The sequence below is a fragment of the Pseudomonas wadenswilerensis genome (assembly GCF_900497695.1).
Classification (GTDB): domain Bacteria; phylum Pseudomonadota; class Gammaproteobacteria; order Pseudomonadales; family Pseudomonadaceae; genus Aquipseudomonas; species Aquipseudomonas wadenswilerensis.
Genome location: NZ_UIDD01000006.1, coordinates 1 through 57671, shown reverse-complemented (window position 1 = coordinate 57671; position 57671 = coordinate 1). Strand labels below are relative to the sequence as shown.

Here is a 57671-nt window from a genome sequence, read left to right as displayed (position 1 = left end):
GGTGCGCCAGGCCTTTGCCGAGCAGAACACCCTGGCCCGCCTGCAACAGGAACTGGCCCATAGCTCGACGCTCAAGCAACAGGCCGATCAGGCCAGTGCCGAAGGCCAGCACCAGCTGCTGAGCCTCAATGAACAGCAACGCCTGAACGAAGAGCGCCTGCAGCAGATCAGCGAACAGCTCGCACAAAGCGCGCCGCTGGCCGGGCTGAGTGAAGCCTGGAGTGCCTATCGCGACCGCCTGCAACAACTGATGCAGCTGGGCAACCGCCTCAACCAGGGCCGTGCCGAGCTGCCCGGCCTGCAGCAACGCGCCAGTCAGGCCAGTGCCCAGCTTGAGGAGCAGCGCGCCGCCCTGGCCCTGCTCTACCGCGAAGCCGAGGCAGAACCCCAAGCCCTGGCCGAACAGATCGGCCTGCTCGGCGAGCTGCTGCAGAAAAACCGCCAGCAACAGCGCCAGATCGAAGAACTGAGCCGGCTGTGGAGCAACCAGCAGGACCTCGAACTGCGCCTGCAAGCCTTGCGCGAACGCCAGCAAGCGGCCCTGAAGCAGCGCGAGCAGTTGATCGGCGAAGGCCTCAATGGCAAGAACCAGCTGACCGCCGCCGAGCAGGCGCTGAATGTGACCCGCCAGTTGCTCGAACGCCAGCGCCTGGCCCGCAGCCAGAGCGTCGAAGAGCTGCGCGCGCAGCTGCAGGATGACCAGCCCTGCCCCGTGTGCGGTAGCCAGGAGCACCCTTATCATCAGCCCGAAGCCCTGCTGCAAAGCCTCGGCCGCCACGACCAGAACGAAGAGGCCAACGCGCAGCAAATGGTCGACGAGCTGAAGAAACAGCTCGATGAACTGCGCACTCAACTGGGTGGCGTCAACGGCCAGATCAAGGAATACCTGCACCAGCAGGAACAACTGGGCAACCAGCAACACGCGTTGCTGCCCAGCCTCGAAGCGCACCCGCTGTACCCGTCGCTGGCCGACCAGGACGCCAGCCAGCGCAGCACCTGGCTGGACTTGCAGGCGCGCAACCTGAACCACGACATCAGTCGTGACGAACAGCGCCAGAACGCCCTGCTGACCCTGCAAAAAGACGCCAGCCGCCTGCAACAGCAATTGCAGGCAGCCCAAGACGCCAGCCAGCAGGCCAACCAGCACCTGAGCCAGCAGCAAACGGCGCTGGCCAGTGACGAAGAACGCCTGGAGCAGGACCTGGCCAGTTTCGCCACCCTGTTGCCAACCGAAGTTCTCGATGACCTGCGCCAGGAGCCAGCTGCCGCCTTCATGCGCCTGGACCAGCAACTGGCCCTGCGCCTGGACCTGCTGCAACGGCAAAAGGACGAACAGCAGGAGCACGGCGAGCGCCAGCAAAAGCTGGACAAGGCCCAGTTGCAGCAGCAGGCACGGGTTCAGAAGCAGGAAGAATTGCAACAGCAGTTCAGCGACCTGGAACGCCAACATCAACTCAGCCGCGACAGCCTCGCCAGCTTGCTCGGCGAGCAGGCCGGCGCCGAACACTGGCAGCAGCATCTGGAACAGGCCGTGGAGCACGCGCGCCAGGCCGAAGCCCAGGCAGGCCAGCAGTTGCAGGATACCCAGGCGCGGTTGATCGAACTGACTGCCGAGCTCAAGGCCAAGGGTGAACGCCTGAGCGCGCTGGAGCAGGAACACCATGAGGTTCGCGGCCAGATCGAACAGTGGCGCCAGGGCCATCCGGAGCTGGACGACAGCGGCCTGGAGCAGTTACTGGCCTTCGGCGACAACGCCGTGGCGCAACTGCGCCAAGGGCTGCAGGACGCAGAAAAAGCCATCGAACAGGCCCGTACCCTGCTGCAGGAGCGCCAGCAGCGCCTGGATCAACACCAGGCCCAGGGCAATGCCGAACTCACCAGCGAAGCGTTGGAACAGGACTTCGCCAGCCTGCAGCTGCAACTGGCGGCCAGCGAACAGAGCTGCGCCGAACTGCGTGCCGCCCAGGCCGAAGACCAGCGCCGGCAACTGGCGCACCAGGCCCTGGCCGATCAGATCGCCGGTGCCTACAGCGAGTGGCAGCGCTGGGCACGGCTCAACGCCCTGATCGGCTCGGCCACCGGCGACACCTTCCGCAAGATTGCCCAGGGCTACAACCTCGACCTGCTGGTGCACCACGCCAACGCCCAGTTGCGCCAGCTGGCCCGGCGCTACCGGCTCAAGCGTGGTGGCAGCCTGCTCGGCCTGTTGGTGCTGGATACGGAAATGGGTGATGAGCTGCGCTCGGTGCATTCACTGTCGGGCGGTGAAACCTTCCTGGTTTCGCTGGCCCTGGCCTTGGGCCTGGCGTCGATGGCTTCGAGCACCCTACGCATCGAATCGCTGTTTATCGACGAAGGTTTCGGCAGCCTCGACCCCGAATCGCTGCAACTGGCCATGGACGCCCTCGATGGCTTGCAGGCCCAGGGCCGCAAGGTCGCGGTGATTTCCCACGTGCAGGAGATGCATGAGCGCATTCCGGTGCAGATCCAGGTTCGCCGCCAGGGCAATGGCCTGAGTACGGTGGAGGTCAGCGGATGATCCTCTACTCGTTCCGTCGCTGCCCCTGGGCCATGCGTGCGCGCCTGGCCCTGCGTTATGCCCAGTGCCCGGTGGAGGTCCGCGAAGTCAGCCTCAAGGCCAAGCCGGCCGAGCTGCTGGCACTTTCGCCCAAGGGCACAGTGCCGGTGTTGAGTACAGGTGAGCGGGTGCTGGAGGAAAGCCTGGATATCATGCGCTGGGCCCTGGCCCGGCATGATCCGCAGGACTGGCAACTCGCGGCCGACCCGCAGGCGGCCCAGGCCGCCGATACGCTGATCGAACGCAATGATCGCGAGTTCAAGGCGCAGGTCAATCTGTACAAATATGCTGAACGCTACCCGCAGCACTCACGTGAAGAGTACCGGGCACCGGCTGAAACCTGGCTCGCCGAGCTGGATGAACGACTGGCGCAGCAGGCGTACCTGTTCGCTGATCATCCAAGCCTGGCGGACGCGGCATTGCTGCCATTGATGCGCCAGTTCGCCGGGGTGGAGCCTGAGTGGTTCGCCCAGGCGCCCTACCCGCACTTGCGGGCATGGTTGCAGGGCTGGCTGGAGTCGGCATTGTTCAAGGCGATCATGGCGCGTTGAACCCATCGCTGGCAAGCCAGCTCCCACAGGGGCCTGGGCATGCAGGGCCATGGTGGGAGCTGGCTTGCCAGCGATGAGGCCAGAAGCTACAGCGCCAGAATCGGCGAAGAATAGAGGAACAGCAACACCGCCAGAATTCGCCATTTCATGTGTTATCCCCTGACGTCAATAAATTAGCGTCAAATTCAATCACATGGCGATGTGCTATTACCAGAAAAATCTACCGGCTCAGTGCTGCGACTTGTGGTCCAGCGCGGCATAGAAGTTGGCGCTTTGTTGCAGGTACTTCTGGGTGTAGCTCTGGGTCGACGATTTGCGCTCGCTGAGCTCGACATGGGCGTTGGCCGGCAGGACCACCGAAGCAGAAATGGCGGAAGCGGCGATGACCGGGAAAAGGTTGAAGTTCATGGCGCTGACCTCGAAGTCTGTGGTTTGAAGTGGCCGCCTGGGGCCGTGGTTCAAACTTACGCCGCTGGCGCGGCGCACAGAAATTCATTGCAGCAGTAGCAAACATCAAGGCAATTGATAGTCAGTTGACGAACTTCAGGTCCGACGGTGCATCCTGGGCCAGCTTCTGCACGGTTTCGCCCAGCAGGCCACTGCGCGGATCACGGCGGATCACCACGATCTCGTTGCTCTTCTGGTTGGCCACCAGGAGGAACTTGCCGGTGGGGTCGAGGGCGAACTCCCGTGGGTGATCGCCTTCGACACTGCGCCGCTGCACCTGCATCAGCTTGCCGGTCTTGTCATCGACGGCAAACACCAGCAGTTCGTTGGCCGTGCCGCGATTGCTGACATACAGAAAGCGCCCGTCAGCCGACAGGTGCAAGGCCCCCGCCGCCCTGGCCGAGGCATCGGTCAGCTCGGTCAATGGCAGGCGCTGAAGCTCTGCCAGCTTGCCGTCCTGATAGTCGAACGCCACCACTTGCGCGCTCATTTCCAGGGTCAGGTAGGCATGCTTGCCGTCACGGTCAAACAGCAAATGGCGCGGCCCGCTACCCGGCGGCAGGCTTACCGGCTCGACCGCGCTCAGTGGCTGCTTGGGACTGGCGCCGTCGTATCGGTAGACAAATACCTTGTCGGCACCCAGGTCGCTGGCGAACACGTATTCGCCGTCGTCGGATGACACCACCGAGTGCACGTGCGGTCCGGTCTGGCGCTCCGGGTTGACGCCGCTGGGCTTGTGCCGGTCTTGTTGCACCGAAGCCTGCAGGTGGCCGTTACGGTCGACTGGCAACACACTGAGGCTGCCGCCGGGGGCAGGCAATACGCCGTAATTGGCAACGAACAGGTAGCGCTGGTCATGGCTGAGGCTGGAGTGGGTCGGCTCATCGCCCAGGCTTGGCACCTGGTTCAGGGCCTTGAGGCTGCCGTCCTTGCCAATGGCAAAACTGCTGACCTGGCCGTTGCCGGCGCCATTCTCGTTGACCGCGAATAGCAGGCGCTTGTCGACCGAGAGGGTCAGCCAGGACGGGTTTTCGCTCATGAGGATCTGCAGCGGCGTAGGGTCGATCTGGCCGCTGTCGCTGTTGAAGCGGTAGCGGTAGATGCCTTCGCTGCTGCCTGCGGTATAGCTGCCGACCAGCAGGTCGTGGGCCTGGGCAGTGAGAGTCAGGCTCATGCTACTGGCGATCAGCAGGTTCTTCAGCAGGCGCGTCATCGTCTTCCTCATCGCGGGCACTAAAGGCACTCATACAGACTAGCCGATGCTCGCCAGTGCCGGCGTTGATCAGCCAGTCGGCACCTTCAGCGCGGGCGGCGCCGATCTGCTCCGGGGTGAACGACCATTGTTTAGGAACGCGGCCGTCCATCAGCGCGATATGCAGGCCGGTTTCGTCGAAGGTGAAGTCAAAAGCGTGCAGGCCGTCGATCAGGAGCATGTCGCAGGATTCGAGGGCTTGGGAGAGGGTTGTCATTGCAGGAAGATCACTGGCGGGAAAACCCCATGATACCCGATCATCAAAAGCATCGCCGGCAAGGCCGGCTCCCACAGGTAATGCGCACCTGTGGGAGCCGGCCTTGCCGGCGATGGGCTACGAAGTAGCCCCGATTACTGCACCGGTCAATGGGCGAAAATCGAACCGCCCTGCTTGCCCGCCATTTTCTCCGGCTTGATCAGGAACCGCGCCAGTGCCGGCAACAGCCACAGCGCGCCGAACATGTTCCATAGCAGCATGAAGGTCAGCATCAGGCCCATGTCGGCCTGGAACTTGATCGCCGAGAAGATCCAGGTGCACACGCCGATGGCCAGGCACAGGCCGGTGAACAGGACCGCCTTGCCGGTGGACTTGAGGGTCTGGTAGTAGGCTTCCTGCAGCGGCAACCCGGCGCGCAGGAAGCTCTCCAGGCGGCTGTAGATGTAGATGCCGTAGTCCACGCCGATACCCACGCCCAGTGCCACCACCGGCAGGGTCGCGACCTTGACGCCGATGCCCATGTAGGCCATCAGCGCGTTGCCCAGCACCGAGGTCAGCACCAGCGGCAGGACGATGCACAGGGTCGCAGCGAAGGAACGGAAGGTGATCATGCACATCACCGCCACGCAGATGTACACCAGGATCAGAATGGTCAGCTCGGCCGACTTGATCACTTCGTTGGTGGCCGCCTCGATACCCGCGTTACCGGCCGCCAGGAGGAACTCCAGGCCTTCCTTGTTGTGGGTGTCGGCAAATTCCTGCACAGCCTTGACCGCACGGTCGAGGGTCTCGGCCTTGTGATCGTTGAGGAAGACCAGCACCGGCGCCAACGAGCAGTCGGCGTTGTACAGGCCGTCAGCACGGGAGATCGAACTGTTGAGCACGTCCGGGTTGCGCGACAGGCTTTCCCATTTCAGGTTGCCCTCGTTCATGCCCTTGATCATCTGCTTGGACACGGTCACCAGCGAGATCGCCGACTGCACCCCCGGGGTGTTCTCCATCTTCCACATCAGCTCGTCGACCGGTGCCATGGTCGAGTGCACCGAGCAGCCTTCGGTCGGGGTCTTGACCATCACCACCAGCACGTCGGAACTGGTCGAGTAGTTGTTGATGATGAAGGCGTTGTCCTGGTTGTAGCGCGAGTCCGGACGCAGCTCCGGCGCACCCTGGTCGAGGTCGCCGATCTTCAGGTTCTGGCTGTACCAGAGGCCGCCACCGAAGGCCAGCAAGGCCAGGACGATGGACACCGGCGCGACCTTGGCGCTGGCAAAGTTGGACAGCAGGCGCCAGAACGGATGTTCGCGGGTCGCATCCTTCTTGCTGCGCTCGATGGCCTTCTTGCTGATGCCGACATAGGAGATCGCCACCGGCAGCAGGATCAGGTTGGTGAAGACGATCACCGCCACACCGATCGACGCACCGATGGCCAGCTCGCGGATCACCCCGATGTCGATGATCAGCAGGGTGATGAAGCCCACGGCGTCAGCCAGAATGGCGATCATCCCCGGCAGGAACAATTGCCGGAAGGTGCGCCGCGCAGCGGTCAGGGCGTTGTCGGCATCACTGGACTGCAAGGCGATGCCGTTGATCTTCTGCACCCCGTGGGAGATGCCGATGGCGAAGATCAAAAACGGCACCAGCATCGAGTACGGGTCAAGGCCGAAGCCCACCGCATGCATCAGCCCCAGCTGCCAGACCACCGCCACCAGGGTGGTGATCAGCACGGCGATGGTGCTGCGGATGCACCAAGTGAACCAGTACAGCAGCACCCAGGTGATCACCAGGGCGATACCGAAGAACATCGCCACCATCATCAGGCCATCGATCAGGTCACCGACCTTCTTGGCGAAGCCGACGATGTGCACCTTCACATTGGGGTTCTGGGCCTGGAACTTGTCGCGGATCTTCTCCTCGAGCTGATGGGAGAACTGCTGGTAGTCGAGCTTGATCAGCTTGCCCTGGTCCTGCGGGTCCGGGTAGGACTCCAGCAGCGGAATGTCGATGATGCTCGATTTGAAGTTGTTGGCCACCAGGCGCCCGACCTGTCCGGACTTGAGCACGTTGTTGCGCAACTGGTCGAGGCTGTCGGCCGAGCCGTTGTAGGTCTGCGGGATGACTTCGCCACCGGCGAAGCCCTCTTCGGTCACTTCGGTCCAGCGCACGCTGGGGCTCCACAGCGATTTCAGGCCGGAACGGTCGACGCCGGGAATGTAGAACACCTCGTCATGCACCTGACGCAGGGTTTCCATGTACTCCTTGCTGAAGATATCGCCGTCGGTGGCCTCTACCGAGATGCGCACGGTGTTGCCGAGGTTGGCCAGGTCATTGCGGTGTTCGAGCATCTTCTCGATGAAGGGATGCTCAAGCGGGATCATTTTCTCGAAGCTGGTGGACGGACGAATCTGCGTGGCCTGCCAGAACAGGAACACGCTGACCAGCAGGCAGATGAGGATCACCACCGGGCGGTTGTTGAAGATCAGGCGTTCGAGCAAGGTCGCCTTGTCCTGATGGTGTTGCTGCTGATTCATGTTGAACTGCTCCTGACGGGTCATGGCTGCACTCCTTCGGCGCCCTGGGCCGAAGCCAGGTGCACGCCACCCTGGCCTACCAGCACCAGGCGCCCTTCACTCAGCCCGCTGACGCCGGCCAGGGCGATGCGATCGGCCCGGTTGAACACGTTGAAGCTCTGGCCGTCGTCGCTGCTGCGCAGCACGCTGCCGCCATTGCCCACCAATACCAGGCTGCCATCATCGAGAAGCGTAGCGCTTGCCAGGCCAAATTCGAGGTTGCCGCGCGCGGCTTTCAATTCGATCTGTTGCCAGCTATCGCCAAAATCCGTGGAGCGGTAGAGGTTGCCGCGCAATCCGTAGGCCAGCAAGGTACGCGACTGGGCGGTGCCAGTGACGCCGAACAGCGAGCCTTCATAGGGGCCTTCGAGCTTTTCCCAGGTCTGGCCGTCGTCGCTGGAGCGGAACATGCTGCCCTGCTCGCCGACGATAAACAGGCCAGCGTCTTTGACCGCAGCGATGCCGTTGAGGTGGAGCTGGTCTTCGTTGTTCAGCCGGTCGCCGACATCGTTCCAGTGCTTGCCGCCGTCGGTGGTTTCCAGCAATGCGCCATAAGCGCCCACGGCGATACCGTGCTGAGTGTCCTTGAACCAGACATCGAGCAACGGCGCTTCACGCGCCAGGTCTTCGAACTGTTTGCTCCAGGTGGCGCCACCGTCAGTGCTGGCAAGGATCTGCGCATCGTGGCCGACGGCCCAGCCGTGCTTGTCGTCGACGAAATAGACGGCAGTAAGCAGTTGCCGGGTTGGCACCTTGGCTTGGGTCCAGGTCTTGCCCTGGTCATCGGAAAACAGGATATGGCCACGATCACCGACGGCGACCAGGCGCGCGCCTGCCTTGGTGACGTCCAGCAGCAGGCTTTTTACCGCCTTGGACGATTCGGTGGAGTAGACATCGGTTTGCGCGGCTGCGGCTTCGGCCGTGTTGGCCCATAGCCCGATCGCCAATACCAGCAAGCCGCTGGCGGCCAATGCCCAAGGGCGATTGCCGGCTTTACGCGCAGCACCGCCGAGACCCGCCATGACAGGCTCAGTCATAGATCTATCCCCCGTTTATTGTTATTTGGGTCAATCTATATGCAGGTACTGCAAAAACCTTGTTCCAGAGCCCCGCAATAGCTGAGAGCCATCCTATCGGGGTTTGCAAAGGACTGACAACGAACGGGACGTTATCTTTTGTTAAGCGCAGGATTTGCGGGGAAGCAATCGCTGGCAAGCCAGCTCCCACAGGGTCGGTACATGCAGTTCCCTGTGGGAGCGGGCTTGACCCGCGATGAGGCCATCAGGCCAGACTTTTGCTCACGACTTCATACACATCGCTGGACAACGAACCCGACGCCAGAATGCGCTCCAGCTCACCTTTCATCAGCGCCTGACGCGCGCTGTCGTATTTGCGCCAGCGGGTCAGCGGCGCCAATTGGCGCGAAGCGATCTGCGGGTTGAGCGCGTTGAGCTCGATCACCAGGTCCGCCAGGAAGCGATAACCCGAACCATCGGCCGCATGGAAGTTGACCAGGTTCTGCCCGGCAAAGGCACCGATCAGGGCGCGGACCTTGTTCGGGTTCTTCATGGTGAAGGCCGGGTGCTGCATCAGCGCCTTGACCCGTGCCAGGCCGCCCGGCAGGGTGCTGGCCGCCTGCACGCTGAACCATTGATCCATGACCAGCGGATTGTCCTTGAAGTGCTCGGCAAAGCCTTCCAGGGCCTTGGCCCGTTCGGCCTCGAACGGCGAGTTGACCAGCACGGCCAGGGCGGTAAGGCGCTCGGTCATGTTGTCACAGGCGTCGAACTGCTCCAGGGTCGCCGCCAGCACGTCAGGCTTGGCGCTGAGCATCAGGTACGACAGCACGATGTTCTGCAGGCTGCGGCGGGCGAAGTGCTCGGCCTCGGCAACATACTCGGTGCCACGCGAAACCGCGCGGTTGGCCTGATAACGTGCACTCAGGGCGTCGAACAGCTGCTCGGCGATCTGCTTGCGGGCAAACTCGCGAGCGGCGTGGATGGCATCGACGTCGGCCACTTCGCTGATTTCGGTGAGGTAGGCCTCACTTGGCAACGAGAGCATTTCGGCGACCATGGCCTGGTCCAGTTGCTCGTTGGCCAGCACCGTGCCCAACGCGGTCACCAGGCGCTGATCAAGAACCAGCCTGGCGCCCTGTTGGTGCTGGGCAATCAACTCCTGCAAGACCTGCACCGACAGCTGCTGCCCCGCTTCCCAGCGGTTGAAACCATCACTGTCGTGCTGCATGAGGAACATCAGCTGGTCACGGTCATAGGGGAAGCTCAGCTTGACCGGTGCGCTGAAACCACGCAGTAGCGATGGCAGCGGCTTGGCGGCGATGCCCTCGAAGGTGAAGGTCTGCTCGGCTTCGGTTACCGACAACACCCGCGAGGTGCCGTCTGCTGCCGCTTCACCTTGCAGGCGCAGGGCGATGTCATTGCCCTGGGCATCGAGCAGGCCCAGTTCCACCGGGATCACGAACGGCTTCTTCTCGACCTTGTCCGGGGTTGCCGGGCAGCTCTGACGGAAGGTCAGGCTGTAGGTCTGTGCAGCGCTGTCGTAAGCCTCGCTGACCGCCAGGCGCGGCGTGCCGGCCTGGCTGTACCAGCGCTTGAACTGGGTCAGGTCGACGCCGTTGGCGTCTTCCATGGCCTTGATGAAGTCGTCGCAGGTTACGGCCTGGCCATCATGGCGCTCGAAGTACAGGTCGCTGCCTTTGCGAAAACCCTCGGCACCAAGCAGGGTGCGAACCATGCGCACCACTTCCGAGCCCTTCTCGTACACGGTCAGGGTGTAGAAGTTGGAAATCTCGATGAAGCTGTCGGGGCGCACGGCGTGGGCCATGGGGCCGGCATCTTCGGCGAACTGGTGGGTGCGCAGGTAGGCGACGTCCTCGATGCGCTTGACCGTGCGCGAGTTCATGTCGGCACTGAACTCGGAGTCACGGAACACCGTGAAACCTTCCTTGAGCGACAGCTGGAACCAGTCGCGGCAGGTCACGCGGTTGCCCGACCAGTTGTGGAAGTACTCGTGGGCGACCACCGCCTCGACCCGCTGGTGGGCGGCGTCGGTCGCGGTTTCGGCGCGGGCCAGCACGCAGCTGGAGTTGAAGATGTTCAGGCCCTTGTTTTCCATGGCGCCCATGTTGAAGTCGTTGACCGCGACGATCATGAAGATGTCCAGGTCGTACTCGCGGCCATAGACTTCTTCGTCCCAGCGCATGGACTTCTTCAGGCTGGTCATGGCGTGCTGGCACTTGTCGATGTTTTCCGGCTCGACATAGATGCGCAGGGTCACGTCACGGCCCGACTGGCGGGTGAACTTGTCTTCGACGCACCACAGGTCGCCGGCGACCAGGGCGAACAGGTAGGCCGGTTTCATGAACGGGTCTTCCCAGGTCGCCCAGTGCCGGCCGTCTTCCTGCGGGCCCGTACCGACCGGGTTGCCGTTGGACAGCAGCACCGGGTAGCGATGCTGCTCGGCGATCACCGTGGTGGTGAACTTGCTCATCACGTCCGGGCGGTCGAGGTAGTAGGTGATCTTGCGAAAACCCTCGGCCTCGCACTGGGTACAGAACATGCTGCCGGACTTGTACAGGCCTTCGAGGGCAGTGTTGCGCTCGGGGTGGATCTTCACGCTGGTGTCGAGGGTGAAGGTCGCCGCCGTCGGCTGCACGGTCAGGTGGCTGTCGTCGAGCTGGTAGGCGCCTGCGTTCAGCACCTGGTCGTCCAGGGCGACGCTGAGCAGCTCCAGCTGCTGGCCGTCGAGCACCAGCGGCGGCAGGCCGGCGCCGCGGGCCGGGTTGCGGCGCATGACCAGCTGCGCGTGGACCAGGCTGTGGTCCTCGAACAGTTCGAAGGTCAGGTGCGTCTCGTCAATCAGGTACTCGGGGGCCTGATAGTCCTTGAGGTAGATCACTTGCGGCTGTTCGGTACGCATGTGGCAGTCCTTTTTTTACTGATGCACGGCGAGCTGGTACGCCGTGTATTTGCGAATATTGATCACGCCGGTGTCGAAGATCAGGTACTGGCCCTTGATGCCCAGCAGCGTGCCTTCAGCCACGGGATTCTTGTCCAGGTTGAAGCTGACGATCTTGCTCGGGTAGGCCTCGACCGGGTAGCGGATTTCCAGGACCTCGGCGTCAGTCAGCGGCTGGATCGCCTGCAGGCCGAATCGCGCCTGCAAGGCACTGAAGCCCTCGGCGCAGCTGTCGAACAGTTGCTGGCGCACGGCCAGCAGGTCGACCGCCTCGGCATCGCCCTTGAGCAAGGCGCGCCAGTTGGTACGGTCGGCCACCTGACTGCGGAACAGGTCTTCGACCAGCCCCGATTGCTGGCGGGTGGCAACCCGCACGATCGGCAGCGCCTGGCTGGCACCCTGGTCGAGCCAGCGCGTTGGCAACTGGGTCGCGCGGGTAATGCCGACCTTGATGCCCGAGGAGTTGGCCAGGTACACCACATGATCGGTCATGCAGAACTGCTCGCCCCACGAGGGTTCGCGGCAGGTGCCCTGATCGTAGTGGCATTTTTCCGGGGCCATGATGCACACGTCGCACTGCGCAAGCTTGGTCATGCACGGGTAGCAGTAACCCTGGCTGAAACTGGTCTTGGTCTTGCGCCCGCAGTGGCTGCAATGGATGGCACCGAGGTATTCCAGGCGCACGGTCTTGCCGATCAAGGGGTTGACCGGCACTTCCTGCTCGCCCAGGCGAAAAGCGTACTGCACCACCGGCGCATCGAGACGCGCCGACATTTTACTGATGGAGCCGCGGCCGAGTTCGATCAATGGATCGCATCCGACTTGAACAGAAGGTTCGGCACCGGTGCCGACTTCGAGCTGCATTCCTGCGGGCCCATGTAGCCGGTACGCTCTTCTTCGGGCAGATTCTGCAGTTCCCAGGCGATCACCGCCTGCAGCGACAGCTCTTTCTGCTCGGTGGTGAGCTTGCGCCCGTCTGCCCATTTACCCAGTTCCACAGCCAGTTTCAGGCTTTCGTAGATTTCCGGGGTGATGTTTTCGATCATTTGCGCAAAAGTGGACATAACGTCTCCCAAAATCAAGCGGTCAGTTTACGCCGGGCCAGCGCCCCGCCCAAGAGCCCGCTCAGGCAACCGACCAACAGCCCGCCGACATGGGCGGCGTTGGCGATCTGGCCGAAGCCGAGCAGGCTGATCAAACCGGACAGGCACAGCAGCAGCCAGACCAGCATCATCACCAGCACGCCGCGGGGCATGCGATACACCGGGTTGGGCGCCAGCCACTGGTACAGCCAGATGTGTCCGAGCAAGCCGTAGAGCACCCCCGACAGGCCGCCGAACAGGCTCGGGCCGCCAAACAGGTACTGGGCGGCGTTGGACACCAGGCTGAACAGCAAGGTCATGCCGAGCAGGTTCCACGGGCCCTGGCGCAGCTCGATGCGCCGGCCCAGTTCCCAGTACCAGAGGCCGTTCATGGCCAGGTGGAGGATGCCGAAATGCACCAGCATCGGCGTGAACAGGCGCCACCACTGGCCATCGGCAAGGCTGGCGGCCAGCGGGGTGAAGTACAGGTAGTCGCCCTGCACGCGAAAATCGAGGAAGGTCAGCCAGCTCAAGGTGGCGAAGTTGTCGCCAAGGCCGGTGAGGCCGGCGACGATCAGGCACAGCAGCAGGATCGCCGCCGTTGCCTTGCTGGCGCGCAACTGCTCGCCGATGCTCGGCCGCGCCGGTGCGGCCAAGGCGGTGTCGGCCGGCAGTTCGAACTCGGCATTGCCCTCGGGGAAGCGCTGGTACAGCTGGCGCACGTCTTCGGCGAGGTTCTCGGCCACCCACAACACCTGGTCGCCGCCCTCCTCGCTGACCCGGTGCGGCACCTGCAGGCGCCGCAACAGGCCGACAAAGCCGCTGAGATCGGTACTCAACGGCATGCGTAAAACCACTACTGCACTCATTGGCTGGCCTCCGGCCGGTCGACATCGACCCAGACGAACTTGCGCGGGTCGATGCGGGTTTCAGCATCCAGGCGGTAAGCGACCAGTTTGCCGTACAGCACCGCACTGTAGTCCAGGCAGGCCAGGTTGGCGCGGATCGGCGCCGGTTTGCCGCTGCGCCAGTAATGGCCGACGAACAGCATCGGTTCGTCCTCGCTGTAGCGCAGCAAGGCGTTCTTCTGGCTGTGGCTGAGCGGCGCGTTGGCCACCTGCTCGGGCAAGGCATCGGGCTGGAAGACGATATCGCCGTAGGTCTGCGGGTCTTCCTCCCAGAACTTGGTGCGGAAAAACGCGCGGGTCAGGCCGTCGCCACCGGTCAGGGTCAGGCCGTCCGGCAGGCGCATGTCGGTACCGCGCAACAGGCGGTTGCAGACCGTGGCGGCAAAGCTTTCCGGCACGGCCGAGGCCTGGATGAAATGCTCGTCGATACGCCCGTCCGGGTATTGCTGGCGCAGCGGGTCGATCAGGCGCGCGTCCCAGCAGGCGTGCACCAGGCGGAACCGCCCGGCGTCGATGAACAGCGGTAGCTCGTAGAACCACTCGAGAAAATCATGCCAGTCGCCCGGATGCTGTTCGAACTGGGTCAGGGTCTCGTAGATCAGCCGCCCGTGGCGCGGAGTGTGCTCGCGCACGTAGTGCTTGCCGCTCTCGGGCAGGGCCGGAGTGTTCCAGCCCAGGGCGTTGTACTCGTGGTTGCCCATGATGCAGTAGGCCTGGCCAGCATCGACCATGTCATGGACGATGTGCAGCGCTTCGCGAATCCGCGGGCCACGGTCGATGATGTCGCCCAGAAACAGCGCCTGGCGCGACGGATGACGCCAGACGCCGCCCTGGCGCTTGTAGCCAAGGGCGTCGAGCAGGCGTTCGAGGGTGTGTGCACAGCCGTGCACGTCACCGATCAGGTCGAAACTGCGAGCGGGATCGAGCATCACTCGCCTCCACCACCCAGGCGGCTGCCCCAGCCGAGCTTGGTCCGGCAGACCTCATAGTAATTGTGATCCAGCGGGTGGATCAGACGCAGCTTCTGCGGCTTCTTGTTCACCGTGATGGTATCGCCGGGGGCGCAGGTGAAATGGTTCTGGCCGTCACAGGAAATCTGCGGGTAGATCTGCAGGTCCTTGGACACGACGATTTTCAGCTCGCTGTTGCCGTCGACCACGATCGGCCGCCCGGACAGGGTGTGCGGGTACATCGGCACGATGACGATGGCGTCGAGCTTGGGGTGCATGATCGGCCCGCCCGCCGACAGCGCGTAGGCGGTCGAGCCGGTCGGGGTGGCGACGATCAGGCCGTCGGCTTTCTGGCTGCAGACGAACTGGCCATCGATGTAGATCTCGAACTCGATCATCCGCGTCGACTTGCCCGGGTGCAGCACCACATCGTTGAGGGCGTCGCCCTGGCCGATGGCTTCGGCGTGACGACGGACTTCGGCCTGCAGCAGGAAGCGGTTTTCCACCAGGTAGTGGCCGTCGAGCACCTCGGCGACTTTGACTTCAAGCTCATCGGGGCGAATGTCGGTCAGAAAGCCCAGGCTGCCGCGGTTGATGCCCAGCACCGGAATATTATGCCGGGCCAGGGCGCGGGCGGCGCCGAGCAGGCTGCCGTCGCCACCGACGACGATCACCAGGTCGCACACTTCACCCAGCAGCTTGCGGGTCGAGGTCTGCAGGCCATGGCCGGGCAGGACTTCGGCGATGGTGTCCTCGAGGATGACGTGCAGATGCCGCTCCAGCAGGAATTTTTTCAGTCGGCGAATGGTATCGAGCACCTGGGAGCTGCCCAGCCGTCCGATGATACCGATATTGCGAAATTGCTCCATGGGGCTCCAGGGCTCTGCGGCGGGTAAAAAGGCGATGCTCGCCAAAGAGTTCGATTATGGGCGAAAGCGCCGGGCAGCGGCAAACCCCGGAGAAATTCAGCAAGCGCACAGGCTGAGCGGCTATGCTCGCTGAATGAACCCGTTCCCCAGCCTGACCGACCTGCCCTGCCAGTTGCACCAGCCCCAGGTGCGCGACCTGGCTTGGGTCATTCTTGCGCCGCCGATGCTGCGCGATACGCCGTGGCCGCAGCGTCATCCGCTGGCGGCCAGCCGCTGGGTGGCCGAGCCTGAACAACTGCGCCAGTGGCTGCTCGAGCAAGACCGCGACAGCCACGCCCTGCTGCACTGGCTGGCCCAGGCCAGCACCCGGCGCCTGGGGCTGTACTACGAACGTCTATGGCAGTTCGTCCTCCAGCATGCCCCCGGAGTGACTCTGCTGGCCGCCAACCTGCCGATCCGCAACGGCGGGCATACCCTCGGCGAGCTGGACCTGCTGCTGCGCGACAGCGACGGCGTGCACCACCTGGAGCTGGCGATCAAGCTGTACCTGGGACCGCAAAGCGGCAATGGCGATAACCCGGCGCAGTGGCTGGGGCCCGGTTGTCACGACCGCCTGGACCGCAAGCTTGCGCACCTGGCCGAGCATCAACTGCCGATTTCGGCCCGCAGCGAAAGCCGCGAAGCGCTGGCGGCGCTGGAGATCGAGCAGTTCAGTGCACAGTTGTGGCTGGGCGGTTACCTGCTTTATCCCTGGCCGGGGCAGGCGCAACCGCCGCAAGGAGCGAATCCGCAGCATCTGCGTGGGCGCTGGTTGCACCAGCGTGACTGGGCAGCGTTCCGTGCCCAGAGTGCGCCCGGTCGCTGGCAGCCGTTGCCGCGCCATGCCTGGCTGGCGCCGGCCTGTTACCCGGTGCAGGACTGCTGGTCGGCACAGCGCTTCGCCACCTGGCTGCAGGCCCTAGACCCGCTGGCGCCAGCGCAGTTGCTGGTGCGGCTGGTCGCGGGTGAGCGTGGCGACTGGGAGGAAGCCGAGCGCTTGTTCCTGGTTTCGGACTTATGGCCGAACCTGCCGGGGTGACAGGTTTTGCGCCTGCTGCGCAGGCGATCGCCGGCAAGCCAGCTCCCACATGCACACAGATCTACTGTGGGAGCGGGCTTGCCCCGCGATCAGGCCAGCCCTAAACCACAGTCAACCGCAGCGCCAGCGCCACCAGGGTCAGCAACAACACCGGCACCGTCAGCACAATCCCGACCTTGAAGTAATACCCCCAGCCAATCTTCACCCCCTTGCGCTCCAGCACATGCAACCACAAAAGCGTCGCCAGGCTGCCAATCGGGGTGATTTTCGGCCCCAGGTCGCTGCCGATCACGTTGGCGTAGATCATCGCCTCCTTGACCACACCCGTGGCGGTACTGGCATCGATCGACAAGGCGCCGATCAGCACCGTTGGCAGGTTGTTCATGATCGACGACAGCACGGCAGTCAGCAGCCCGGTGCCCAGCGCCGCGCCCCACACCCCGCCCGCGGCAAAACCGTCGAGCCAGCCGGCCAGGTAGTCGGTCAGCCCGGCATTGCGCAGGCCGTAGACCACCAGGTACATCCCCAAGGAGAACACCACGATATGCCAGGGCGCCTCCTTGAGCACCTTGCGCGTGGAGATTTTGTGCCCGCGTGCCGCCACCAGCAGCAACACCAGTGCACACACCGCCGAAATCGCGCTGATGGGAATGCCCAGCGGCTCCAGGGCAAAGCAACCCAGGAGCAGGATCAACAACACCAGCCAGCCGGCGACAAAAGTCGCCGGGTCCTGCACCACGCTGCGCGGCGCATCCAGTTGCAGCGGATCATAGTCAGCCGGGATGTCCCGACGGAAGTACCACAACAGCACCGCCAGGGTCGCCGCCACGGCGACCAGGTTGACCGGCACCATCACCGCCGCATAGCGGTTGAAGCCGATGCCGAAGAAGTCGGCAGAGACGATGTTGACCAGGTTCGACACCACCAGCGGCAAGCTGGCCGTGTCGGCAATGAAGCCCGCGGCCATGACGAAGGCCAGGGTCGCCGCCGGGCTGAAGCGCAGGGCCAGAAGCATGGCCACCACGATCGGGGTGAGGATCAGCGCCGCGCCATCATTGGCGAACAGCGCCGACACCAGCGCCCCCAGCAGCACGATATAGCAGAACAAGCGCCGGCCACTGCCGCGCCCCCAGCGTGCCACGTGCAACGCCGCCCAGGCGAAGAAGCCGGCGGCATCGAGCAGCAGGCTGATGATGATCAGGGCGATGAAAGTACCGGTTGCGTTCCAGATGATCTGCCAGACCACCGGGATATCGCTCCACTGCACCACCCCGCAAAGCAAGGCCAGCAGCGCCCCGCCCGTGGCACTCCAGCCGACGCCAAGGCCTCGGGGCTGCCAGATCACCAGGGTAATGGTCAGCAGGAAAATCAGTGATGCCATCAGCATGAAGTACAAGCCTTGCAGATTAGAGTGGGTACAAGCGCCGGATTCTAGCGACAGATCAAGGTTGCCGTGATGAATTTCTGCTGCAATGCCCGGGTAACCGGCTGGCAAGCAGTTACAGTTAGCTGACTGCGCCAGAAGAGCGCGGACTTCGACCTGATGATGAGGAACACCCATGACTCTGAGCCAAAACCAGGCCCGCTACAGCGGCCTGTCGATTGCCCTGCACTGGCTGATGCTGGTGCTGCTGGCGGCGGTCTATGCCTTTATCGAACTGCGCGGCATGTTTCCCAAGGACAGCGCCGAACGCGCCTTGATGAAAGACCTGCACTTCATGCTGGGCCTGAGCGTGTTCGTGCTGGTCTGGCTGCGCCTGGCCCTGCGCCTGGGTCGCCCGACCCCGCCGATCATTCCGGCGCCACCGGCCTGGCAAACAGGCCTGGCGCACTTGATGCACCTGGCCCTGTACCTGCTGATGATCGGCCTGCCGCTGGCCGGCTGGCTGCTGCTCAGCGCCGCCAACAAGCCGATCCCTTTCTACGGTTTCGAGCTGCCGGCGCTGGTCGCCCCGGACCCGGACCTGGCCAAGTTCATCAAGGGTTGGCATGAGCGCATTGGCACTTGGGGCTACTGGCTGATCGGCCTGCATGCCGTGGCCGGCCTGTTCCATCACTACGTGCAGCGCGACAACACCTTGTTGCGCATGCTGCCGCGCAACAACTAGGCAAAACCGCGGCGGCCCTGCAGGCCGCCGCTGTGCAGGAAGATCAGCCGGGTGCCGGCGGCAAAGGCCCCGGCTTCGACTTCCCGGCGCAGCGCCAGCAAGGCCTTGGCGGTGTACAGCGGTTCCAGCGGCATGCCAGTTTCAGATTCGCAGTCGGCCATAAAGGCCAACAGCCCGTCATCGACCTTGGCAAAGCCGCCACGGCAGGCCTCATGCAAGCGGTAACCGCCCTTGCCGACCAGCGCTTGCACAGCCTCGGGCACGCCATGATCCAGCGGCACGGCCAATGCGCCATGGACCTCGTGCCTGCCTGCTTCCGCCAACACCAGCCCGGCCAGGGTGGTACCGGTACCGGCCGCCAGCCACCAGCCGTGATAATCCGCCCAGCCCAGCGCCGCCAATTGCGCTTGCGCCTGCTCGACAATCAAGGCGCAGCCCTTGGCGCCCAAGGGCCCGCCCCCACCTTCGGCGACACATTGCCAGCCTGGATAAAGCGCCTGCCAGGGCTGCCAGAAACCCGGTTGATGACGCTCGCGATAACCGCCATACCCCAACCAATGCAGCTGCATGCCGAAGGCCTGCAGGTCGCGCACGGTCGGTGTGTCCTGCGGATGGCCACGCAGCAGTCCTGCGGTGGCAAAACCAAAGCGCTCGCCGGCAGCCGCCAGGGCATGCAGGTGATTGGAATGGGCGCCGCCGAGGCTGATCACCCCGGGCGCACCCTGGGCCTGGGCGATTCGCAGGTGTTCGAGCAGCTTGAACCACTTGTTGCCGCTGATCAGCGGGTCGATCAGGTCCAGGCGCAACACCGCCAGCTCGACGCCATGGGCGCGCAGCCAGTTCAAGGGCAAGGGTTGCAAGGGTGCGAGGGGAAGGTCGTCGAATCTGCCGATCATGGGCGGGGCACAACAGGGCTGCCAGGGCCGCGCAGTGTAACAGCGCGACGGGCCCGGCGGCCCGCCGCGCTGCGCCAGTCAGAGCTCGGCGGCCAGGCGCGAACCCTGGTTGATGGCGCGCTTGGCATCCAGCTCGGCGGCGACATCGGCGCCACCGATCAGGTGCACCGACTGGCCGGCGGCGACCAGGCCGTCCTGCAGTTCGCGCAGCGGGTCCTGGCCGGCGCAGATGACGATGTTATCCACAGGCAGCACCTGCGGCTCGCCCTCGGCGATGCGGATGTGCAGGCCGGCATCGTCGATGTTCAGGTACTCGACACTGTTGAGCATCTGCACCTGCTTGTTCTTCAGGCCCGTGCGGTGAATCCAGCCGGTGGTCTTGCCCAGGCCATCGCCGACCTTGGTCTTTTTGCGCTGCAGGAGGAACACCTGACGCGCCGGCGCATGGGGTTCGGCCTTGATGCCGGCCACACCACCGCGGGCTTCAAGCTGGGTATCGATGCCCCACTCCTTCCAGAACGCCTCGCGGTCCTGGCTGGTGGCCACGCCCTGGTGCACCAGGTACTCGGAGACGTCAAAGCCGATACCGCCGGCACCGATCACCGCCACCTTCTGCCCTACCGGCTGGCGCTGCAGCAGCACATCCAGGTAGTTCAGCACCTTGGCGTGCTCGATGCCGGGGATGGCCGGCAAACGCGGAGCGATGCCGGTGGCGAGGATGATCTCGTCAAAGCCGCCCGCCGCCAGTTGCTCGGCATCGACGCGGGTGTTCAGGCACAGCTCGACGCCAGTGGTCTGCAGCTTGCGTTTGAAGTAGCGCAGGGTTTCATAGAACTCCTCTTTGCCCGGCACGCGCTTGGCCACGTTGAACTGACCGCCGATCTCGCTGGCCGAATCGAACAGGGTCACTTCATGGCCGCGCTCCGCCGCAACGGTGGCAGCCGCCAGGCCCGCGGGGCCGGCACCCACCACGGCGATGCGCTTGACCTGGGTGACCGGCAGGTAATTGAGCTCGGTTTCATGGCAGGCGCGCGGGTTGACCAGGCAGCTGGTCAGCTTGCCGCCGAAGGTGTGGTCCAGGCAGGCCTGGTTGCAGCCGATACAGGTATTGATCTCGTCGCCACGCCCGGCGGCGGCCTTGTTGACGAACTCCGGGTCAGCCAGGAACGGCCGCGCCATCGAGACCATGTCGGCATCGCCTTCGGCAAGGATCTGCTCGGCGACTTCCGGGGTGTTGATGCGGTTGGTGGTGATCAGCGGGATCTGCACCGCACCGCGCAGCTTGGCGGTGACCTTGCTGAACGCCGCGCGCGGCACCTTGGTGGCGATGGTCGGGATCCGCGCTTCGTGCCAACCGATACCGGTGTTGATAAGGGTCGCGCCGGCCTGCTCCACGGCCTTGGCCAGTTGCACGATCTCTTCCCAGCTGCTGCCGCCCTCGACCAGGTCGAGCATCGACAGGCGGAAGATGATGATGAAGTTCGGCCCTACCGCTTCGCGCACCCGGCGGACGATTTCCACCGCCAGGCGCATGCGGTTCTCGTAGCTGCCACCCCAGCGATCGGTGCGCTGGTTGGTGTGGGCGGCGAGGAACTGGTTGATGAAGTAGCCTTCCGACCCCATGATCTCGACGCCGTCGTACTCGGCGCTTTGCGCCAGCAGCGAGCAGGTGACGAAGTCCTGGATCTGCTTCTCGATGCCCTCTTCATCCAGCTCGCGCGGCTTGAACGGGTTGATCGGCGCCTGGATGGCGCTCGGCGCTACCGATTTCGGGCTGTAGGCATAGCGACCGGCGTGGAGGATCTGCATGCAGATCTTGCCACCGGCCTCATGCACCGCCTGGGTGACGATGCGGTGTTTATCGGCTTCTTCCGGCGTGCTCAGCTTGGCAGCGCCGGAATACACCCCGCCCTCCACGTTCGGGCCGATGCCGCCGGTCACCATCAGGCCGACGCCGCCACGGGCGCGCTCGGCAAAATAGGCCGCCATGCGCTCGAAACCGCCGGGCTTTTCTTCAAGGCCGGTGTGCATCGAGCCCATCAGGGTGCGGTTGCGCAAGGTGGTGAAACCCAGGTCCAGCGGGGCGAGCAAATGCGGGTATTGAGCGGCGGCCATAGTCAACTCCACAACAGGCGTAATCACGGAATGCGGGCGCCTCGCCAAGGCTGGCGGGGCCCGTCAGTTATCTGAGGCCGACATTAAAGAGCCAGCGGGCGCGGCTCAATGACCGAAAGTGACAAGTTATTGATCCTACTGCACCCGGGTCCCCTTGGGACCGATACTCAAAGTGTGTAATCACCTGTCGTTTTTCCGGAGAATCTTATGATTGCACCATTGCTCCTTTTGCACCTTTGTATTGACCGAAAACATGGTGGACCGGTGTGCGGGGACATAGTGGACACTTTCGGCACGATTTCTAGCCGGGATTTCACCCATGACCTGAAAGGCCAGGAGCCGCCCCCGAGGTGATCGCACAACTGCAGGACTACGCCGAGGGGCGGCGGGAGATCGAGGTGGTGCTGGAGAAATTTCAGGGGCAAGATTGTCGATGGACAACTGCTGCCTCACAAGGCATAACCCAGGAACCACGGAAATAACATGAGCAGCAAACAACTCAACGAAACCAGCAAGTTTCTCAGCTATGTTCTCAGGCATGAGCCACAAGCTATCGGCTTGCAGCTAGACAGCGAAGGCTGGGCAGATATCGATTCTATGATTGCCGGCGCGGCTAAAGACGGGCGAATCCTAGATACCGCACTTATTCAAGCGGTCGTCAGCAGCAGCGATAAAAAGCGCTTCAGCATCTCGGATGATGGACAACGCATTCGCGCCGTACAGGGCCACTCGACATCCAGCGTCAGCCTTCAGCACATAGAGAAAGAACCACCGGAATTTCTCTACCATGGCACAGCAACACGCTTCCTGGCGTCGATCCGCCAACAAGGGCTGATTGCTGGCTCACGCCACCACGTGCACCTATCGCAGGACAGATCAACAGCGATTGCTGTCGGACAGCGCTATGGAAAACCTGTGGTACTAAAAATTGAAGCCCTGCGTATGTACCAACAGGGCTTCAAGTTATTTCAGGCGGAGAATGAAGTTTGGCTAACTAGCCATGTGCCAGAAAAATTCTTGTGCGAAATATGAACTACCCGTTAACGGCCCAACAGAAATTATTTCCAAACAAGATACAATAAATAACGCCATTCTGAAAATCAGACTTTAGCAACGTCACTCAGCCAGACATCAAAGCTCGGCAACTCATAAGATCGCCCCTTGTTGCCTAGATCAATAACAACAACTCGAGGATCGCCACCTAGGCAGTGTACGAAAAGTAATGTCGCAAACACCGCATAGCACAAGCTAACGAGACCATTGCTGCGTAGCTTTTCGCGAGCTTGTCGAAGCGTGTGACGATGCGGCGGTTCTCTTTCAGCCAGCCGAACATGCGTTCGATGATGTTGCGTTGCCGGTATTTCGGCCGATCAAACAAGCGCGGCAAGCCGGGCTTGGGTTTGCGCTTCATAGATCGCAGAGGGATTACCGGCTGCATCCGGTATCGGTCACAGTAGCGTCGCAGGGCTTCGGCATCGTAGCCCTTATCAGCCAAAAGCCAACGGCAGCGTTTGCGAGGGCGACCGCGCAAACTGGGGACATAGGCTTCATCGAACAGTGGCTGGGCGTACGAGATGTCACTGGCCTGTCCGCCCGAAAGCAGAAAGCGCAGCGGTACGCCATTGGCGTCGCAAAGCATATGAATCTTGGTCGTCAGGCCTCCGCGACTGCGGCCTAGGGCGTGGTCTGAGGGTTCATCAGGCCCCCTTTTTTCCCGGCGCCAGATGAGGCTAGGGTTGCACGTACAGCAGTGGAGTCGATCATCCAGGTTTCCAGGTCGATCAATCCTTGCTCGTTTAGCTTGATGTGCAGCCGCTTGAGCATCAGGTCGAACGTTCCCTGGTTACGCCAATCCCGAAACCGCTGGTAGACCGTTGACCAGGGCCCGAAGCGCTCGGGCATGTCGCGCCACGCGGCGCCTGAGCAAAGCACCCAGAGCACGCCATTGAGCATCAAACGGTCATCGGCTCTCGGCCGACCGCTGCGCCGGGGCTGTTCAAAGAGATCAGCAACCAGCTCCCAGGCTGCATCGGGAATTTCGTACCGCTTAACCATCGTGGCCTCCTGCCTTCGATGGGCGCGAACTCTACCGAATATCAGTGTCCAGGTGCGGTGACGGCGGTTTCAAAGGATTTCGTACAGAACCTAAGTCGTCACCATCAAAAAAAGCGGCGTCATCATTTAACTGAGCAAATGGAATTAAATTTCGACCCTCTAAACCTACCCCCATAACTGTGCCGCAAACGCCACGACAACTAACCACCTTCCGTGCTTGCATCATCAAACCACCAGACAAAGTCATTAGGTAAATCTACCGACTTGGCCAGCTCCAGATATTTTTCTGGATACTTAAAGCCAGCGGGTAACTGCGCAGTTGAATAGGTACGAAAAGCCTTCTGCATTATCATCACCTCGGAATCTCAGGATCGGAAATAGATCTGCGGGGGAGCTTCTCCGCCCAATGTCTATCCACACTAGGCACTCCATAGAGATTTAACCCCCCAGCTTTTGAAGGGCGAACCTCAATAATTTCCCCTTTACCACCTGAAGCATAAAGTAACTTTCTTGCAATGCCTGAACAGTCTGATCCTGAGCAGCTCACCATATTTTTAATTTGCGAGCTCCGCATCACATCATCAACAGACTTGCTTGGCGAAAACTCCGGACTGACAGGGCGGAATGGACGATCCATTCCTGGCGGGATAAACTCGTCGACCTTTCCAGCAGAACCTGCGCCTTTTGCACCTATTCAGTTATTTGATAAAAAGTAACAGTAGGCCCGTAATCCTGATCCGAATTCGAAACTTCAACAGAAAATTTCCTCTCTGGAAATTTGTCTTTCAAGACCAACCGCCATGACAAAGAAACAATTTCAGCTAGCTGTTCAAAAACAACGTCATCGACCTCATCATTGCAGCCTGAAAAAACATCGTACAAGTGAGTATGGTTCATTATTTCTTCAACTGCACGAACATCACCATCAAATTTTTTTAGCCATACAAAAAAAACATCATGATCGTATTTAGCATTTAAAATAACAGCGCCCTGACTAACAAAAAAATCAGGAAACAACAGCCTGCAAAACAGCAGACAATCTTCAGGACTGCACACGGCGCTGACATAAGAAAATATATCAATATTATCTTTTTCAGCCCAGCTTGATGCCCACAACTCGTATCTGCTCAAACCACTAAATGGTCTAATTGTATTAATCTTCATTATGGAATCTCATCCGGGGTGGTAGGCCGCGGAGCCAGTTTCGTAGAAGGCGACTGAACCCTGACCGTCCCGTCCGGCAACGTATTTCGACCATATTCTATTACATGTGGTGTCGACACATTAGCATGAGCTTTGCCGGTAACGTCAACTCGCTTAACAATCATCCCGGCTGAATCATAGACGGCATAGCTGGTGATATTTCCTTGATTATCGGCCCGATACACAGTTCCATTCGCTGGTCCACCATCATGCTTAAAGCGGCCGCTAACCTGAGTAGCGTTTTCAAGCGGACCTCCAACAAGATCATTTGCGTTACGAGGAACAGAATTGATGCTAGTTGAGCCTTTTGCACCTTGCCCCGGACCAGATTCAACCTTGCTGACCGCCGGCTTCTTGCCACCTTCAACAACGCCATGCCCTTTGCGTCCAGGTACACCACCCGCAAGTATAGCTGCGATCAGCTCTCCGCCACCGACCAGATATCGATCACTCTCAACATTCAGGTCAAGAGTGTCCTTGCCTTCCATCCGTTCAGCAATCGCTTTCCCCAGCCTTTCCTGTATTTCGCCCAGCCTTGCCTGCAACTCCTCGGCAAACGACGTCTGCTCCAGAGCACCGAATACCATCGCTTGCGCGACACCTTTGGGCCCTTGAGCAAGCGCCAGTACGACTCTAACCGCTTGGGCTTTTTCGTCGTTATCTTTGATGTACTTGCTGATTGCCGATGTATAGCGAGTTGGACCATTGCTTGAGGGTCTCATCGGTCTTGAGTACCGCGTCGACAGACGACCCAGTGACATACAGATCCGTACGCGACTCTTCATCGCGGGTGATCTCGTAGGCCTTGTCGACATCGCGGTTCAGCCCCGCAGTGGAGTCGTCACCGGACTCGGCATCCTTGCGCACCACGATCTGGCCATCACCGACGGTGGCGCGGACGATCTGCTCGCGGTCCTTGTCGTACTCCCAGCCGTTGACGCTCCAACTGGTCTTGGCGTCTTCACCCCTGCCGCCCTTGCCCACCTGCGTGCTGTCCTGGGTGGTGTTGCCCTTGCCGGCGCTGTAGCTGCGCCATCACTGCGAAGTGTCCCCTGTTGATTGTTCAACTGCCCATCAAGCGTGGCGTCGCGCGCGGTTGCCTCGCGCAGGGTCATGTTCAGGTTTCGCTTGGCGAACACGCTGCCCTGATCACTATTGTCCAGGTGCGCGGCATTCAACGTGACCGACTGCTGGCCACTGATGATGCCTTTGATCTGGTTGTTCAGCCGATCGAGGGTCAGCTGCAGGTCGGCGTTGGCCAGCAGGCGGCCGCCACTGTTGTCGAGTTGACGGCCCGTGAGGTCCAGTTGCGTAACACTGGAGATTTCCCCGGCACGGTTGTCCAGGGTATCGACGGCAAGGTGCATGGCCTTGCCCGAATTGAGCAGGCCGCCCTGCCTGTTATCCAGGGCACCGGCGTTGATCTTCAGCACGCCGACCGCAGCGATGCGGCCTGTGCGGTTATCAATGCGGGTGCCGTCGAGCAGCAGGTTCGCCTTGCTGGTAAGCCGCCCCTGGGACAGGTTATCGAGGCTGCCGGTGCCCAGTTGCAGGTCGTCGGCTGCGGCGATCAGGCCGGCCTGATTGAGCAGATGCCCGGCAATGCGGGCCGTCAGCGCGCCATCGCTGGTGAGTTTGCCGTCGGTGTTATTGACGCTGGCCGCGCTGAGCGTGAGCGTGTTGCCAGCCGAAAGTGTACCGCCAGCGTTGCTGATGGCGCCGTCGGCGCTGAGCGTCAGCCCATGATCCCCCTGAACTACACCTTGGCTGTTGTCCAGTGAAGTCAATGTAGCGGCGTGGACGGTGCTCGTAAGAAGTGCGCTGAAAACCAATAGGCCAGGCAAAAACCGCGTCCCTGGAAATACGGGGTGCATGTTCGATCCATCGAAAAAATTAGTGGCAAATTAACATCACCCATCTGTTCAGACAAGAATTCGAGGCACTCAGCCTGTCCAGACGGTAGTAAAAACCGCTGTTTGCGACTCAATCGCTATTAAGCCCCTTTCCATAAACCCAAGGGCGGCGAGCCAACGACAAGGGAGAAAAGCTGCACTAAACCGTTGATTTGCTGTATTGCTATGGCAAATCTCAGTAAAATTCCCAGCCATGCGAAAACTTCTGTTGAGCGCCCTGGCGCTGGTTGTCATTGCCGCCCTGAGTGGCTACGGGTTCTGGACCGAACAGCGCCCGGCCGGGCACTACCTGTCGGACCTGCGCATCGAGCTGGCCCTGAGCGAAGGCGTGCCGGCCGATCACGGCAACCTGCTGGGCGTCGAGCCGCAACTGTTCCCCGGTGACTACCAGAGCCTGCAGCGCCTGCATCGCAAGCTGGCCGCCTACCTTGAACATGCCCGCGCCCAGGGCCTGATCAACGCCAAGACCATCGTTATCCTGCCGGAACACATCGGCACCTGGCTGTGGGCCCGTGGCGAGAAAAACGAGCTGTACCAGGTCACTGAGCGCCGCGAAGCCCTGCAGTGGCTGGAGCTGAGCAACCCGCTGCGTTATGGCCTGGCCATGCTTGGCGCCGAAGGTGACGACCGCCGCGCCGATGCCCACCTGCGAATGAAGGCCGGGCAGATGGCCGAGGACTACCAGCAGCTGTTCGGCGGCCTGGCCAAGGAGTTCGGCGTGACCCTGGTGGCGGGTTCCATCGTGCTACCTGAACCCTATGTCGAGCGCGGCACCCTGCGGATCGGCTCCGGCGCCCTGTACAACGCCAGCCTGGTATTCGCCAGCGATGGTTCGGTACTCGGCCAGCCGCAACGCCAGCAGCACCCGGACAGTGAAGTGCGGCGCTTTATCAGCAGCGGCACCGACCAGCCGCCGCAAGTACTGCAAACCCCGGCCGGGCGCCTCGGCGTGTTGATCGGCAGCGACAGCTGGTACCCGAGCAACCAGCAGCAACTGGTCAACCAGTTCGCCCAGATCGTCGCCAACCCGGTGTTCCTCAGCGGCCTCAACAGCTGGAACGCGCCATGGCGCGGCAACCGCCATCAGCCGCTGGCCTCGTCGCTGGCGCTCAAGCCTGGTCAAGTGAGCGAACGCGACGCCTGGCAGCGCCTGACCCTGGACGCCAACGCCGCCAAGGTCAGCAGCATGAGCGTGTTCCTGCGCGGGCGCTTCTGGGACCAGGCCGCCGATGGCCAGGGCTTTGCCCAACTCAACGGAGCGAACCTGGGCGGCACCGCCAGCCCGGGTGCGCGCCTGTTGAACGTCTGGCTGTAAGGCATGAACAGCCCGCGTGTGCGCCTGGGCGATCTGTCGGTCGGTTTTATCCAGCCGTTGAGCGAAACCCTGCAACAACGCGGGATCGATCCCGGGCCCCTGCTCACCCGCTACGGGCTGGACTCGGCGCGCCTGGCTGAACCGGGCGCGCGCCTGTCGATCCCGCGCTATATGCACCTGGGCCATGCCGCCATCGAGCTGACCGGCGATCCGGCCCTCGGGCTGCACATGGGCCACATCAGCCGCCTCGGCCAGGCCGGCCTGGCCGGCGTCACCGCAGCGCAAGCGCCAACAGTCGGCGAAGCGGCGCGCACCTTGCTGCGCTTCGAGCCCCTGTATGCGGCCAACTACCGCGGGCACTCAAGCTTTCATGAGGACAGCGGCGGCGCCTGGCTGCGCTTCTACTCGATCAGCCCGTACAACGCCTACAACCGCTTTGTAGTGGATTCACTATTGGCCGGCTGGCTGGCGCAGTTGTCGAGCCTGGCAGGGGTGGTCCTGCTGGCGGAACGGGTCGAGATCGAGTTCGAGGCGCCCGCCTACGCCGCCCACTACCAGGCCTTGAGCAGCAACCAAGTACAGTTCGGCGCGCCCACCAACCAGTTGCGCCTGAGCCGCGCCAACCTTGCCCTGCGCAACCCGGCGCACTGCCCGAGCACCTGGCAGCACCTGCTGCAACTGTGTGAGGCGGAGCTTGAACAACGCACACGGATACGCAGCCTGGGCGAGCGCATCGCGCACCTGCTGGGGCCGTTGCTGAACGGCGGACGGGAACCGGATCTGGAGGAAGTGGCCAGGCATCTGCAACTGCCGACCTGGACCCTGCGGCGCAAGCTGGCCGAGGAAGGCACGCAGTTTCGCGCCATCCTCAACGATACCCGGCGCGACCTGGCCATGACCTACATCCGCGACACGGAGCTGGCCTTTGGCGAGATCGCCTATTTGCTCGGGTTTGCCTCGGCAGAGGCCTTTCAGCGCGCGTTCAAGCGCTGGAACGGTATCACTCCGGGGGAGTTTCGCCGCAGCCAGCGGCGTACCGGCTGATTACAGCTCGGTAGCGTCTTCGGCGGGCTCGACCGGGTCGAGCTCAATGGCGCGGTATTCGAGTAGTTCTTCTTGATAGTCGTCCATCATCTGCTCCGTCGTTTCACATTCATGTCATTGATTCGTCAACGAGCCTAAAGTGCCGTGATGAAAGAAAAATGACAATGACGCTTATCAAAACAACGTAGCAGGGACTGCTGAATTTACAGCGGCGCCTGCCCGCTGCTGCTGGCCGGTGCTGCCGGGGCGATGCTCGGGGTCGGCTCGGCCGGCGTGCTGCTGTCCTGGACGCTGATCGGCGCAGCTTCTGCCGGTGGCGGTACCGGCTTCGAGCCGTTGCTGTCGTCCACCACTGGCGCGGCGGGCGCCTCGGCAGCCGGGGCCGGCGCAGGTTCGCTGACCGGCACGGCAGACGCCGGAGCCGCTGGCGCAGGCGCTTCGGCCGGCGTGGGGGCCAGGGCGGCCGGTGGCGCTACCGGCGCAGTTTCCGGCACACCCAGCTCCACTGCCGGCTTGGCCGCAGGCTTGGGGTCGGCCTTTTTCTTGTTTTCCTTGGGCAGGAAGCTTTCGACCAGAGCGAAGTAACGCTCGTAGAACTTGGCCGACGTCACGGTCTCGCTGGCGACCTTGACCATCGAATCATCGCTGGAACCGATCGGCATCGACACCGAACCCAGCACACCCACGCCGAGGCTGGCCGAGGTGTTGGATTTTTTCAGCGCGTAGCGGTCCTGCAGGGCGTTGGCGAACATGGTCGAGCGCTGCTCGTCGCCGCTGTCAGGGGCGCAGACCACATTGAAGCTGATCTGCAGGTGAGAATCGCCGGTCTGCTGGAAGCTCTTGTTGCCATTGACCTGGCCAGCGTCGCTGCTGGTGATGATGTAGCCCTGGCTGAGCAAGGCACGGCGCGCCGCTTCGCAGGTACCGGCTTCACTCACCGGAAAGCTGCGCGAGAAGGTGCCCGAGTCGGCGAAATTCTCGTGTTCGTAGATGGCAGCTTTCTTCGAAGAACAGCCGGAAACACCCGCCAGCACAAGGGCCAGCCCGAGCGCACTGCAGACGGTTGACTTTGACATTGCAAATCCTGAGGAAAACGGTCGGTGCCTATTGTGCAACACATCGGCGGAATGCTGAAACCATAGCCTGCCAATCACCGCAGAAAATTCATGCAAGGCGCCAGTTACCGCCCCTGACGCCGGGGTTTGACCATTGGTCGATAAGCCCACAGCAACTTCGACCAAGCCCTACCTGTTGATCGGATCCATCCGACTATTGCCTGGCACATTCTACGGCTACGCTGGCAACTAGCCACCACCCCATCCATACAGGTCGACAGGAGTTACCTCGGTGAAAAACCTCTCCGTGAAAATCAAGCTGTTGCTCGGTTTTGCGCCCATCCTGGTGTTGATGGCGCTGCTGGCCATTACCGCCATCAACAGCCTGAACACCCTGACCCAACGGGCCGACCGCCTGGTGTCGGTCAATTACATCCTCGACAACCTCAATGAAATGCGCGCCGCCCAACTGAGCTTCGAGCAACGGCGCGACGCCACCTTCGCCAGCCAGCTGACCAAGGCCCATCAACAGGCCACACAGTTGGTCGAGGAAAACCTCGCCGCCTTGCCCGATGCCGATTCGCAGCGCTTGCTCACAGCCACTGGCGACGACCTCAAGCAATACCTGGAGCAGTTCGAGCAACTGAAAGCGGCCACCGGAGGCACCCTGCTGCAGACCAAGCTTCACGATCAACTGCTGGAAAACGTCCATCGGGGCCTTGAAGCGATCAACCAGCTAATCACCCTGCAAAACCAGAAGAGCACCGAGGAGTCGAGCAACAGCCGCAGCTTGATGCTCAGCCTGCTGTTCGCCGCCCTGGTGCTGGGCGTGCTGATCAGCGCGCTGATCATCCGTCAGGTCACCCAGCCGCTGCGCCAGGCCGTGGAAATTGCCCGGCGCATTGGCGAAGGCGACCTGACCAACACCGCCAGCGAACCCCGCCGCGACGAGTTCGGCCAGTTGTTGCAAGCCCTGGCGCAAAGCGGCAACAACCTGCGGGAAATGCTCGGCCAGGCCGGGCATGTCACCCGCCAGCTGTCGACCGCCGCCGAAGAGCTGTCGACCATCACCGAACAGACCAGCGCCGGCATCACCAGCCAGAAGGTCGAGACCGACCAGGTGGCCACGGCGATGAGCGAGATGGTCGCTACCGTGCAGGAAGTCGCGCGCAATGCCGAAGAAGCCAGCGAAGCCACGCGCCAGGCCGACAGCCAGGCCAAACAGGGCAATCGCGTGGTGCAACAGGCCCTGAGCCAGATTGGCCAGTTGGCCGATGACATCGGCAACTCGGCCAGTGCGGTCAGTCAGTTGTCGGAAGAAAGCGAGCGTATCGGCACGGTAATGACGGTGATCAACGCCATTGCCGAGCAGACCAACCTGCTGGCCCTCAACGCCGCCATTGAAGCAGCGCGCGCTGGCGAGGCCGGCCGCGGTTTTGCCGTGGTGGCCGACGAGGTACGCGGGCTGGCCCAGCGTACCCAGCAGTCGACAGCGCAGATCGAGACGCTGATCGTGTCCTTGCAACAGGGCGCGCAGAAGGCTGCCGAAATGATGCACGCCAACCAGCAGCAGGTCGGCGGCACGGTAGCGTTGGCCAATCAGGCCGGTATCGAACTGCAGGCCATCACCCAGACCGTGACCAGCATCCAGAGCATGAACCTGCAGATCGCCACCGCTGCCGAACAGCAGAGCAGCGTGGCCGAATCGATCAACCGCAGCGTGCTCAGCGTGCGTGACGTGGCTGAACAGTCGTCAACCGCTTCGCAGCAGACCGCGGCCTCGTCGGTGGAGCTGGCGCGCCTGGGCAGCGAACTGCAACAGCTGGTGGCGCGCTTCAGGGTTTGACGGCCAGATCAGCCGAACAGACCGCCGTCATCGCTATCGATAACGATCGACGACAGGCTCACATGCCGCGGCCGGGTCACGGCAAACAGCACGGCCTCGACCACGTCACGGTTGGTGCCGCGCTCGCCCTTCCGGCGCTGGGCGGCCGCCTCCCAGGCAGGTTCGGTCGGGGAGATATCGTCCAGGTAGGGCGGGTGCACGCACAGCGAACGGATCGGCGTGCCGGCCAGTTGTTGACGCAAGCCCTCGGCCAAGGCTCGCTGGGCGTGCTTGGCGGCGTAGAACGGCACTGAGACGCTCTGCAAGGCGGCATTGGGCAAAGCGCTGATCGAGCCTATGGTGACGATGTCCGGGCGCTGGGAACGGCGCAGGGAAGGCAGCAGGCCCTGGGTGAAGAGGAAGGTGCCGGTGACCGCGGCGTTGATCACGCCGTGGACGTCCTCAGGCGAGTAGCCCTGCTCGTTCTGTTCCAGCCACATGGCACCGTTGTTGATCAGCAGGTCGACGGTGGGAAAGCGCTGGCTGATGGTTTGCGTCGCGCGGGTTACGCTGGCGCTGTCGGCCAGGTCGACCTGAACAGTGATCGGCAGTTGGCCTGTGCGGGTTTCGATGGTGGCGGCGACGTGTGCCAGCGCCGCCTCATTGCGGCCACAGAGCACCACTTTGCAACCGGCGTCAGCCAGGGAGATGGCCAGGGCTGCACCCAGGCCGCGTCCGGCGCCGGTGATCACCGCGATCGAGTCTTGAAGATTGTTCATCCTGAACCTCAGTGGAAGACTGGAGGCTCTAGCATAGCGGTTGTGAGGACTGGATGTAGACCAAGTAGGCCTCATCGCTGGCAAGGCCAGCTCCCACAAGTTTTGTGTACACCGCGCTCCTGTGGGAGCCGGCCTTGCCGGCGATGGCCACACCACAGTGCCGAAATTCAGGCACAAAAAAAGCGACCCGCGGGTCGCTTTCTTTGTTACTTCGATATGGCGCAGCGGACGGGACTCGAACCCGCGACCCCCGGCGTGACAGGCCGGTATTCTAACCGACTGAACTACCGCTGCGTGTCGTGCTCACCCGGGCTGCGCAAAGGCTGCAAACCCCGGGCACAAAAAAAGCAACCTCAGGTCGCTCTCTTTGTTGCTTCGAGGAGTTCAAGGGCCTCGAGGCGAAGATGGCGCAGCGGACGGGACTCGAACCCGCGACCCCCGGCGTGACAGGCCGGTATTCTAACCGACTGAACTACCGCTGCGTATCGTACAGGCTTACGCCCGCTTGAAACTGGGATCTGGCTTCAAGGCTATTCAGCCTTGGAACCTCAAACCGGTCGTTGACCGATCTGGAGAATAGTGGCGCAGCGGACGGGACTCGAACCCGCGACCCCCGGCGTGACAGGCCGGTATTCTAACCGACTGAACTACCGCTGCGCATATGGACTTGCGTCCGGTTCCTCTCTGGTAACACCTTCTTGCGAAAGTGTCGGGTCAGGAACATCTCAGGAAGTGGTGGGTGATGACGGGATCGAACCGCCGACCCTCTGCTTGTAAGGCAGATGCTCTCCCGGCTGAGCTAATCACCCGTGTGCTTCGCTGAGGTGGCGAAATTTACGCAGGTATCGAACCTAAGTCAATAGCCTGATTGAAGTTTTTTTCACTGAGGTGAAAAAAACAGCTTCAAGCTTCAAGCTGCAAGCCACAAGAAAAAGCAAAATCAAAAGCACATTGCGGACATCTTGCCGCTACCGATAGATCATCTTCTTGGTCATGCCACCGTCGACCACAAATTCCTGGCCGGTGACGAAGCCGGCATTGCGCGACAGCAACCAGGCCACCATCGCCGCCACGTCTTCCACCGTCCCTACCCTGCCCGCCGGATGCTGGGCATGGTCGGCTTCGGTCAGGGGCTCGGCACGGCGCTGGGCGGGATCACGGGCATCGATCCAGCCGGGGCTTACCGCATTGACGCGAATCTCCGGGCCCAGGCTCATGGCCAGGGCATGGGTCAGGGCCAGCAGCCCGCCCTTGCTCGCGGCATAGGCCTCGGTGTCGGGTTCCGATTGCCCGGCGCGGGTCGACGCCAGGTTGACGATCGCCCCGCAATGGGCGCGCAGGTACGGCGCACAGTGCTTGGCCAGCAGCATCGGGCCACCGAGGTTGACCGCCAGCACCCGGTTCCAGTGCGCCAGGCTCAGGCTTTCGAGGGTGGTGTTGTGCGGGTCGGCAATCGCCGCGTTGCACACCAGGGCGTCGAGCCGGCCAAACTGGCCCAGCACTTGGGCCACGCCGGTCATCACCTGGGCTTCGTCGGCGACATCCATGCCGACGAACCAGGCGTTGTCGCCAAGCACCTTGGCGACTTTCGCGCCACGGGCACGGTCGAGGTCAGTGAGCACCACCTGCCAGCCTTCACTGATCAGCCAGGCGGCAATGCCCAGGCCAATGCCCCGCACCGCCCCGGTGACCAGGGCGACGCGGCCGTTATGGCTGCTGTCGCCCACCGACCAGTCGATCACAGCGCCGCCAGCCCGCGGGCCAGATCAGCCTTGAGGTCAGCGACGTCTTCCAGGCCCACGGCAACCCGGATCAGGCTGTCGCGAATGCCGGCAGCCTCACGCTCCTGCGGCGACAGACGGCCGTGGGAAGTGGTGCCCGGGTGGGTGATGGTGGTCTTGCTGTCACCCAGGTTGGCGGTGATCGAAATCAGCCGGGTGGCGTCGATGAAGCGCCAGGCGCCCTCTTTGCCGCCCTTGACCTCGAAGCTCACCACCGCGCCGAAGCCGCTCATCTGCTGCTTGGCCAGCTCATGCTGCGGATGGCTCTGCAGGCCCGCGTAATGGACCTTGTCGATGCCGTCCTGCTGCTCCAGCCATTCGGCCAGGGCCTGGGCGTTGGCGCAGTGGGCGCGCATGCGCAGGTTGAGGGTCTCCAGGCCCTTGAGGAAGATCCAGGCGTTGAACGGGCTCAGCGACGGCCCGGCGGTGCGCAGAAAGCCCACCACTTCCTTCATCTGCTCGCTGCGCCCGGCAACCACGCCGCCCATGCAACGACCCTGGCCGTCGATGAACTTGGTCGCCGAGTGCACGACAATGTCGGCGCCCAGCTTCAGCGGCTGCTGCAAGGCCGGGGTGCTGAAACAGTTGTCGACCACCAGTTGCGCGCCCTTGGCATGGGCGATCTCGGCCAGGGCGGCGATATCCACCAGCTCGGCCAAGGGGTTTGAGGGCGATTCGACGAACAGCAGCTTGGTGTTGGCCTTGATCGCCTGGTCCCAGGCGGCCAGATCGGGCAGCGGCACGTAGTCGACCTGCACGCCGAAGCGCTTGAAGTACTTCTCGAACAGGCTGATGGTCGAACCGAAGACGCTCTGCGAGACCAGCACATGGTCACCAGCGCTGCACAGGGCCATGACGGTCGAAAGGATCGCCGACATGCCGGTGGAGGTGGCCACCGCCTGCTCGGCGCCTTCGAGGGCGGCGATGCGCTCTTCGAACGCGCGTACGGTCGGGTTGGTGTAGCGTGAATAGACGTTGCCTGGAACCTCGCCGGCGAACCGCGCGGCGGCATCGGCCGCCGTGCGGAACACGTAGCTGGAGGTGAAGAACAGCGGGTCGCTGTGCTCACCTTCCGGCGTGCGATGCTGGCCGGCGCGTACCGCCAGCGTGTCGAAAGCGACCCCTTCGAGGTCGCTGTCCAGGCGCCCGGCATCCCATTCCTGTGTCATGCCGCTGCTCCTAACTTAGTTGTTGTAGAGGTCGATGATCGCGCTGACCGCCTGGTTCTTGACCTTGGAGGCGTCGTTGCGCGCCTGCTCGATCTTGTCCAGGTAGGCTTCGTCGATGTCGCCGGTGACGTACTTGCCGTCGAACACCGCGCAATCGAAATGCTCGATCTTGATCTTGCCACCGCCGACCGCTTCGATCAGGTCCGGCAGGTCCTGGTAGACCAGCCAGTCGGCGCCGATCAGTTCGGCGACATCCTGGGTGCTGCGGTTGTGCGCGATCAGCTCGTGGGCGCTCGGCATATCGATGCCGTAGACGTTAGGGAAGCGTACCGCCGGGGCGGCGGAGCAGAAGTAGACGTTTTTCGCGCCGGCTTCGCGGGCCATCTGGATGATCTGCTTGCAGGTGGTGCCGCGCACGATCGAGTCGTCCACCAGCATCACGTTCTTGCCGCGGAACTCCAGCTCGATGGCGTTGAGCTTCTGGCGTACCGATTTCTTGCGCGCGGCCTGGCCGGGCATGATGAAGGTACGGCCGATGTAGCGGTTCTTGACGAAGCCTTCGCGGAACTTGACGCCCAGGTGGTTGGCCAGTTCCAGCGCCGCGGTGCGGCTGGTGTCGGGAATCGGGATAACCACGTCGATGTCGTGGTCCGGACGCTCGCGCAGGATCTTCTCGGCCAGCTTCTCGCCCATGCGCAGGCGCGCCTTGTACACCGAGACGCCGTCGATGATCGAGTCAGGACGGGCCAGGTAGACGTGCTCGAAGATGCACGGCGACAGCTGCGGGTTGGTCGCGCACTGACGGGTGTGCAGCTTGCCCTCTTCAGTGATGTACACCGCTTCGCCCGGCGCCAGGTCACGGATCAGGGTGAAGCCCAGCACGTCCAGCGAAACGCTTTCGGAGGCGATCATGTACTCGACGCCTTCGTCGGTGTGACGCTGGCCGAAGACGATCGGACGGATGCCGTTGGGGTCACGGAAACCAACAATGCCGTAGCCGGTGATCATCGCCACCACCGCGTAACCGCCGACGCAACGGTTGTGCACGTCGGTGACTGCGGCGAACACGTCTTCTTCGGTCGGTTGCAGCTTGCCACGCACCGCCAGCTCATGGGCGAAGACGTTGAGCAGCACTTCCGAGTCGGAGTTGGTATTGACGTGGCGCAGGTCGGACTCGTAGATCTCCTTGGCCAACTGTTCGACGTTGGTCAGGTTGCCGTTGTGCGCCAGGGTGATGCCGTAGGGCGAGTTGACGTAGAACGGCTGGGCCTCGGCCGAGGTCGAGCTGCCCGCAGTCGGGTAGCGCACGTGGCCAATACCCATGTGACCGACCAGGCGCTGCATATGCCGCTGCTGGAAGACGTCACGGACCAGGCCGTTGTCCTTGCGCAGGAATAACCGGCCATCATGGCTGGTCACAATACCGGCAGCGTCCTGGCCGCGGTGCTGGAGGACGGTTAGCGCGTCATACAGCGCCTGATTGACGTTCGACTTACCGACGATACCGACGATGCCACACATGCGACGCAACCCCTACTTAATGAAACTGGACTGAACAGCGCTCAAGGCGTTTTGGGCCCAAGCAGCTGTTCCTGGAACGGGAGATCAGCCGGTGCGCTGATTCCGCTGGCTAGCCACTGACTGGTGAACCCCAGAATGAGGTTTTTCGACCAGTCAGCCACCAATAGAAATTGTGGCAGGAGGCGAGACTCCTGCCACCACTGATCCTGTTGTACCGGCCCCAGGCTCAACAGCCCGACGGCCACTACCACCAGCAAGGCCCCGCGGGCGGCGCCAAAGGCCATGCCCAGGAAGCGATCGGTCCCGGACAGCCCGGTGACGCGAATCAGCTCGCCGATGAGAAAATTGATCATGGCCCCCACCAGCAGGGTGGCGACGAAAAGAATGGCGCATCCGCCGATGACCCGGGCCGAAGGCGTCTGGATATAAGCTTCCAGGTACTGCGACAGCGAGCCACCGAACATCCAGGCCACGGCACCGGCGATGATCCAGGTAAGCAGCGACAAGGCCTCTTTGACAAAGCCGCGCTTGAGACTGATCAGCGAAGAAATGGCGATGATCGCGAGAATCGCCCAGTCGACCCAGGTAAATGCCACAGTGTTGCCTGCAAACGGATAAGGCGGCGCATTTTACCAGAGCAACGGGCTGTCGGTAAGCAGTGATTTACCGCCCGGTGCGGGCCGGGCGGCAAGGGTTCAGCTGCGCTCGGGCTGGAAGCGTACGACAAAGCCCTTGAGCTTCTGCTGGCGGTTGATCACATCACGCAGGCGCTCGGCCTCGGCGCGCTCGATCAACGGCCCGACATACACCCGGTTCATGCCTTCAGCCGAACGGATATAGGCGTTGTAGCCCTGGCTGCGCAGGGTTTTCTGCAGGTTGTCGGCACTGGCGCGATTGGACAGGCTGGCCATCTGGATCGACCAGCTGACCGGCAGGCCGTTGGCGTCGATCTTGCCCGCCGCCGGCTTGGCCGCGGTGGCGACCGTGGCTGCCGGTTTGACTTCCACCTTGGCTGGCGCCGGCGTGGCCGGTTTTGCGGCGACAGCCGGTGCAGCCGGCGCTGGCGTCGGCGCAGGCGTGGCACTTGGCGCCGGGGTAATCGGTGTGCTCGGCGCCTGCAGCGGTGCAGTGGACTGCTCGACGATCAGCGGTTCTTCAGGCAGTACCTGCGGTTCCGGGACTTGAACAGGTTCCACCTGCACTTGCGGCAGGGTCGGCGCGGCCGGTGCCTCGGGGGCTTCGACGCGCACCTGGCGCATTTCGTCTTCGCGGGAGAACAGCATCGGCAGGAAGATCACCGCCAGTGCCACCAGCACCAGCGCCCCGACCATGCGTTGCTTGACCACTTTATCCAGCAATGCCATTTGCCCCGTCCTCCGTGGCCTGCCGGTCGAGCCACTGCAAGGCTTCGCCGACACAGAAAAATGATCCGAACAGCAGGATTTCGTCATCTGCCGTTGCCTGCGCGCACTGCCCTTCCAGGGCAGCAGCGACACTGGCGTAAGACTGCACCACAGCGCCAAGGTTCGTCAGCGCCGCTTGCAGCTCGGCGACTGGCCGGCTGCGGGCGGTATCCAGCGGTGCCACGGCCCAGGCCTGAACCTGTTGCTGCAGCGGCTTGATCACACCCTCGAGGTCCTTGTCGGCGAGCAAACCGAACACCGCCAGGCGCTTGCCCTGCAGCGGCCGCGCGGCCAGGCGCTGAGCCAGGTACTCGGCAGCATGCGGGTTGTGCCCGACATCCATGAGGATAGTCAAAGGTTTGCCTTGCCAGGTGAAGGCCCGACGATCAAGGCGGCCGACCATGCGCGTGCTGCGCAGGGCCTCGGCGATTTGCCCGGCATCCCACGGCAGGTCGAGCAACAGATAGGCCTGCAGCGCAAGCGCGGCGTTTTCCATTGGCAGGTCGAGCAACGGCAAGTCCTGCAACTCGACCACCTCGCCGCGGGCATTGACCCCGCGCCATTGCCAGTACCGGTCGGTACTGGCCAGGTCGAAGTCGCGGCCGCGCAGGAACAGCGGGCTGTGCAGGGAACGGGCCTTGTCCAGCAACGGCTGTGGCGGATTGAGGTCGCCGCACAGGGCCGGCTTGCCCTCGCGGAAAATCCCGGCCTTCTCGAAAGCTACCAACTCGCGGGTATCACCCAGGTAGTCGCTATGGTCGACGCCGATGCTGGTGACCAGCGCCAGGTCGGCATCGACGATATTGACGGTATCCAGGCGCCCGCCCAGGCCGACTTCGAGCACCACGGCGTCCAGCGCCGCCTGCTTGAACAGCCAGAACGCCGCCAGGGTGCCGGCTTCGAAGTAGGTCAGGGAAATCTCGCCGCGGGCTGCCTCGACGGCAGCAAAGGCTTCGCACAGTTGCTCATCGCCAGCTTCAGCGCCGTTGATCTGCACCCGCTCGTTGTAACGCAGCAGGTGCGGCGAGCTGTAGACACCGACTTTGAGGCCCTGGGCGCGCAGCAACGCGGCCACGAAGGCACAGGTCGAACCCTTGCCATTGGTGCCGGTCACGGTGATTACCCGTGGCGCCGGCTGGCCCAGCCCGAGCCGCGCAGCGACCTGTTGCGAACGCTCCAGGCCCATGTCGATGGCCGTCGGATGCAACTGCTCGAGGTGGGCGAGCCAGTCGCCAAGGGTACGTTGGGTCATACGGTGGCAGGCGCCGGTGGAACGACGATCGGCTCGCTCACCGGAGCGACGAACGTCGGCGTCGGCAGGCCCATCATCTGTGCCAGCAAGTTGCCCAGGCGCTGACGCAGCTCCTGACGCGGGATGATCATGTCGATGGCGCCGTGCTCGAGGAGGAACTCGCTGCGCTGGAAGCCTTCTGGCAGCTTCTCGCGTACGGTCTGCTCGATCACGCGCGGGCCGGCGAAGCCGATCAGCGCCTTGGGCTCACCGACGATCACGTCGCCGAGCATCGCCAGGCTGGCGGAAACGCCGCCGTAGACCGGGTCGGTCAGTACCGAGATGAACGGGATGCCTTCCTCGCGCAGGCGCGCCAGTACCGCGGAGGTCTTGGCCATCTGCATCAGCGAGATCAGCGCTTCCTGCATGCGCGCACCACCGGAGGCCGAGAAGCAGACCATCGGGCAGCGGTTTTCCAGGGCATAGTTGGCCGCGCGGACGAAGCGCTCACCAACGATGGCGCCCATGGAACCACCCATGAAGGAGAATTCGAAGGCGCTGACCACGATCGGCATGCCCAGCAGGGTACCGCTCATGGAGATCAGCGCGTCTTTCTCGCCGGTCTGCTTCTGGGCGGCAGTCAGGCGGTCCTTGTACTTCTTGCCATCGCGGAATTTCAGGCGGTCGACCGGCTCCAGGTCGGCACCCAGCTCGGCGCGGCCTTCGGCATCGAGGAAGATGTCGATGCGTGCGCGAGCGCCAATACGCATGTGATGGTTGCACTTAGGGCAGACATCCAGGGTCTTTTCCAGCTCCGGACGATACAGCACGGCCTCGCAGGACGGGCACTTGTGCCACAGGCCTTCAGGGACCGAACTCTTCTTCACCTCGGAACGCATGATCGAAGGGATCAGTTTGTCTACTAACCAGTTGCTCATGCTTTCTTTCTCCAGTAACGGCGACCGGCAGGTTATGGCTGCCAGCTCGCGCGTATGCCCTTGAGCTCAATTCGTGTATGACGCGATGATGGTCCGGCTCCGGCACCCGCCTGCAGCGAGCCACCCCGATACCGCACCATCGTCAACCTGTAAGGGCGACGCCTGTGGCGTCACCCGGTAATTTCGACCGGCCCATGGGCGCGATCCGGCAGCACCGGGCTGCGAAAGCTATGGACGATGGCGCGCGGCCAGCCGTCACATCCGCAGCATGCCGCGATTTCACGCCTGCTTGACCGCGCGGATAAAAGCCTCGATCCGCGCCGGGTCCTTGATGCCCTTGGCCTGCTCCACTCCCCCGCTGACGTCCACCGCGTAAGGTCGCACCTGCTGGATGGCTTGCGCCACGTTATCAGGCGACAGGCCGCCGGCGAGGATGATCGGCTTGCTCAGGTGCGCAGGCACCAGCGACCAGTCGAAGGCCTCGCCGGTACCGCCTGGCACGCCTGCCACGTAGGTATCGAGAAGAATGCCGCTGGCACCGCTGTACAGCTTGCAGCTGGCCTCCAGGTCGTCGCCCGGGCGCACCCGCAACGCCTTGATCCATGGGCGGTTGTGACCTGCGCATTCGGCAGGGGTTTCATCGCCATGGAACTGCAGCAGGTCCAGTGGCACCGCCTCGAGGATTTCCGTCAGCTCGCAACGGCTGGCATTGACGAACAGGCCTACGGTGGTGACGAACGGCGGCAGTGCGGCGATGATCGCCCGCGCCTGCCGCACATCGACCGCCCGCGGGCTTTTGGCATAGAACACCAGGCCGATGGCATCGGCGCCCGCCTCGGCTGCGGCCAGCGCATCCTCGATGCGGGTAATGCCGCAGATTTTGCTGCGAACGGCGCTCATGACCTGTGAACCTCAGCAGAAAGCGGAAAGTCCCGGATGTTAGCAAATGGCTTGCGGGCCGTCAGCCCGTCAATGTCTCGTAGCCGGTAACGAAGTGTGGGCCAATGTAACGTTCGGGCAGTTCGAACTCGTCGTGGTACTCGACCTGCACCAGGTACAGCCCGTACGGATGCGCGGTAACCCCGCCGGCGCGCCGCTCGCGACTCTCCAGCACTTCTTTGGCCCACTCGATCGGACGATCGCCGGTGCCGATGGTCATCAGCACGCCGGCGATGTTGCGCACCATGTGGTGAAGGAAGGCGCTGGCGCGGATATCCAGGACGATCATCTTGCCGTGGCGGGTGACGCGCAGGTGATGGAGGTTCTTAATCGGCGACTTGGCCTGGCACTGACCAGCGCGGAAGGCGCTGAAGTCGTGGGTGCCGACCAGGTACTCGGCAGCCAGGGCCATGCGTTCGGCATCCAGCGGCCGGTGGTTCCAGGTCACCTCTTCGCCCAGGTGCGCCGGGCGGATCTGGTCGTTGTAGATCACGTAGCGGTAACGCCGGGCAATGGCCTTGAAGCGTGCATGGAAGTGCGCGGGCATTTCCTTGGCCCAGGACACGCTGATGTCATGCGGCAGGTTGATATTGGCGCCCATGGTCCAGCCCTTCATGCTGCGTACCGCCTGGGTGTCGAAATGCACCACCTGGCCGCAGGCATGCACGCCAGCATCGGTGCGCCCGGCACAGTGCAGGCTGACCGGCGAATCGGCCACCCGCGACAAGGCTTCCTCCAGGGTTTGCTGCACGCTCGCCACACCACTGGCCTGGCGCTGCCAGCCGCGGTAGCGCGAGCCTTTGTATTCAACGCCCAGGGCGATACGAAAGAAGCCTTCGGCCGCCATTTCAGCAGCCGCGTTATCAATGATTTCCAAGGGGATACAGCCTGTCGGTTTAGCAGATGGCGGGAATTATAACGACAACGGCAGCCACTGGGGCTGCCGTCGGCCATGCAAGAACTGAACTCAGACCAGGCGCGAGAGCAACTCGTCGGCTTCCTGGCGCTGGACATCGCTGCCGTCCTTGCGCACTTCGTCGAGGATATCGCGGGCGCCGTCATGGTCGCCCATGTCGATATAGGCCCGGGCCAGGTCGAGCTTGGTGGCCACTTCGTCGGCGCCGCCGAGGTAATCGAAGTCATCGTCCAGATCGTCGCTGACAGCGGCGTCCGCTTCGGTGAAGTGCGGCTCGATCGACGGCTGCTCAAGGCTTTGCGACAGTTTGTCGAGTTCGGCGTTGACGTCATCGAGCTCCGAGGCAAAGTGTTTGTCGGCCTCCGAGTCGTCCAGCGACAGCGACAGGTCGAAGTCTTCCGGCAGGTCCAGCTCGCTCAGCGGGTCGAACTCCGGCATGGCTTCGTCAAAGGCAGCCAGCTCGGCGGCGACGTCGACGCTTTCGCTGCTGGGCTGTGGCACAGGCTCGTCACCCGCAACGTCGAGGTCGAAATCGGCCAGGTCGTCCAGGGCCTGTTCAGGCTGTGCCAGATGCTCTTCCAGCAGGGCATCGAAGTCCGGCTGATCGGTGCCGGTTTCGCTCGCGGCTTCTGCGGCTTGCGGCTCTACAACGGCCAGCGAAGGCTCGTCGAGCAGTGGCGGCTCGTCCAGCTCCAGGCCTTGCAGGTCATCTTCCAGGCTCAGGTCGAAGGCACTGTCCAGGTCGTCTTCAGGCAAAGCCTCAAGGTCAGCCAGCGGCTCTTCTACCACCGCTTCAGGCTCAACGACCGGCTCAGCCTCGAGCACAGGCTCGACTTCAGCGACTGGCTCGGCAGACGGCTCGTCCTGCAGCAGCTCCTGGACGTACTGGGCATCCAGCTCAGCCGCCAGCGCCGCAGCACTGACGCCTGCCGCAGCGACGGCCAGCATGGCCGGAAAGCGGTTCTTCAGGGCTTCGACGTCGGCATGGTTCTGGCCGGTGGCAATCAGCTGACGCTCGTGGCCGACAAAGGCATCACGGTCGCCCTGGCGGGCATAGACTTCCATCAGTTTCAGACGCAGGTCGCTACGCTCCGGCGCTGCGGCAACCGCAGGCTCGAGCAGCTCTGCAGCGTGATTGAGGCGGCCACGGGCAATGCTCAGCTCCGCTTCGTCGAGCACGGCGTCGCCGGTCGGTGCTGCTGGGCTAGCCGCCGGAGCGACCAGTGGCGCAGCAATCGGGCCTTGCACCGGCTCGCTTGGTGCAGGCTCCGGAGTTACCGGCGCCGGTTCTTCAGCAGGCAATGCGGCAGCTGTCGCGGCAGCGGCAGACGCGGCGACCACCGCCGGCGCCAGGGTCACGCTCGGCGGCGCCACGTCCAGGCCTTCAAAGCTGCTTGGCGGCAGGTCCAGGTCCGGAGCGCGATCACTCTCTTCGGCCAGGGCCCGGGCCATGCGCAGGTGTTTTTCCGCTTCCTGGGCGGCCTTGCGCTTGCGTGCCAGCAACAGCAGCAGAAGCAACAGCACCAACACCGCAGAGCCGGCGATCAGCGCCAGCAACAACGGGTTGCCGAGCAGATCGTCGAGCATCTTGTTCGCGTCGGTCGGTGCCTGTTCGGCGGCCGCAGGCTGCGCCGGGTCAACCGGTGCGGTATCGACCGCGGCCGGGGCTGGCGTGACCACAGGCTCGGCCGGTGCCGGGGCCGGCTGCAGTTCGGCGGAGAGGGCCGGTGGCTGGGCCGCGGGGGCTTCAGGGGCGACAGCGTCGGTGGCGCCCTGGGCTTCAAGCTTGGCCAACTGGTCGTTCTTCAGCGCGATCAGGCGCTGCAGCTTGTCCAGCTGGCTCTGCAGATCGGCCATGCGGCCTTTGAGCTCTTCGTTGTCACGACGGCTGGTGTCCAGGCTTTCCTGGGCCACGGCCAGCTTGTCGCTGAGCCCTTTGCTGCCCGCAGCGGCCTTGCTGCCGGGTGCGACCAGCTTGAGGTTGTCCTGGTTGGCGATGCGCGCCGGCGCCGCCTCGGTGCCGCTGCGTCGGGTGGCGTCGAGCTGGCGGGCACGCGGGCCCAGACGCCGGCCTTCGCGCCAGGCAGCGTACTGCTCGGCAACCTCGGTGACGGCCTGGGCCTGGGGAATACTGGCGATCTGCTGTTGATCAGGCAGACGCAGGACCTGGCCGGTTTTCAGCAGGTTGATGTTGCCGTTGATGAAGGCATCCGGGTTCAGCGCCTGGATGGCCAGCATGGTCTGCTGCACCGAGCCACCCTGACGGGCTTTCGAGGCGATTTCCCACAGGGTATCGCGACGCACGGTGGTGTAGTTGGCCGCCGTCACCGCAGGCGCAACGCCCGCCGGCGCCGGTTGCCCGGCCGGGGTGTTGAACTTGGCCGGATCGACCAGCACGCTGTAGTCGCGCAGCAGGCGCCCGCTCGGCCACATGACCTGAACCAGGAACTTGACCATCGGCGCCGGCAGCGGCTGGCTCGAAGTCACCCGCAACACGCTTTTGCCGTTGGGGTTGATCACCGTGGTGAAGGTCAGGTCATTGAGAAACGCCTGGCGCTCGACACCGGCCTTGGCGAACTCTTCGGGCGGCGCCAGGCTCGGCGCCACTTCGGCCGCCGTCAGATCGCGGACATCGAGCAGTTCGATCTCGGCATCCAGGGGCTGATTCTGCGCTGACTTCAAGGTCAGCTCGCCCAACCCGAGGGCATGCGCCATACCGGACGACAGCGCCGACGCCGCGGCTATTGCTAAGACCAGTTTGCGAATTCGAAGCATGACCTCTTCCTTTGAATGAACCTTCCCCGGCAACCGAGAGCAAGTGGGGCAAATTGTCGGCAAGTATCTTTTACACAAGGCCTTTTATCAACAATTGCGCCAGCTGTACCGCATTCAGGGCCGCGCCTTTGCGCACATTGTCGGTGGTCAGCCAGAGGTTGAGCTGCTCAGCCTCGTCGATTCCACCGCGTACCCGTCCAACATAGACCACGTCCTGACCCACTGCGTCACCCACCGGTGTCGGATAATCACCCTCCTCCACCAGTTCGATGCTGTCAGCGGCTTCCAGCGCAGCGTTGACCGCCGCCAGGTCGACCGGCGTGCGGCTTTGCACGGACACACTGTAGCTATCGCCGAAAAACACCGGGACTTGAACGCAGGTCACGGAAATCTTCAGTGAAGGCAAGCCAAGCACTTCGCGCAACTCGCTGACCAGGCGGCGCTCCAGGGTGCCATGGCCGTCGGCATCGCTGGCACCGACCTGAGCCAGCAGGTTGAAGGCCATCTGCCGGTCGAAGAAGCGCGGCTCCAGCGGGCGGGCGTTGAGCAGTTCGGCGGTCTGCCGGGCCAGCTCGTTGACCGCCTCGCGGCCCTGGGCGGAAACCGCCAGGCACGCGGTGACGTTGATGCGCTCAAGTTCCAGCAAGCCTTTGAGCGGCGCCAGGGTGACCGCCAGGGCAATCGCCGCGGCGCTCGGGTTGCTCACTTGCAGCGGCGCCTCGAGGCTGTCGAGCACTGCCGGGTTGGCTTCCGGTACCACCGCTGGCGCCTGCTCGGCCGGCAGGCCGCCGGACAGGTCGATCACCGCACAACCGACTGCCTGGGCCCGCGGCGCGAAGCTGCGGGTCACCGCAGGGCCGGCGGCAAAGAAAGCCAGCTTGACCTTGCTGAAGTCGAAGCTGTCGACTTCGCGCACGCGCAGGCTCTTGCTGCGAAACATCACGCCGCTGCCCGCCGATTCGTTGCTGGCCAGCAGGTGCAGGGTGCCGACCGGGAAATCGCATTCATCCAGAATTTGTACAAGGGTCTCACCGACAGTACCGGTGGCACCGATGACGGCGATATCAATAGGCTGGCTCATGGAAAAATCCTCTGCTGGAACGGCGGGAGCGGCACTTTACTTGGATTTCGCCTTGCAGTCTTGTGCCTGCTGCTACTGGCGCTGCTTATGCAGCCCATCGCTGGCAAGCCAGCTCCCACAGGGTTCGGTTTGTACAGACCCTTGTGGGAGCTGGCTTGCCAGCGATGCTTTGAGGGCCAACAAAAAAGCCCGTGCTGTTTCCAGCACGGGCTTCAGTTCAACGCTGCCTGGCGATCAACGCTCCAGCAGGATCCGCAGCATGCGCCGCAGCGGCTCGGCCGCGCCCCACAGCAGCTGGTCACCGACGGTGAAGGCGCCCAGGTACTGGGAACCCATGTTCAGCTTGCGCAGACGACCGACCGGGATGTTCAGAGTACCGGTGACGTTGGTCGGGCTCAGCTCCTGCATGCTGATTTCACGCTGGTTCGGCACCAGTTTCACCCAAGGGTTGTGCTGGCTGATCATGCCTTCGATGTCGGCGATCGGCACGTCCTTGTTCAGCTTGATGGTCAGCGCCTGGCTGTGGCAACGCATGGCGCCGATGCGCACGCAGATGCCGTCGACCGGGATCGGGCTCTTGAAGCGGCCGAGGATCTTGTTGGTCTCGGCCTGGGCCTTCCACTCTTCACGGCTCTGGCCGTTGGGCAGTTCCTTGTCGATCCACGGGATCAGGCTACCGGCCAGCGGCACGCCGAAGTTCTCGGTCGGGTAGGCTTCGCTGCGCATGGCCTCGGCGACCTTGCGGTCGATGTCGAGGATGGCGCTGGCCGGGTTGGCCAGATCATCGGCGACGGCGGCGTGGGTGGCGCCCATCTGGCGGATCAGCTCACGCATGTTCTGCGCGCCGGCGCCGGAGGCGGCCTGGTAGGTCATGGCGCTCATCCACTCGACCAGACCGGCTTCGAACAGGCCGCCCAGGCCCATCAGCATCAGGCTGACGGTGCAGTTGCCGCCGATGTAGTTCTTGGTACCGGCGTCGAGCTGCTGGTCGATGACCTTGCGGTTGACCGGGTCGAGGACAATGACCGCGTCATCCTGCATGCGCAGGCTGGAGGCGGCGTCGATCCAGTAGCCCTGCCAGCCGGCTTCGCGCAGCTTGGGGAATACTTCGTTGGTGTAGTCGCCGCCCTGACAGGTCAGGATCACATCGAGGGTCTTGAGCTCTTCAATGCTGTAAGCGTCCTTGAGCGGAGCAATATCCTTGCCCACTGCCGGACCCTGGCCACCGACGTTGGAGGTGGTGAAGAACACCGGCTCGATCAGATCAAAATCCTGCTCTTCCAGCATCCGCTGCATGAGCACGGAACCGACCATACCGCGCCAACCGATCAGACCTACACGTTTCATCGCAACTACACCTTTGCTAAAAAGTGGGCCGCTGCTTCACAAGGAAAAACAGCAGCGGGCCCGAGAGATTACAGATTCCGCAGCGCTGCGACTACTGCGTCGCCCATTTCCTGCGTACCTACCTTGCTGCAACCGTGCGACCAGATGTCGCCGGTGCGCAGCCCCTGATCCAACACCAGGCTGACGGCCTTTTCAATGGCTTCGGCTGCCGCCTGCTGGTTGAAGCTGTAACGCAGCATCATCGACACTGAAAGTATGGTCGCCAGCGGGTTGGCAATGCCCTGGCCGGCGATGTCCGGTGCCGAGCCGTGGCAAGGCTCGTACATGCCCTTGTTGTCGGCATCCAGCGACGCTGATGGCAGCATGCCAATGGAGCCGGTGAGCATGGAAGCTTCATCCGACAGGATGTCGCCGAACATGTTGTCGGTGACCATCACGTCGAACTGCTTGGGCGCACGCACCAGTTGCATGGCGGCGTTGTCGACGTACATGTGGCTGAGCTCGACGTCCGGGTAATCCTTGGCCACTTCCTCGACGATCTCGCGCCACAGCTGGCTGGAGGCCAGGACGTTGGCCTTGTCGACCGAGCAGAGCTTCTTGCCGCGCACGCGGGCCATGTCGAAACCGACCCGGGCGATACGGCGGATTTCGCTCTCGCTGTATGGCAAGGTGTCGTAGGCCTGACGTTCGCCGCCTGCCAGCTCACGGGTGCCGCGTGGCGCGCCGAAGTAGATGCCGCCGGTCAGTTCGCGAACGATGAGGATATCCAGGCCGGCGACGATTTCCGGTTTCAGCGACGAAGCGTCGGCCAGTTGAGGGTAGAGGATCGCCGGGCGCAGGTTGGCGAACAGGCCCAGTTGCGAACGGATCTTCAGCAGGCCGCGCTCGGGGCGAATGTCGCGCTCGATCTTGTCCCATTTCGGCCCGCCAACGGCGCCGAGCAGCACGGCGTCGGCCTTGCGTGCACGTTCCAGGGTCTCGTCGGCCAGCGGCACGCCGTGCTTGTCGATGGCGGCGCCACCGATCACATCGTGCTCCAGGCTGAAGCCGAGCTGGAACTTGTCGTTGGCCAGCTCCAGAACCTTGACCGCCTCGGCCATGATTTCCGGACCAATGCCATCACCTGGAAGAATCAGAATCTGCTTGCTCATGCTTTCCTCTATTCAATTCAAGCGGCACGCCCTGTTGGCCTGCCGGAAAAAACCTAGCGTTCGGCCCAGAGCACCACGACATCGGTGCTGAACGAGCCGTCGGCTTCAATCTGGTAATACTGCCGTACTTCTTCGCCCATCGCCTGCTGCAATTGGCGGATGGCGCCGCGCATCACTTCGGGGGTGCGCATGCGCTCGACCCAGGAGCTGTACTCCAGGCGCAGGCGCTGGCGGCTGTGGCTGCGGGTGAAGAGGCCGGCTTCGCTGACCTGCTGCAGCCATTCGCTGGCCGAATAATCGCGCACATGGCTGGTGTCGCGCAGCACCTCGACGCTCTGCAGGTAGGTGTCGAGCAACGGGCTGCCCGGCGACATCACGTCGATGAAGGCCGCCACACCACCCGGCTTGAGCACCCGCTTCACTTCCCGAAGCGCCAGGCCCAGGTCGCTCCAGTGGTGCGCCGAGTAGCGGCTGAAGACGAAATCGAACGAAGCATCGGCGAACGGCAGCCGCTCGGCGGCGCCACGCTCGGTGACAATGTTCTCGAACCCGCGCTCGGCGGCAGCCGCGGCGACCACGTCGAGCATCTGCTGCGACAGGTCGTAGGCCACCACTTCACGCACCAGCGGGGCAACGTGGAAACTCACATGGCCGGCGCCACAGCCAAGGTCCAGCAGGCGTGCGCGGCCTTGCCCGGCAAGTTCGGCCTGCAACAAGGCAAATTCACTGCCCTGGGCATGCACGGCGCTGCTCAGGTAAGCGCTGGCCTGCTCGCCGAACTGGCGCTGGACGACGTCCTTATGGGTGGTGCTGGTCATCTGCATCTCCTTGGGCCTTATCGCTGGCAAGCCAGCTCCCACACAGGCTGAGCACCTGTGGGAGCCGGTCTTGCCGGCGATGGCGTCAGCCGGTTCACCGTATTAGTCAGACGTCACGAAATAACCAAGGCTGGCTAGCCCGATGCTTGGCTTCAAACGCGGCAATCGCCTCGCCATCCTGCAAAGTCAGGCCGATGTCATCCAGGCCGTTGAGCAGGCAGTGCTTGCGAAACGCGTCGATCTCGAAGCTCAGCACCTTGCCGTCAGGACGGGTCACGGTCTGCGCCTGCAAGTCCACGTTCAACTGGTAGCCAGGCTCGGCTTCGACCTGCTTGAACAGCTCATCGACCTCTTGCTCGCTGAGGATGATCGGCAACAAGCCGTTCTTGAAGCTGTTGTTGAAGAAGATGTCGGCATAGCTCGGCGCGATGATGCTGCGAAAGCCGTATTCTTCCAGGGCCCAGGGCGCATGCTCGCGGCTCGAACCGCAACCGAAGTTCTCACGGGCGAGCAATACACTGGCACCCTGGTAACGCGCATGGTTCAAGACAAAATCCGGGTTCTGCGGGCGCTTGCTGTTGTCCTGATACGGCTGGCCGACATCCAGGTAGCGCCACTCATCGAACAGGTTGGGGCCAAAGCCCGTGCGCTTGATCGACTTCAAAAACTGCTTGGGAATGATCTGGTCGGTGTCGACGTTGGCACGGTCCAATGGCGCGACAAGGCCGGTGTGCTGGGTAAAGGCTTTCATGCTGCGCTCCCTTGGATCAACTCGCGTACATCGACAAAACGACCAGTAACGGCAGCGGCGGCGGCCATGGCCGGGCTCACCAGGTGGGTACGGCCACCGGCGCCCTGACGCCCTTCAAAGTTGCGGTTGGAGGTGGAGGCGCAATGCTCGCCACTCTCCAGGCGGTCGGGGTTCATCGCCAGGCACATCGAGCAACCCGGTTCACGCCACTCAAAGCCCGCTTCGAGGAAAATCTTGTCCAGGCCTTCTTTTTCGGCCTGGGCTTTGACCAGACCCGAGCCCGGCACCACGATCGCCTGTTTAATGGTCGCGGCAACCTTGCGGCCCTTGGCGATTTCGGCGGCGGCGCGCAGGTCTTCGATGCGCGAGTTGGTGCAGGAGCCGATGAACACCCGGTCAAGCTGGATGTCGGTGATCGCCTGGTTGGCGCTCAAGCCCATGTACTTCAAGGCGCGTTCGATGGAACCACGCTTGACCAGGTCGGCTTCGGCAGCCGGGTCCGGGACACGCTGGTCAACCGCCAGGACCATTTCCGGCGAAGTGCCCCAGCTGACCTGCGGCTTGATCTGCGCGGCGTCCAGCTCGATCACCGTGTCGAACACCGCATCGGCATCGGACACCAGGTCTTTCCAGGTTTCGACCGCTTGTGCCCACTGCTCGCCTTTCGGCGCGTAAGGGCGGCCCTTGACGTACTCGACGGTTTTTTCATCGGTGGCCACCAGGCCAACCCGGGCACCGGCTTCGATGGACATGTTGCAGATGGTCATGCGGCCTTCGACCGACAACTCGCGAATGGCGCTGCCAGCGAATTCCATGGCATGGCCGTTGCCGCCAGCGGTGCCGATCTTGCCGATCACGGCGAGGACGATGTCCTTGGCAGTGACGCCGAACGGCAGTTTGCCTTCGACGCGCACCAGCATGTTCTTCATCTTCTTGGCCACCAGGCACTGGGTAGCGAGCACGTGCTCTACCTCGGAGGTGCCGATACCGTGGGCCAGGGCGCCGAAGGCACCGTGGGTCGAGGTATGCGAGTCGCCGCAGACCACGGTCATGCCGGGCAAGGTCGCACCCTGCTCCGGGCCGATGACGTGGACGATGCCCTGACGCACGTCATTCATCTTGAATTCGACGATGCCATACTCGTCGCAGTTTTCATCGAGGGTCTGAACCTGCAAACGCGAGACCTGGTCGACAATGGCGTCGATACCGCCCTTGCGCTCCGGAGTGGTCGGCACGTTGTGATCAGGCGTGGCGATGTTGGCATCGATGCGCCAGGGTTTGCGATTGGCCAGGCGCAGGCCTTCGAAGGCCTGCGGCGACGTCACTTCGTGGATGATGTGACGGTCGATGTAGATCAGCGCCGAACCATCGTCGCGCTGCTTGACCAAATGCGAATCCCAGAGCTTGTCGTAAAGCGTTTTGCCGGCCATCAGACTGTTCCTCATCAGCGTCTTTCTATGCCAATAACCCCTTGGCTTGTACGGGCGATGCTATGCCGGTAGATTGAATAACTCAAATTCATAATTTTTATGCTTTGGATAACCAAAAGGAATTCGAGTAGTGGATCTGGCCAATCTCAATGCCTTTATTGCAATCGCCGAGACCGGCAGCTTTTCCGGGGCTGGCGAACGCCTGCACCTGACCCAACCTGCAATCAGCAAACGCATCGCCGGCCTTGAGCAGCAACTGGATGTGCGTCTGTTCGACCGCCTGGGCCGCGAGGTCAACCTGACCGAGGCCGGACGCGCCCTGCTGCCGCGTGCCTACCAGATCCTCAATGTACTGGACGACACCCGCCGGGCCCTGACCAACCTCACCGGTGAAGTCAGCGGGCGCCTGACCCTGGCCACCAGTCATCACATCGGCCTGCACCGCCTGCCGCCACTATTAAGGGCGTTTACCCGCCAGTACCCGGCCGTGGCCCTGGACATCCAGTTTCTCGATTCAGAAGTAGCCTACGAAGAAATCCTCCATGGCCGAGCGGAAATCGCCGTAATCACTCTGGCTCCGGAGCCGCATCATCTGGTGCGCGCCATACCGGTGTGGGACGACCCCCTGGATTTCGTCGCCGCCCCCGAACACCCACTGGCGCGCAAAGGCGCGGTGAGCCTGGCCGACATTGCCCACCATCCGGCGGTTTTTCCCGGCGGTAACACCTTCACACATCATATTGTTCAGCGCCTGTTCGAAGCCCAGGGCCTGACGCCGAACATCGCCATGAGCACCAACTATCTGGAAACCATCAAGATGATGGTCTCTATCGGCCTGGCATGGAGCGTGCTGCCACGTACTATGCTCGATGAGCAGGTTGCGCCCATCGACTTGCCGGGCATACAGCTGTCGCGCCAGCTAGGCTACATTCTGCACACCGAACGAACGCTGTCGAATGCCGCCAGGGCCTTTATGGCATTGCTCGACAGCCATGCAAGCCCCTTGAACCAATGAGGTAGCACCCGGGCAAACCTGCCCGCTCAAGGACGCGTTATCTGCCAAAGGTCTGGTATCGATGCCCAAATCAGTAAACCGTTTTCCGCGCATGCCCCGAATCCATGCAGCGGACCCCCAGGAGTCGGAGCAAACCTGGGAAAACGCCCCGCAACTGCTGGCGGCGCTCAACGGTGCGCGCTTGGGCGCCTGGTTCTGGGATGTCGAGACCGGGCAGATCAGCTGGTCGCGCGGTACCCAGGCACTGTTTGGCTTTGATCCGCACCAGCCGTTGCCCAATGACCTGGACTACCTCGAACTGGTACCCATCGAAGACCGCCCCCGCGCCCTGCAAGCGTTTCACGCAGTGATAAACGGCGAGCCGGTCGAACAGGCCCTACGCCATCGCATCCGCTGGCCCGACGGCAGCCTGCACTGGCTGGAAATCAACGGCAGCATGACCCAGGACCGCAACGGCCGGCGACAGATGGTCGGGGTGATCCGCGAGATCACCCGCCAGCGCGAACGGGAAGCGGCGCTGATCAACTCGGAAAAGCGCTTTGCCACCCTCTTCCACCTGAGCCCCAACGTCATCCTGCTGACCCGCCGCGCCGACGGCATGATCTATGAGGTCAACCAGCACTTCGAGAACATCCTTGGCTGGCCCGGCCACCAGATCATCAACAAGAGCACCCTGGAGCTGGGCCTGTGGGTCCATCCGCAGCAACGTAACCAGGTGCTGGCGGCGACCAGCGGCACCAGCGGCCCGGTGACCCTCGAAGTGCAGTTTCGCGGCAGCAGCGGCGAAATTCACGACGGCATCCTCTGTACCCAGAACATCGAACTGGAAGGCACCGCCTACCTGCTCAGCACCTTCGTCGACACCAGCGAGCGCAAACACGCCGAACAGGCGCTCAAGGACAGCCAGGAACGCCTGGACCTGGCCCTGGACTCAGCGCAGCTGGGCACCTGGGACTGGCACATCCCCAGCGGCATGCTTTACGGCTCGGCGCGTGCGGCCGAGTTGCACGGCCTTGAGCCAGCACCCTTTCACGAATCCTTCGAGGCGTTTTTCGAAGGCGTGCCGGAAATGGAACGCAGCACTATGCGCCAGGCCTATCGCAGCCTGCGCGAAGGCCCGGCCGGCAACTACCAGATCACCTACCGCATCCAGCTCGAAGACGGTACCTCGCGCTACATCGAAAGCCGCGCGCGGCTGTACCGCGACGAACAGGGCAACCCGCTGCGCATGGCCGGCACCCTGCTGGACATCACCGAACAGGTCGAGCGTGAACAACGCCTGACCAGCTCCGAAGAAAAGTTCGCCAGCCTGTTCCAGGCCAGCCCCGACCCGATCTGCGTGACCCGCCAGGACAGCGGCCAGTTCATCGAGATCAACCCGGCCTTTACCCAGGTGTTTGGCTGGAGCGCCGAGCAGGTGCTGGGCAACACCGCCGAAGAGATCGGCCTGTGGGCCGAGTCCGCCGAACGCGCCCGGCGCATTGAACGGGTGATCCGCGACCAGGCGCTGAACAACGTCGCCGTGGTGGTCAACCACAAGGACGGCCAGCCACTGACCTGCGTGATATCCAGTCGCCTGATCAAGGTCGACGACCACCCCTGCAGCGTCACCACCCTGCGCGACATCACCCAGCAGCAGCGTGCCGAAGCGGCGCTCAAGGCCAGCGAAGAGAAATTCGCCAAGGCGTTCCATTCCAGCCCTGACGCCATCACCATCACCGAGCGCGACAGCGGCCGCTACCTGGAAGTCAACGACGGCTTCTGCCGCCTGACCGGCTACAGCGCCGCCGAAGTGATCGGCCAGACCGTGCACGACATTGGCATCTGGGCCGACGACAAACAGCGCGCGGCGCTGCTCAGCGAGTTCCAGGAAAAAGGCCGCGTGCATCACCGGGAAATGCTCGGGCGCAACAAGCGCGGCGACATCCTGACCGTCGAGGTGTCGATCGAGCCAATTAACCTCAATGAAACCGAGTGCCTGCTGCTCACTGCCCGCGATGTCAGCCAGTTGAAGAACGCGCAGGCGCAGATCCGCCACCTGGCCTACCACGACCCGCTGACCAACCTGCCCAACCGCGCCCTGCTGATGGACCGCCTGAGTCAGCAGATCGCCCTGCTCAAGCGCCATAACCTGCGTGGCGCCCTGCTGTTTCTCGACCTCGATCACTTCAAGCACATCAACGACTCCCTCGGCCATCCAGTCGGGGACACGGTGCTGAAGATCATCACCGCGCGCCTGGAAGCCAGCGTACGCCTGGAAGACACCGTCGCGCGCCTGGGTGGTGACGAGTTCGTGGTGCTGCTCAGCGGCCTGGAAGGCAGCCGCGAGGAAGTCACGGAGAAAGTCCGCGAACTGGCCGATACCCTTCGCGAACTGCTGGCCGAGCCCATGTCTCTCGACGGCCAGCGCCTGCAGGTGACGCCGAGCATCGGCGTGGCGCTGATCCCCGACCACGGCTCGACCCCGGCCGACTTGCTCAAACGTGCGGATATCGCCCTGTATCGGGCCAAGGATTCCGGGCGCAACACCACGCAAATGTTCCACACCACCATGCAAAAGGCCGCCAGCGAGCGTTTGCGCATGGAAAACGACCTGCGCCTGGCCCTGGCCCGCGGCGAACTCGCCCTGCACTTCCAGCCCCAGGTCGACGCCCGCGACAACCGCATCGTCGGTGCCGAAGTGCTGTTGCGCTGGCACCACCCGCAACTGGGCCAGCAGCCGCCGGCGCAGTTCATCCAGGTGCTGGAAGAAAGCGGGCTGATACTGGAAGTTGGCAGCTGGATCCTCGACGAAGCCTGCGATGCCTGTGCCGGCATGCTGCGCGACGGCCTGATCGACCCGGACGACTTCAGCCTGTGCGTGAACATCAGCCCACGGCAGTTCCGCCAGAACGACTTCGTCGAACGGGTGATGCGCAGCCTCGACGACTTCCGCCTGCCGCACAAGATCCTCAAGCTGGAAATCACCGAAGGCATCGTCATCCAGAACCTGGAAGACACCATCAGCAAAATGCGCGAGCTCAAGGCCTATGGCGTGAGCTTTGCCATGGATGATTTTGGTACCGGGTACTCCTCGCTGACCTACCTCAAACGCCTGCCGGTGGATGCCCTGAAGATCGACCAATCATTCGTCCGCGATGCCCCGATAGACCCCAACGACGCCGAAATCGTCCGCGCCATCGTCGCCATGGCCCGCAGCCTGGACCTGACGGTGATCGCCGAAGGGGTGGAGTTGTCGGAGCAGCTGGAGTTTCTTGAACGACTGGGGTGCTATTTGTACCAGGGGTACCTGCATAGCCGGCCGTTGCCGCTGGGGGAGTTTCGGGCAATGTTGCTTGAGGCGCCGGCGGGCTACTGAAGCAAACCAAGGAGCGCGATGGCGTCCTGCCGGGCAAATCGCATCGCGGATCAAGCCAGCACAGGTTCAGAGTACACCGACCTACTGTGGGAGCAACTGTCTTGATCAGGCTGTTTGCTCTCGCCAAGGGGTATTGTCCCGCAGCATTGCATTCAGCCTGACGATCAGCACCCGTATGCAAGCTACGAGTGCCACCTTGGCGCACTTGCCACGTGCCCGAAGTGCTTCGTAGCGTGCTTTAAATTCTGTGTTGTGACGGATGATGATCCAGCTCGACATGTACAGCACTCGCCTTACATGGGCCCGACCACCCCATATCTGGCGGTGCCCTCGATGGCTACCACTATCGTTGTTGTAAGGCGCTACGCCCACCAGAGCAGCGATCTGACGGCGGTCCAACTGCCCCAGTTCAGGCAGTGAGGCGAGCAGATTTGCGGCGGTTACTCGACCGATTCCGGTCACTGCCAATAACTGACGCGCCCTGGTATCGTCCAGTTGCACCATCGCCTGATCAATTTCTTCGTCGAGGCGTTTGATCAGCACTTTCAGGTGTTCTATGTGCTCATCAAAGTGGGCCATCGCCATTGCCGAGCGGCATTGCAGGCGACGCCGTTTGTAGTCATCACGGCTCTGCACAAATTGGGCGCGCTGCTTCACCAACTCGCGCAGCTCTTCGCGTTCCGGGCTGACCGGTTGGCCTTGAGGGGCGCTGAGGTGTGCAGCGAAGTCCGCAAGGACTTCGGCGTCGATCTTGTCGGTTTTGGCTTTTTTACCCATGGCATCGGCGAATTTTCGGGCACGGGCTGGGTTGATGCAGATGGTTTCCAGTCCTGCTGAGGCCAGGGCGATCAACACATCTTTCTCGTAGCCGCCTGTCGCTTCGATCAGCACTCGACTGATATTGAAGTCCTTCAGACGCTCAAGCAACGCCTCGAAGCCTGCGGAGTTGTTGGCCACTTCGAAGCGAATTTTCTGAGGCTTGATGCAGATTTCCAAAGTGGCTTTGGCAGTGTCGATTCCAACAGAAGACAACATGGCTGAACCCTCTTACACTCAGTTGTGAGAGCGCTCTGGCTTGGCCCACGCTTGTGATTCGAGAGGCGCTCAATCAACTGTTCGGGCTCGGGCCAGAGTGGAGAGGTGAATGGCAGCTTTGCTCCCACACGTGCTTTAAGCACTACCGGCGTACAGCTTGCCATTCACCGCTCTCACTTCTGATTCTATTCCTACCTCAAGACACAAGCCGGCCTTGCCGGCGATGG

48 protein-coding genes, 4 tRNA genes and 1 pseudogene (1 of these 53 running past the window's edge) are annotated in these 57671 nt (G+C 62.8%); 10 read left to right on the top strand and 43 right to left on the bottom strand.

Annotation, left to right across the window (positions count from 1 at the left end):
• Nucleotides 1–2539, top strand: partial view of an AAA family ATPase gene (locus CCOS864_RS09100; RefSeq protein WP_115086008.1) — the 3' portion only. Its footprint begins 1109 nt before the window's first position; only the last 2539 of its 3648 coding nucleotides appear in the window; its start codon lies off the left edge, out of view; its stop codon occupies nt 2537–2539.
• Nucleotides 2536–3129, top strand: a complete 594-nt coding sequence (locus CCOS864_RS09095) for a glutathione S-transferase (RefSeq protein ID WP_115086007.1) — start codon at nt 2536–2538, stop codon at nt 3127–3129. Before CCOS864_RS09100 ends, CCOS864_RS09095 begins: the two co-directional genes overlap by 4 nt.
• A 228-nt stretch (nt 3130–3357) precedes the next feature.
• Here the strand turns inward: CCOS864_RS09095 and CCOS864_RS09090 are convergent, their stop codons facing one another.
• The 11 genes from CCOS864_RS09090 to CCOS864_RS09040 all read right to left on the bottom strand — a co-directional run bounded on the left by CCOS864_RS09090 (nt 3358) and on the right by CCOS864_RS09040 (nt 15399).
• On the bottom strand, nt 3358–3537 hold the full coding sequence (locus CCOS864_RS09090; protein ID WP_010223291.1) for a hypothetical protein: 180 nt from the start codon (nt 3535–3537) through the stop codon (nt 3358–3360).
• 121 nt (nt 3538–3658) lie between these two features.
• Nucleotides 3659–4789, bottom strand: coding sequence for a lactonase family protein (locus CCOS864_RS09085; RefSeq protein ID WP_240047841.1), 1131 nt, complete (start codon nt 4787–4789; stop codon nt 3659–3661).
• Nucleotides 4752–5045 carry a DUF5629 family protein gene (locus CCOS864_RS09080; protein ID WP_115086006.1) on the bottom strand — a complete coding sequence of 98 codons (294 nt, stop codon included), beginning with the start codon at nt 5043–5045 and terminating at the stop codon, nt 4752–4754. Before CCOS864_RS09080 ends, CCOS864_RS09085 begins: the two co-directional genes overlap by 38 nt.
• A gap of 146 nt (nt 5046–5191) precedes the next feature.
• Complete coding sequence (locus CCOS864_RS09075; RefSeq protein WP_115086344.1) at nt 5192–7573, bottom strand: efflux RND transporter permease subunit; 2382 nt, start codon at nt 7571–7573, stop codon at nt 5192–5194.
• 20 nt (nt 7574–7593) lie between these two features.
• Nucleotides 7594–8649: a WD40/YVTN/BNR-like repeat-containing protein gene (locus CCOS864_RS09070; protein ID WP_115086005.1), complete on the bottom strand. Its 1056-nt coding sequence runs from the start codon at nt 8647–8649 to the stop codon at nt 7594–7596.
• Between the two features lie 244 nt (nt 8650–8893).
• Entirely contained in the window at nt 8894–11551 is a 2658-nt protein-coding gene (gene pepN / locus CCOS864_RS09065) for an aminopeptidase N (protein WP_115086004.1), read from the bottom strand.
• Between the two features lie 15 nt (nt 11552–11566).
• Nucleotides 11567–12397, bottom strand: coding sequence for a DUF2797 domain-containing protein (locus tag CCOS864_RS09060; protein WP_115086003.1), 831 nt, complete (start codon nt 12395–12397; stop codon nt 11567–11569).
• Nucleotides 12394–12654 carry a YeaC family protein gene (locus CCOS864_RS09055; RefSeq protein WP_115086002.1) on the bottom strand — a complete coding sequence of 87 codons (261 nt, stop codon included), beginning with the start codon at nt 12652–12654 and terminating at the stop codon, nt 12394–12396. The genes CCOS864_RS09060 and CCOS864_RS09055 overlap by 4 nt, the downstream gene beginning before the upstream one ends.
• A 14-nt stretch (nt 12655–12668) precedes the next feature.
• Nucleotides 12669–13541 (bottom strand): rhomboid family intramembrane serine protease, encoded by an 873-nt coding sequence (locus CCOS864_RS09050; protein WP_115086001.1) that lies wholly within the window; start codon nt 13539–13541, stop codon nt 12669–12671.
• Nucleotides 13538–14512 (bottom strand): metallophosphoesterase, encoded by a 975-nt coding sequence (locus CCOS864_RS09045; protein WP_177414843.1) that lies wholly within the window; start codon nt 14510–14512, stop codon nt 13538–13540. The genes CCOS864_RS09050 and CCOS864_RS09045 overlap by 4 nt, the downstream gene beginning before the upstream one ends.
• Nucleotides 14509–15399: an NAD(+) kinase gene (locus CCOS864_RS09040; protein WP_010223281.1), complete on the bottom strand. Its 891-nt coding sequence runs from the start codon at nt 15397–15399 to the stop codon at nt 14509–14511. The genes CCOS864_RS09045 and CCOS864_RS09040 overlap by 4 nt, the downstream gene beginning before the upstream one ends.
• 133 nt (nt 15400–15532) lie before the next feature.
• Here CCOS864_RS09040 and CCOS864_RS09035 point away from each other — a divergent pair, with 133 nt between their 5' ends.
• Nucleotides 15533–16477: a DUF1853 family protein gene (locus CCOS864_RS09035; protein WP_115085999.1), complete on the top strand. Its 945-nt coding sequence runs from the start codon at nt 15533–15535 to the stop codon at nt 16475–16477.
• Between the two features lie 100 nt (nt 16478–16577).
• Here CCOS864_RS09035 and CCOS864_RS09030 read toward each other — a convergent pair whose 3' ends face one another.
• A complete protein-coding gene (locus CCOS864_RS09030; protein WP_038994216.1) occupies nt 16578–17864 on the bottom strand; it encodes an arsenic transporter in 1287 nt (428 codons plus the stop codon).
• Between the two features lie 172 nt (nt 17865–18036).
• On the opposite strand from CCOS864_RS09030, the gene CCOS864_RS09025 reads away from it, so the two are divergent.
• Complete coding sequence (locus tag CCOS864_RS09025) at nt 18037–18585, top strand: cytochrome b (protein WP_095161640.1); 549 nt, start codon at nt 18037–18039, stop codon at nt 18583–18585.
• Here the strand turns inward: CCOS864_RS09025 and CCOS864_RS09020 are convergent.
• Both CCOS864_RS09020 and CCOS864_RS09015 read right to left on the bottom strand, forming a co-directional pair.
• Nucleotides 18582–19481, bottom strand: coding sequence for a 1-aminocyclopropane-1-carboxylate deaminase/D-cysteine desulfhydrase (locus tag CCOS864_RS09020; RefSeq protein WP_115085998.1), 900 nt, complete (start codon nt 19479–19481; stop codon nt 18582–18584). The two genes, CCOS864_RS09025 and CCOS864_RS09020, sit on opposite strands and share 4 nt — an antisense overlap.
• Before the next feature lie 78 nt (nt 19482–19559).
• Nucleotides 19560–21596 (bottom strand): NADPH-dependent 2,4-dienoyl-CoA reductase, encoded by a 2037-nt coding sequence (locus CCOS864_RS09015; RefSeq protein ID WP_115085997.1) that lies wholly within the window; start codon nt 21594–21596, stop codon nt 19560–19562.
• A gap of 483 nt (nt 21597–22079) precedes the next feature.
• Between CCOS864_RS09015 and CCOS864_RS09010 the strand changes: the two genes are divergently transcribed.
• Nucleotides 22080–22628, top strand: coding sequence for an RNA 2'-phosphotransferase (locus tag CCOS864_RS09010; RefSeq protein WP_038994213.1), 549 nt, complete (start codon nt 22080–22082; stop codon nt 22626–22628).
• 169 nt (nt 22629–22797) lie between these two features.
• On the opposite strand, the gene CCOS864_RS09005 is transcribed toward CCOS864_RS09010, so the two are convergent.
• From CCOS864_RS09005 to CCOS864_RS28690, 6 genes and pseudogenes are all read right to left on the bottom strand, one after another.
• Nucleotides 22798–23651, bottom strand: a protein-coding gene (locus CCOS864_RS09005; RefSeq protein ID WP_095161635.1) for an IS5 family transposase whose coding sequence is annotated in 2 segments (ribosomal slippage) — nt 22798–23307 and nt 23310–23651 — 852 coding nt in all. Because the reading frame shifts where the segments join, the coding sequence is not laid out codon by codon here.
• Nucleotides 23652–23851: 200 nt separating this feature from the next.
• On the bottom strand, nt 23852–23998 hold the full coding sequence (locus CCOS864_RS28200) for a hypothetical protein (protein WP_167458870.1): 147 nt from the start codon (nt 23996–23998) through the stop codon (nt 23852–23854).
• A 343-nt stretch (nt 23999–24341) separates the two neighbouring features.
• The gene (locus CCOS864_RS09000; RefSeq protein WP_224793722.1) at nt 24342–24815 is read right to left on the bottom strand and encodes a hypothetical protein; all 474 of its coding nucleotides are present in this window, start codon (nt 24813–24815) and stop codon (nt 24342–24344) included.
• Nucleotides 24815–25576, bottom strand: a complete 762-nt coding sequence (locus CCOS864_RS08995; protein ID WP_167458869.1) for a polymorphic toxin type 24 domain-containing protein — start codon at nt 25574–25576, stop codon at nt 24815–24817. Before CCOS864_RS08995 ends, CCOS864_RS09000 begins: the two co-directional genes overlap by 1 nt.
• Complete coding sequence (locus tag CCOS864_RS28195; RefSeq protein WP_244211890.1) at nt 25512–25838, bottom strand: hypothetical protein; 327 nt, start codon at nt 25836–25838, stop codon at nt 25512–25514. The genes CCOS864_RS08995 and CCOS864_RS28195 overlap by 65 nt, the downstream gene beginning before the upstream one ends.
• A gap of 221 nt (nt 25839–26059) precedes the next feature.
• Nucleotides 26060–26728: pseudogene (locus CCOS864_RS28690) on the bottom strand (hypothetical protein); the annotation flags it as partial.
• A gap of 232 nt (nt 26729–26960) precedes the next feature.
• Here CCOS864_RS28690 and CCOS864_RS08985 point away from each other — a divergent pair.
• Both CCOS864_RS08985 and CCOS864_RS08980 read left to right on the top strand, forming a co-directional pair.
• Nucleotides 26961–28082 carry a nitrilase-related carbon-nitrogen hydrolase gene (locus CCOS864_RS08985; protein ID WP_038994204.1) on the top strand — a complete coding sequence of 374 codons (1122 nt, stop codon included), beginning with the start codon at nt 26961–26963 and terminating at the stop codon, nt 28080–28082.
• 3 nt (nt 28083–28085) lie between these two features.
• A complete protein-coding gene (locus CCOS864_RS08980) occupies nt 28086–29126 on the top strand; it encodes an AraC family transcriptional regulator (RefSeq protein WP_038994203.1) in 1041 nt (346 codons plus the stop codon).
• Nucleotides 29127–29329: 203 nt separating this feature from the next.
• Here the strand turns inward: CCOS864_RS08980 and CCOS864_RS08975 are convergent, their stop codons facing one another.
• On the bottom strand, nt 29330–30202 hold the full coding sequence (locus CCOS864_RS08975) for a DUF2242 domain-containing protein (RefSeq protein WP_038994202.1): 873 nt from the start codon (nt 30200–30202) through the stop codon (nt 29330–29332).
• A gap of 271 nt (nt 30203–30473) precedes the next feature.
• On the opposite strand from CCOS864_RS08975, the gene CCOS864_RS08970 reads away from it, so the two are divergent.
• On the top strand, nt 30474–32027 hold the full coding sequence (locus tag CCOS864_RS08970; protein ID WP_038994200.1) for a methyl-accepting chemotaxis protein: 1554 nt from the start codon (nt 30474–30476) through the stop codon (nt 32025–32027).
• 8 nt (nt 32028–32035) lie between these two features.
• Here CCOS864_RS08970 and CCOS864_RS08965 read toward each other — a convergent pair whose 3' ends face one another.
• The 21 genes from CCOS864_RS08965 to leuC form a co-directional block, all read right to left on the bottom strand.
• Nucleotides 32036–32785, bottom strand: a complete 750-nt coding sequence (locus CCOS864_RS08965) for an SDR family oxidoreductase (RefSeq protein ID WP_166675662.1) — start codon at nt 32783–32785, stop codon at nt 32036–32038.
• Between the two features lie 217 nt (nt 32786–33002).
• Nucleotides 33003–33079: transfer RNA gene (locus CCOS864_RS08960), tRNA-Asp, on the bottom strand.
• 111 nt (nt 33080–33190) lie between these two features.
• Nucleotides 33191–33267, bottom strand: a tRNA-Asp gene (locus tag CCOS864_RS08955).
• 98 nt (nt 33268–33365) lie between these two features.
• A tRNA-Asp gene (locus CCOS864_RS08950) sits at nt 33366–33442 on the bottom strand.
• A gap of 76 nt (nt 33443–33518) precedes the next feature.
• A tRNA-Val gene (locus CCOS864_RS08945) sits at nt 33519–33594 on the bottom strand.
• Between the two features lie 159 nt (nt 33595–33753).
• On the bottom strand, nt 33754–34512 hold the full coding sequence (locus CCOS864_RS08940; protein WP_208644369.1) for an SDR family oxidoreductase: 759 nt from the start codon (nt 34510–34512) through the stop codon (nt 33754–33756).
• Between the two features lie 11 nt (nt 34513–34523).
• Entirely contained in the window at nt 34524–35735 is a 1212-nt protein-coding gene (locus tag CCOS864_RS08935; RefSeq protein WP_115085992.1) for an O-succinylhomoserine sulfhydrylase, read from the bottom strand.
• A gap of 15 nt (nt 35736–35750) precedes the next feature.
• On the bottom strand, nt 35751–37256 hold the full coding sequence (purF, locus tag CCOS864_RS08930) for an amidophosphoribosyltransferase (RefSeq protein ID WP_115085991.1): 1506 nt from the start codon (nt 37254–37256) through the stop codon (nt 35751–35753).
• A gap of 41 nt (nt 37257–37297) precedes the next feature.
• Nucleotides 37298–37852, bottom strand: coding sequence for a CvpA family protein (locus tag CCOS864_RS08925; RefSeq protein WP_036996463.1), 555 nt, complete (start codon nt 37850–37852; stop codon nt 37298–37300).
• A gap of 99 nt (nt 37853–37951) precedes the next feature.
• Nucleotides 37952–38620, bottom strand: a complete 669-nt coding sequence (locus CCOS864_RS08920) for an SPOR domain-containing protein (RefSeq protein WP_115085990.1) — start codon at nt 38618–38620, stop codon at nt 37952–37954.
• Nucleotides 38604–39911 carry a bifunctional tetrahydrofolate synthase/dihydrofolate synthase gene (gene folC / locus CCOS864_RS08915; RefSeq protein WP_115085989.1) on the bottom strand — a complete coding sequence of 436 codons (1308 nt, stop codon included), beginning with the start codon at nt 39909–39911 and terminating at the stop codon, nt 38604–38606. Before folC ends, CCOS864_RS08920 begins: the two co-directional genes overlap by 17 nt.
• The gene (gene accD, locus CCOS864_RS08910) at nt 39908–40828 is read right to left on the bottom strand and encodes an acetyl-CoA carboxylase, carboxyltransferase subunit beta (protein ID WP_115085988.1); all 921 of its coding nucleotides are present in this window, start codon (nt 40826–40828) and stop codon (nt 39908–39910) included. The genes folC and accD overlap by 4 nt, the downstream gene beginning before the upstream one ends.
• A 279-nt stretch (nt 40829–41107) precedes the next feature.
• Complete coding sequence (locus tag CCOS864_RS08905) at nt 41108–41728, bottom strand: phosphoribosylanthranilate isomerase (protein WP_115085987.1); 621 nt, start codon at nt 41726–41728, stop codon at nt 41108–41110.
• Nucleotides 41729–41789: 61 nt separating this feature from the next.
• Nucleotides 41790–42614, bottom strand: coding sequence for a tRNA pseudouridine(38-40) synthase TruA (gene truA / locus CCOS864_RS08900; protein WP_166675668.1), 825 nt, complete (start codon nt 42612–42614; stop codon nt 41790–41792).
• Between the two features lie 120 nt (nt 42615–42734).
• A complete protein-coding gene (locus tag CCOS864_RS08895) occupies nt 42735–45458 on the bottom strand; it encodes a FimV/HubP family polar landmark protein (protein ID WP_115085985.1) in 2724 nt (907 codons plus the stop codon).
• Nucleotides 45459–45528: 70 nt separating this feature from the next.
• Entirely contained in the window at nt 45529–46539 is a 1011-nt protein-coding gene (locus CCOS864_RS08890) for an aspartate-semialdehyde dehydrogenase (protein ID WP_115085984.1), read from the bottom strand.
• A 234-nt stretch (nt 46540–46773) separates the two neighbouring features.
• The gene (gene asd, locus CCOS864_RS08885) at nt 46774–47886 is read right to left on the bottom strand and encodes an aspartate-semialdehyde dehydrogenase (protein ID WP_010223256.1); all 1113 of its coding nucleotides are present in this window, start codon (nt 47884–47886) and stop codon (nt 46774–46776) included.
• A 68-nt stretch (nt 47887–47954) separates the two neighbouring features.
• Nucleotides 47955–49037: a 3-isopropylmalate dehydrogenase gene (gene leuB / locus CCOS864_RS08880; RefSeq protein ID WP_115085983.1), complete on the bottom strand. Its 1083-nt coding sequence runs from the start codon at nt 49035–49037 to the stop codon at nt 47955–47957.
• Nucleotides 49038–49090: 53 nt separating this feature from the next.
• A complete protein-coding gene (locus CCOS864_RS08875) occupies nt 49091–49855 on the bottom strand; it encodes a class I SAM-dependent methyltransferase (protein ID WP_115085982.1) in 765 nt (254 codons plus the stop codon).
• Between the two features lie 106 nt (nt 49856–49961).
• The gene (gene leuD / locus CCOS864_RS08870; protein WP_115085981.1) at nt 49962–50606 is read right to left on the bottom strand and encodes a 3-isopropylmalate dehydratase small subunit; all 645 of its coding nucleotides are present in this window, start codon (nt 50604–50606) and stop codon (nt 49962–49964) included.
• Nucleotides 50603–52036, bottom strand: coding sequence for a 3-isopropylmalate dehydratase large subunit (gene leuC / locus CCOS864_RS08865; RefSeq protein ID WP_115085980.1), 1434 nt, complete (start codon nt 52034–52036; stop codon nt 50603–50605). Before leuC ends, leuD begins: the two co-directional genes overlap by 4 nt.
• 130 nt (nt 52037–52166) lie before the next feature.
• Here leuC and CCOS864_RS08860 point away from each other — a divergent pair, with 130 nt between their 5' ends.
• Both CCOS864_RS08860 and CCOS864_RS08855 read left to right on the top strand, forming a co-directional pair.
• Nucleotides 52167–53051 carry a LysR family transcriptional regulator gene (locus tag CCOS864_RS08860; protein WP_115085979.1) on the top strand — a complete coding sequence of 295 codons (885 nt, stop codon included), beginning with the start codon at nt 52167–52169 and terminating at the stop codon, nt 53049–53051.
• Between the two features lie 61 nt (nt 53052–53112).
• Nucleotides 53113–56409 carry a sensor domain-containing protein gene (locus CCOS864_RS08855; RefSeq protein ID WP_115085978.1) on the top strand — a complete coding sequence of 1099 codons (3297 nt, stop codon included), beginning with the start codon at nt 53113–53115 and terminating at the stop codon, nt 56407–56409.
• 105 nt (nt 56410–56514) lie between these two features.
• On the opposite strand, the gene CCOS864_RS08850 is transcribed toward CCOS864_RS08855, so the two are convergent.
• Nucleotides 56515–57444 carry an IS110 family RNA-guided transposase gene (locus tag CCOS864_RS08850; RefSeq protein WP_115085977.1) on the bottom strand — a complete coding sequence of 310 codons (930 nt, stop codon included), beginning with the start codon at nt 57442–57444 and terminating at the stop codon, nt 56515–56517.
• Between the last annotated feature and the right edge of the window lie 227 nt (nt 57445–57671).

Coding starts and splice junctions, on each gene's coding strand:
- CCOS864_RS09095 (WP_115086007.1), top strand. CDS start 2,536: ATGATCCTCTACTCGTTCCGTCGCTGCCCCTGGGCCATGCGTGCGCGC.
- CCOS864_RS09090 (WP_010223291.1), bottom strand. CDS start 3,537: ATGAACTTCAACCTTTTCCCGGTCATCGCCGCTTCCGCCATTTCTGCT.
- CCOS864_RS09085 (WP_240047841.1), bottom strand. CDS start 4,789: ATGACGCGCCTGCTGAAGAACCTGCTGATCGCCAGTAGCATGAGCCTG.
- CCOS864_RS09080 (WP_115086006.1), bottom strand. CDS start 5,045: ATGACAACCCTCTCCCAAGCCCTCGAATCCTGCGACATGCTCCTGATC.
- CCOS864_RS09075 (WP_115086344.1), bottom strand. CDS start 7,573: ATGAATCAGCAGCAACACCATCAGGACAAGGCGACCTTGCTCGAACGC.
- CCOS864_RS09070 (WP_115086005.1), bottom strand. CDS start 8,649: ATGACTGAGCCTGTCATGGCGGGTCTCGGCGGTGCTGCGCGTAAAGCC.
- pepN (WP_115086004.1), bottom strand. CDS start 11,551: ATGCGTACCGAACAGCCGCAAGTGATCTACCTCAAGGACTATCAGGCC.
- CCOS864_RS09055 (WP_115086002.1), bottom strand. CDS start 12,654: ATGTCCACTTTTGCGCAAATGATCGAAAACATCACCCCGGAAATCTAC.
- CCOS864_RS09050 (WP_115086001.1), bottom strand. CDS start 13,541: ATGAGTGCAGTAGTGGTTTTACGCATGCCGTTGAGTACCGATCTCAGC.
- CCOS864_RS09040 (WP_010223281.1), bottom strand. CDS start 15,399: ATGGAGCAATTTCGCAATATCGGTATCATCGGACGGCTGGGCAGCTCC.
- CCOS864_RS09035 (WP_115085999.1), top strand. CDS start 15,533: ATGAACCCGTTCCCCAGCCTGACCGACCTGCCCTGCCAGTTGCACCAG.
- CCOS864_RS09030 (WP_038994216.1), bottom strand. CDS start 17,864: ATGCTGATGGCATCACTGATTTTCCTGCTGACCATTACCCTGGTGATC.
- CCOS864_RS09025 (WP_095161640.1), top strand. CDS start 18,037: ATGACTCTGAGCCAAAACCAGGCCCGCTACAGCGGCCTGTCGATTGCC.
- CCOS864_RS09020 (WP_115085998.1), bottom strand. CDS start 19,481: ATGATCGGCAGATTCGACGACCTTCCCCTCGCACCCTTGCAACCCTTG.
- CCOS864_RS09015 (WP_115085997.1), bottom strand. CDS start 21,596: ATGGCCGCCGCTCAATACCCGCATTTGCTCGCCCCGCTGGACCTGGGT.
- CCOS864_RS09010 (WP_038994213.1), top strand. CDS start 22,080: ATGAGCAGCAAACAACTCAACGAAACCAGCAAGTTTCTCAGCTATGTT.
- CCOS864_RS28200 (WP_167458870.1), bottom strand. CDS start 23,998: ATGCAGAAGGCTTTTCGTACCTATTCAACTGCGCAGTTACCCGCTGGC.
- CCOS864_RS09000 (WP_224793722.1), bottom strand. CDS start 24,815: ATGAAGATTAATACAATTAGACCATTTAGTGGTTTGAGCAGATACGAG.
- CCOS864_RS08995 (WP_167458869.1), bottom strand. CDS start 25,576: ATGAGACCCTCAAGCAATGGTCCAACTCGCTATACATCGGCAATCAGC.
- CCOS864_RS08985 (WP_038994204.1), top strand. CDS start 26,961: ATGCGAAAACTTCTGTTGAGCGCCCTGGCGCTGGTTGTCATTGCCGCC.
- CCOS864_RS08980 (WP_038994203.1), top strand. CDS start 28,086: ATGAACAGCCCGCGTGTGCGCCTGGGCGATCTGTCGGTCGGTTTTATC.
- CCOS864_RS08975 (WP_038994202.1), bottom strand. CDS start 30,202: ATGTCAAAGTCAACCGTCTGCAGTGCGCTCGGGCTGGCCCTTGTGCTG.
- CCOS864_RS08965 (WP_166675662.1), bottom strand. CDS start 32,785: ATGAACAATCTTCAAGACTCGATCGCGGTGATCACCGGCGCCGGACGC.
- CCOS864_RS08935 (WP_115085992.1), bottom strand. CDS start 35,735: ATGACACAGGAATGGGATGCCGGGCGCCTGGACAGCGACCTCGAAGGG.
- purF (WP_115085991.1), bottom strand. CDS start 37,256: ATGTGTGGCATCGTCGGTATCGTCGGTAAGTCGAACGTCAATCAGGCG.
- CCOS864_RS08920 (WP_115085990.1), bottom strand. CDS start 38,620: ATGGCATTGCTGGATAAAGTGGTCAAGCAACGCATGGTCGGGGCGCTG.
- folC (WP_115085989.1), bottom strand. CDS start 39,911: ATGACCCAACGTACCCTTGGCGACTGGCTCGCCCACCTCGAGCAGTTG.
- accD (WP_115085988.1), bottom strand. CDS start 40,828: ATGAGCAACTGGTTAGTAGACAAACTGATCCCTTCGATCATGCGTTCC.
- CCOS864_RS08905 (WP_115085987.1), bottom strand. CDS start 41,728: ATGAGCGCCGTTCGCAGCAAAATCTGCGGCATTACCCGCATCGAGGAT.
- truA (WP_166675668.1), bottom strand. CDS start 42,614: ATGGCGGCCGAAGGCTTCTTTCGTATCGCCCTGGGCGTTGAATACAAA.
- CCOS864_RS08895 (WP_115085985.1), bottom strand. CDS start 45,458: ATGCTTCGAATTCGCAAACTGGTCTTAGCAATAGCCGCGGCGTCGGCG.
- CCOS864_RS08890 (WP_115085984.1), bottom strand. CDS start 46,539: ATGAGCCAGCCTATTGATATCGCCGTCATCGGTGCCACCGGTACTGTC.
- asd (WP_010223256.1), bottom strand. CDS start 47,886: ATGAAACGTGTAGGTCTGATCGGTTGGCGCGGTATGGTCGGTTCCGTG.
- leuB (WP_115085983.1), bottom strand. CDS start 49,037: ATGAGCAAGCAGATTCTGATTCTTCCAGGTGATGGCATTGGTCCGGAA.
- CCOS864_RS08875 (WP_115085982.1), bottom strand. CDS start 49,855: ATGACCAGCACCACCCATAAGGACGTCGTCCAGCGCCAGTTCGGCGAG.
- leuD (WP_115085981.1), bottom strand. CDS start 50,606: ATGAAAGCCTTTACCCAGCACACCGGCCTTGTCGCGCCATTGGACCGT.
- leuC (WP_115085980.1), bottom strand. CDS start 52,036: ATGGCCGGCAAAACGCTTTACGACAAGCTCTGGGATTCGCATTTGGTC.
- CCOS864_RS08855 (WP_115085978.1), top strand. CDS start 53,113: ATGCCCAAATCAGTAAACCGTTTTCCGCGCATGCCCCGAATCCATGCA.
- CCOS864_RS08850 (WP_115085977.1), bottom strand. CDS start 57,444: ATGTTGTCTTCTGTTGGAATCGACACTGCCAAAGCCACTTTGGAAATC.